General features: G+C 28.8%; 47 protein-coding genes, 1 tRNA gene and 1 riboswitch (2 of these 49 running past the window's edge). Of the genes, 5 read left to right on the top strand and 43 right to left on the bottom strand.

Annotated features, from left to right (window positions below; genetic code table 11):
- From psyc5s11_RS06970 to psyc5s11_RS06940, 7 genes are all read right to left on the bottom strand, one after another.
- Positions 1 to 825, bottom strand: the beginning of a protein-coding gene (locus psyc5s11_RS06970; protein WP_224036891.1) for an ABC transporter permease. It extends 1206 nt beyond the left edge of the window; 825 of the gene's 2031 nt are visible here — the first part of the coding sequence; it begins with the start codon at positions 823 to 825; the stop codon falls past the left edge of the window.
- Positions 815 to 1582 carry an ABC transporter ATP-binding protein gene (locus tag psyc5s11_RS06965; RefSeq protein WP_224036890.1) on the bottom strand — a complete coding sequence of 256 codons (768 nt, stop codon included), beginning with the start codon at positions 1580 to 1582 and terminating at the stop codon, positions 815 to 817. Before psyc5s11_RS06965 ends, psyc5s11_RS06970 begins: the two co-directional genes overlap by 11 nt.
- A 232-nt stretch (positions 1583 to 1814) precedes the next feature.
- Positions 1815 to 1970: a zinc-ribbon domain-containing protein gene (locus psyc5s11_RS06960; protein ID WP_158337274.1), complete on the bottom strand. Its 156-nt coding sequence runs from the start codon at positions 1968 to 1970 to the stop codon at positions 1815 to 1817.
- A 323-nt stretch (positions 1971 to 2293) separates the two neighbouring features.
- Positions 2294 to 2449: a zinc-ribbon domain-containing protein gene (locus psyc5s11_RS06955; RefSeq protein ID WP_158337274.1), complete on the bottom strand. Its 156-nt coding sequence runs from the start codon at positions 2447 to 2449 to the stop codon at positions 2294 to 2296.
- 200 nt (positions 2450 to 2649) lie between these two features.
- Positions 2650 to 3069 (bottom strand): hypothetical protein, encoded by a 420-nt coding sequence (locus tag psyc5s11_RS06950; RefSeq protein ID WP_224036889.1) that lies wholly within the window; start codon positions 3067 to 3069, stop codon positions 2650 to 2652.
- Between the two features lie 97 nt (positions 3070 to 3166).
- Positions 3167 to 4180: a sensor histidine kinase gene (locus psyc5s11_RS06945; RefSeq protein WP_224036888.1), complete on the bottom strand. Its 1014-nt coding sequence runs from the start codon at positions 4178 to 4180 to the stop codon at positions 3167 to 3169.
- Entirely contained in the window at positions 4177 to 4848 is a 672-nt protein-coding gene (locus psyc5s11_RS06940) for a response regulator transcription factor (RefSeq protein WP_224036887.1), read from the bottom strand. The genes psyc5s11_RS06945 and psyc5s11_RS06940 overlap by 4 nt, the downstream gene beginning before the upstream one ends.
- Before the next feature lie 147 nt (positions 4849 to 4995).
- On the opposite strand from psyc5s11_RS06940, the gene psyc5s11_RS06935 reads away from it, so the two are divergent.
- Positions 4996 to 5628 carry a glycosyltransferase gene (locus psyc5s11_RS06935; RefSeq protein ID WP_224036886.1) on the top strand — a complete coding sequence of 211 codons (633 nt, stop codon included), beginning with the start codon at positions 4996 to 4998 and terminating at the stop codon, positions 5626 to 5628.
- A gap of 15 nt (positions 5629 to 5643) precedes the next feature.
- Here psyc5s11_RS06935 and psyc5s11_RS06930 read toward each other — a convergent pair whose 3' ends face one another.
- The 4 genes from psyc5s11_RS06930 to psyc5s11_RS06915 form a co-directional block, all read right to left on the bottom strand.
- On the bottom strand, positions 5644 to 6585 hold the full coding sequence (locus tag psyc5s11_RS06930) for a DMT family transporter (RefSeq protein ID WP_224036885.1): 942 nt from the start codon (positions 6583 to 6585) through the stop codon (positions 5644 to 5646).
- A 133-nt stretch (positions 6586 to 6718) separates the two neighbouring features.
- Positions 6719 to 7516 carry an AraC family transcriptional regulator gene (locus psyc5s11_RS06925; RefSeq protein WP_224036884.1) on the bottom strand — a complete coding sequence of 266 codons (798 nt, stop codon included), beginning with the start codon at positions 7514 to 7516 and terminating at the stop codon, positions 6719 to 6721.
- Between the two features lie 144 nt (positions 7517 to 7660).
- Positions 7661 to 7981, bottom strand: a complete 321-nt coding sequence (locus psyc5s11_RS06920) for an AzlD domain-containing protein (RefSeq protein WP_224036883.1) — start codon at positions 7979 to 7981, stop codon at positions 7661 to 7663.
- A complete protein-coding gene (locus psyc5s11_RS06915; RefSeq protein ID WP_224036882.1) occupies positions 7978 to 8712 on the bottom strand; it encodes an AzlC family ABC transporter permease in 735 nt (244 codons plus the stop codon). The genes psyc5s11_RS06920 and psyc5s11_RS06915 overlap by 4 nt, the downstream gene beginning before the upstream one ends.
- Before the next feature lie 120 nt (positions 8713 to 8832).
- Between psyc5s11_RS06915 and psyc5s11_RS06910 the strand changes: the two genes are divergently transcribed.
- On the top strand, positions 8833 to 9384 hold the full coding sequence (locus psyc5s11_RS06910; RefSeq protein WP_224036881.1) for a helix-turn-helix domain-containing protein: 552 nt from the start codon (positions 8833 to 8835) through the stop codon (positions 9382 to 9384).
- A 426-nt stretch (positions 9385 to 9810) separates the two neighbouring features.
- On the opposite strand, the gene psyc5s11_RS06905 is transcribed toward psyc5s11_RS06910, so the two are convergent.
- The 4 genes from psyc5s11_RS06905 to psyc5s11_RS06890 form a co-directional block, all read right to left on the bottom strand.
- On the bottom strand, positions 9811 to 10725 hold the full coding sequence (locus psyc5s11_RS06905) for an AEC family transporter (RefSeq protein ID WP_224036880.1): 915 nt from the start codon (positions 10723 to 10725) through the stop codon (positions 9811 to 9813).
- 259 nt (positions 10726 to 10984) lie between these two features.
- Positions 10985 to 11347 (bottom strand): DUF1304 domain-containing protein, encoded by a 363-nt coding sequence (locus psyc5s11_RS06900; protein WP_224036879.1) that lies wholly within the window; start codon positions 11345 to 11347, stop codon positions 10985 to 10987.
- 88 nt (positions 11348 to 11435) lie between these two features.
- Positions 11436 to 14006, bottom strand: a complete 2571-nt coding sequence (locus tag psyc5s11_RS06895) for an MBL fold metallo-hydrolase (RefSeq protein ID WP_224038142.1) — start codon at positions 14004 to 14006, stop codon at positions 11436 to 11438.
- A 152-nt stretch (positions 14007 to 14158) separates the two neighbouring features.
- On the bottom strand, positions 14159 to 15265 hold the full coding sequence (locus psyc5s11_RS06890) for a PrsW family intramembrane metalloprotease (protein ID WP_224036878.1): 1107 nt from the start codon (positions 15263 to 15265) through the stop codon (positions 14159 to 14161).
- A gap of 453 nt (positions 15266 to 15718) precedes the next feature.
- Here psyc5s11_RS06890 and psyc5s11_RS06885 point away from each other — a divergent pair, with 453 nt between their 5' ends.
- Positions 15719 to 17098: a DUF2334 domain-containing protein gene (locus psyc5s11_RS06885; RefSeq protein WP_224036877.1), complete on the top strand. Its 1380-nt coding sequence runs from the start codon at positions 15719 to 15721 to the stop codon at positions 17096 to 17098.
- 133 nt (positions 17099 to 17231) lie between these two features.
- On the opposite strand, the gene psyc5s11_RS06880 is transcribed toward psyc5s11_RS06885, so the two are convergent.
- The 7 genes from psyc5s11_RS06880 to psyc5s11_RS06850 all read right to left on the bottom strand — a co-directional run bounded on the left by psyc5s11_RS06880 (position 17232) and on the right by psyc5s11_RS06850 (position 22326).
- On the bottom strand, positions 17232 to 17396 hold the full coding sequence (locus psyc5s11_RS06880; protein ID WP_224036876.1) for a FeoB-associated Cys-rich membrane protein: 165 nt from the start codon (positions 17394 to 17396) through the stop codon (positions 17232 to 17234).
- 74 nt (positions 17397 to 17470) lie between these two features.
- The gene (gene feoB / locus psyc5s11_RS06875; RefSeq protein WP_224036875.1) at positions 17471 to 19621 is read right to left on the bottom strand and encodes a ferrous iron transport protein B; all 2151 of its coding nucleotides are present in this window, start codon (positions 19619 to 19621) and stop codon (positions 17471 to 17473) included.
- A 95-nt stretch (positions 19622 to 19716) separates the two neighbouring features.
- Positions 19717 to 19938 (bottom strand): FeoA family protein, encoded by a 222-nt coding sequence (locus tag psyc5s11_RS06870; RefSeq protein ID WP_224036874.1) that lies wholly within the window; start codon positions 19936 to 19938, stop codon positions 19717 to 19719.
- Between the two features lie 11 nt (positions 19939 to 19949).
- Complete coding sequence (locus psyc5s11_RS06865; protein ID WP_224036873.1) at positions 19950 to 20159, bottom strand: FeoA family protein; 210 nt, start codon at positions 20157 to 20159, stop codon at positions 19950 to 19952.
- Positions 20160 to 20468: 309 nt separating this feature from the next.
- Positions 20469 to 20543 (bottom strand) — tRNA-Gln (locus psyc5s11_RS06860).
- 76 nt (positions 20544 to 20619) lie between these two features.
- Positions 20620 to 21831, bottom strand: coding sequence for an NADP-dependent isocitrate dehydrogenase (locus psyc5s11_RS06855; protein ID WP_224036872.1), 1212 nt, complete (start codon positions 21829 to 21831; stop codon positions 20620 to 20622).
- Between the two features lie 198 nt (positions 21832 to 22029).
- On the bottom strand, positions 22030 to 22326 hold the full coding sequence (locus psyc5s11_RS06850) for a hypothetical protein (RefSeq protein WP_224036871.1): 297 nt from the start codon (positions 22324 to 22326) through the stop codon (positions 22030 to 22032).
- A gap of 191 nt (positions 22327 to 22517) precedes the next feature.
- Between psyc5s11_RS06850 and psyc5s11_RS06845 the strand changes: the two genes are divergently transcribed.
- Positions 22518 to 24377, top strand: coding sequence for an LTA synthase family protein (locus psyc5s11_RS06845; protein ID WP_224036870.1), 1860 nt, complete (start codon positions 22518 to 22520; stop codon positions 24375 to 24377).
- A 197-nt stretch (positions 24378 to 24574) separates the two neighbouring features.
- On the opposite strand, the gene psyc5s11_RS06840 is transcribed toward psyc5s11_RS06845, so the two are convergent.
- The 6 genes from psyc5s11_RS06840 to glnA all read right to left on the bottom strand — a co-directional run bounded on the left by psyc5s11_RS06840 (position 24575) and on the right by glnA (position 36425).
- Positions 24575 to 26668, bottom strand: coding sequence for a glutamine synthetase III family protein (locus psyc5s11_RS06840; protein ID WP_224036869.1), 2094 nt, complete (start codon positions 26666 to 26668; stop codon positions 24575 to 24577).
- Positions 26669 to 27025: 357 nt separating this feature from the next.
- Positions 27026 to 27943, bottom strand: a complete 918-nt coding sequence (locus psyc5s11_RS06835; RefSeq protein WP_224036868.1) for a CPBP family intramembrane glutamic endopeptidase — start codon at positions 27941 to 27943, stop codon at positions 27026 to 27028.
- Between the two features lie 261 nt (positions 27944 to 28204).
- A complete protein-coding gene (locus psyc5s11_RS06830) occupies positions 28205 to 29677 on the bottom strand; it encodes a glutamate synthase subunit beta (protein WP_224036867.1) in 1473 nt (490 codons plus the stop codon).
- Between the two features lie 14 nt (positions 29678 to 29691).
- On the bottom strand, positions 29692 to 34269 hold the full coding sequence (gltB, locus tag psyc5s11_RS06825; protein WP_224036866.1) for a glutamate synthase large subunit: 4578 nt from the start codon (positions 34267 to 34269) through the stop codon (positions 29692 to 29694).
- A 222-nt stretch (positions 34270 to 34491) separates the two neighbouring features.
- A complete protein-coding gene (locus tag psyc5s11_RS06820; RefSeq protein WP_224036865.1) occupies positions 34492 to 35052 on the bottom strand; it encodes an ANTAR domain-containing response regulator in 561 nt (186 codons plus the stop codon).
- A 41-nt stretch (positions 35053 to 35093) separates the two neighbouring features.
- Positions 35094 to 36425, bottom strand: a complete 1332-nt coding sequence (gene glnA, locus psyc5s11_RS06815; protein WP_224036864.1) for a type I glutamate--ammonia ligase — start codon at positions 36423 to 36425, stop codon at positions 35094 to 35096.
- 350 nt (positions 36426 to 36775) lie between these two features.
- On the opposite strand from glnA, the gene psyc5s11_RS06810 reads away from it, so the two are divergent.
- On the top strand, positions 36776 to 38089 hold the full coding sequence (locus psyc5s11_RS06810) for an aspartate kinase (RefSeq protein ID WP_224036863.1): 1314 nt from the start codon (positions 36776 to 36778) through the stop codon (positions 38087 to 38089).
- Positions 38090 to 38208: 119 nt separating this feature from the next.
- Here psyc5s11_RS06810 and psyc5s11_RS06805 read toward each other — a convergent pair whose 3' ends face one another.
- The 15 genes from psyc5s11_RS06805 to psyc5s11_RS06735 all read right to left on the bottom strand — a co-directional run.
- Positions 38209 to 38865: a DedA family protein gene (locus psyc5s11_RS06805; protein ID WP_224036862.1), complete on the bottom strand. Its 657-nt coding sequence runs from the start codon at positions 38863 to 38865 to the stop codon at positions 38209 to 38211.
- A gap of 127 nt (positions 38866 to 38992) precedes the next feature.
- A complete protein-coding gene (locus psyc5s11_RS06800) occupies positions 38993 to 39760 on the bottom strand; it encodes a GGDEF domain-containing protein (protein ID WP_224036861.1) in 768 nt (255 codons plus the stop codon).
- A 114-nt stretch (positions 39761 to 39874) separates the two neighbouring features.
- Positions 39875 to 41302: an O-antigen ligase family protein gene (locus psyc5s11_RS06795; protein ID WP_224036860.1), complete on the bottom strand. Its 1428-nt coding sequence runs from the start codon at positions 41300 to 41302 to the stop codon at positions 39875 to 39877.
- 456 nt (positions 41303 to 41758) lie between these two features.
- On the bottom strand, positions 41759 to 44743 hold the full coding sequence (locus tag psyc5s11_RS06790) for a vWA domain-containing protein (RefSeq protein ID WP_224036859.1): 2985 nt from the start codon (positions 44741 to 44743) through the stop codon (positions 41759 to 41761).
- 72 nt (positions 44744 to 44815) lie between these two features.
- Positions 44816 to 45400 carry a type II secretion system protein gene (locus tag psyc5s11_RS06785; protein ID WP_224036858.1) on the bottom strand — a complete coding sequence of 195 codons (585 nt, stop codon included), beginning with the start codon at positions 45398 to 45400 and terminating at the stop codon, positions 44816 to 44818.
- 27 nt (positions 45401 to 45427) lie between these two features.
- Complete coding sequence (locus psyc5s11_RS06780; RefSeq protein WP_224036857.1) at positions 45428 to 47893, bottom strand: hypothetical protein; 2466 nt, start codon at positions 47891 to 47893, stop codon at positions 45428 to 45430.
- A gap of 12 nt (positions 47894 to 47905) precedes the next feature.
- Entirely contained in the window at positions 47906 to 48877 is a 972-nt protein-coding gene (locus psyc5s11_RS06775; protein ID WP_224036856.1) for a type IV pilus modification PilV family protein, read from the bottom strand.
- A gap of 15 nt (positions 48878 to 48892) precedes the next feature.
- On the bottom strand, positions 48893 to 50176 hold the full coding sequence (locus psyc5s11_RS06770) for a pilus assembly protein PilO (protein ID WP_224036855.1): 1284 nt from the start codon (positions 50174 to 50176) through the stop codon (positions 48893 to 48895).
- A gap of 1 nt (position 50177) precedes the next feature.
- Positions 50178 to 50735, bottom strand: coding sequence for a PilN domain-containing protein (locus psyc5s11_RS06765; RefSeq protein ID WP_224036854.1), 558 nt, complete (start codon positions 50733 to 50735; stop codon positions 50178 to 50180).
- Between the two features lie 16 nt (positions 50736 to 50751).
- Positions 50752 to 51957 carry a type IV pilus assembly protein PilM gene (gene pilM, locus psyc5s11_RS06760; RefSeq protein ID WP_224036853.1) on the bottom strand — a complete coding sequence of 402 codons (1206 nt, stop codon included), beginning with the start codon at positions 51955 to 51957 and terminating at the stop codon, positions 50752 to 50754.
- A 110-nt stretch (positions 51958 to 52067) separates the two neighbouring features.
- Positions 52068 to 52490 carry a prepilin-type N-terminal cleavage/methylation domain-containing protein gene (locus psyc5s11_RS28060; RefSeq protein ID WP_311196414.1) on the bottom strand — a complete coding sequence of 141 codons (423 nt, stop codon included), beginning with the start codon at positions 52488 to 52490 and terminating at the stop codon, positions 52068 to 52070.
- A gap of 80 nt (positions 52491 to 52570) precedes the next feature.
- Entirely contained in the window at positions 52571 to 53773 is a 1203-nt protein-coding gene (locus psyc5s11_RS06750) for a type II secretion system F family protein (protein WP_224036852.1), read from the bottom strand.
- A 49-nt stretch (positions 53774 to 53822) separates the two neighbouring features.
- Positions 53823 to 55508 (bottom strand): GspE/PulE family protein, encoded by a 1686-nt coding sequence (locus tag psyc5s11_RS06745; RefSeq protein ID WP_224036851.1) that lies wholly within the window; start codon positions 55506 to 55508, stop codon positions 53823 to 53825.
- A 297-nt stretch (positions 55509 to 55805) separates the two neighbouring features.
- On the bottom strand, positions 55806 to 56558 hold the full coding sequence (locus psyc5s11_RS06740) for a prepilin peptidase (protein WP_224036850.1): 753 nt from the start codon (positions 56556 to 56558) through the stop codon (positions 55806 to 55808).
- Between the two features lie 215 nt (positions 56559 to 56773).
- A riboswitch (cyclic di-GMP riboswitch) is annotated at positions 56774 to 56856 on the bottom strand.
- 161 nt (positions 56857 to 57017) lie between these two features.
- Positions 57018 to 57671: the 3' portion of a type IV pilus twitching motility protein PilT gene (locus psyc5s11_RS06735; protein WP_224036849.1), read on the bottom strand. Its footprint extends 384 nt past the window's final position; only the last 654 of its 1038 coding nucleotides appear in the window; the start codon falls outside the window, past its right edge; it ends in the stop codon at positions 57018 to 57020.

Raw genomic sequence — 57671 nt, 5'->3', positions numbered from 1 at the left:
GATATTTAATCCATTCAAATATAAATTCTTATTTTTTTGAAATATAAAAAATACAACTGAAGCTATTCCATAAAAGAAAAGTGCTGTACCTATTATCCCAAATACTATAGAAAGTTTAAATCTATTGTCATAGAAATCTAATCCAGCCTTATTAACTAAATAATAAGCATACCCAAGCACTACTAATGAAACCATTAGTATAAATGTTGCTAAATAAGGATTTCTAATCTTTACCTCTTCATTTTTCTTATTTGCACACAGAAGATCAATTAATTTATATCTTGAAATAATAAATACATTAAATATCATAACTAGTAAATACATTATCCCAAAATATAAAATTGTTTTTAAAATTGAACTGGTTGAAATAACAAAACTATATTTTGTCATTTGCATAGCAAAAAGCTTAGCCGTAAATATTGACAGTACTTGTGCAAATAATAATCCGAATATAAGCCCTGCAACAAGTGATATTATTCCAATATATAAGGTTTCAAAAAATAATATCTTTGACATTTTTCTTTTTGGCATACCTAATACCATATATATACCAAATTCTTTTTTCCGTCTATTAATTAGAAATTTAGTTGCATATATTATGAGTCCTCCTAGAATAACTGATACACCAATTGATATAACTGAAATCATTTGCCCCATAATTTTAACATATTCAGTTTGACCTTTATTCATATCAGCCATTACAGATTGTGAATCAATAGAATTAAAGCTATAAAATATACATACTGCAAAAGTTAGGGTTAAAAAATAAATAGTATAATCTTTAAAACTTTTTTTTACATTATTTAGTGCCATCTTAGAATACATCTTTAGAGTCACCTCCAAGAAGAGTAACAATATCTATTATTTTATTAAAAAATTCCTTTCTAGAATCTTCTCCTCTAATCAGTTCATTGAAAATCTTACCATCTTTTATAAATAGTATTCTACGGGAATAACTTGCAGTAAAAGCATCATGGGTTACCATTAAAATGGTTGCTTCTAGTTCTTTATTTAGTTTTTCAATAGAATTTAAAAGTAATTTAGCTGACTTTGAATCTAGAGCACCGGTAGGTTCATCTGCTAGAATAAGTTTTGGGTTATTAACTATTGCCCTAGCTGCTGCTACTCTTTGCTTTTGCCCTCCTGACATTTGATATGGATATTTATTTAAAACATCCAATATATCTAAACTTTTGGCTGACGACAAAACTAATTCATCAACCTCAGACCCCTTTTTTCCTCCTATAGTCAGCGCTAGTGCAATATTCTCATATGCAGTTAAAGTATCTAACAAATTAAAATCTTGAAATATAAATCCTAGCTTATCTCTTCTGAATTTTTCTAGTTTTTTACTTTTTAATCTTGTAATATCATCTTCATCAATTATAATAGCCCCTGTGGTTACTTTATCTATTGTAGATATACAATTTAAAAGCGTAGTCTTACCGCTACCTGATGGACCCATTATTCCAACAAATTCGCCCTTTTCAACCTTGAAACTTATATTATCAAGTGCCTTTGTCACATTTTCTTTATTTCCATAATACTTTTCTACATTTTGTACATTTAATATGTTTTCCATAAACTTTCCTCCTGATTTATCATGTAGTTAGGATTGTTTAACCCTATAACTATATTCTAATCCCTTGTATATTTTTCTCATATTGAAGTATCTTTCAATCATCTTACATTATTGTAAGATAATAATGTAAAAAGAGGTAGCATTTTATTTTTGCTACCTCTAAATTATTTATAAATTTATATATAAAAAAGAGTTATAATATAAATATTATAACTCTTGAAATAAACAAAAACTATCTTCTGTTATTTTGTTGCTTTCTAGCTCTTCTACAATCAGGACATCTTACTGGTTCGTTTTCAAATCCTTTTTCTTTGTAGAATTCTTGTTCTCCAGTTGTGAATACAAATTCGTTTCCACAATCTTTACATACTAATGTTTTATCTTCCATATTAAATTCCTCCTTTTATTTTAAAGATTAATTTCGATCCATATAATTCTCTAAAAGGAGAAATGTACTTATCTATAAAAAACCTTTTTCATTACAATATTTATTATATCATGTTCAAAATAAATTGCAAGCATTTTTTATGCTCTAAATCTATTTTTTATGCTCTAAATCTATTTTATTTATCTATAAAAATAAAATAGATTATTTTCTTCTAACATCTAGCAACTTTCTTCACAGATTTCATAATTTGCTAATCTTGTAGAAAATAGCAAACTAAAAAAGGGTTATAATATAAATATTATAACCCTTGAAACAAACAGAAACTATCTTCTGTTATTTTGTTGCTTTCTAGCTCTTCTACAATCAGGACATCTTACTGGTTCGTTTTCAAATCCTTTTTCTTTGTAGAATTCTTGTTCTCCAGTTGTGAATACAAATTCGTTTCCACAATCTTTACATACTAATGTTTTATCTTCCATATTAAATTCCTCCTTTTATTTTAAAGATTAATTTCGATCCATATAATTCTCTAAAAGGAGAAATGTACTTATCTATAAAAAACCTTTTTCATTACAATATTTATTATATCATGTTCGAAATAAATTGCAAGCATTTTATTTTATAGATTATTTAAATTTTACTTTCCAACTCATTAATCTCATTCTAATCTTTATAAAAATCATCCTATAATAATTTTATTTAGCAGTGCAGAAACTGAATTATTATTATCAATGTCTGCCAAATTAACATCAGTTTTAGTTGAATTTTCATCAACGCTTTTCGAATTATTATCTACTTGATTAGTTGATTTTGCTTCTTTTGATGTACTATTTTCTTCTCTTTCAGTTTTTTCTCTTTCTCTGTTTTGTTCCTTAGCTGCTGCTAAAAGTGATGGCGCATTTTGTTTTATGTATTCCAATTCTTCACAACTAACATTCTCACCCCGTGCTATTTTTGCAGCTATAGTATATACACTATATTTTTTCCCTTGTTGCACTTGAAGTTTTTTAATAATTTCAAGAAAATCTTGTTTTTCTTCTTCAACCATTGTCTTGTAAAATTCATTTTTAGTAAATTTATTATTAATTTCAATTTTCATTACACTTCTCCCTTCGATCACATTCATTATTAAACTTATCGAATTCATTTCCATAATATTTAGGAGTTGTATAAAAATAGGAGTAATTTCATACAAATTATTTTAAACTTGTATAATTCCCAATTGGAAAAATGATATTAACTTTTGTTCCTTCTCTTTCTATAGAACTCAAATGTATTCCAAGTCCTAATTTTTCACAAAGCTTTTTACACAGATAAAGTCCTATACCAGTAGATTTTCCATATTTTCTTCCATTTTCTCCTGTGAAGCCTTTATCGAAAACTCTATTTACATCATTCTTGGAAATGCCTATTCCATTATCTTCAATAGTCAGTATTATGTTATCCTCACCTTCAGTTGTATAAGCTCTTAAAACTCCACCATTATCTCTACTATATTTTATAGAATTAATGATAATTTGATTAACAATAAACTTTACCCATTTAAGGTCTGTTATTACGTTTCCTGAAACATCTTCAATATCAACTGAAATTTTTTTATTTATAAAATCCCGTCTATTATTTCTAATAGCTTCCTTAATTGCTTCTTTTACTTCAAATTCTTTTACTATATAATCATTGCTAACATCCGTACTTCTTGAATAATAAAGAGCTTGATTTATATACTCCTCAATTTTTTTAAGTTCATCTCCTAATGCATTTTTTTCTTTACTCTCACTATTTTCTACAATTAACTTTGATGATGCTATTGGAGTTTTTATTTCGTGAACCCATGTTTCAATATATTCTCTGTACTCTTTTTGAAGATTTTTATAAAAATTAACATGCTCATGCATATTTCTATTACATTCACTTAGCACTTCATATATTATTTTTCCTTCATAATAATTAGGGGATTTTATAACTTCAGGCAATAAATACTTTTTATCTAGCTTATCAATAATTCCGGTAATATCATCATAAAATCTTTTCTTTGAAATAAAATCCATTATTATATAAATCATCAGAGGAGTAAACCAAACAAGAAAAATCATAAATACTATTATAGCTGGCATTTTAGCTATACTCATTAAAACTAAAAATAATAAATATATTATTAAATTAATTATTATAAAAGGCGCTTTTGAAAGAAAATATTCTTTTATATTCATAATAATATGTACCCAAGTCCTCTCTTTGTTTCTATACCATCTTCAAAACCTATTTCATTAAGCTTCTTTCGGAGCCTAGTCACATTCACTGACAATGTATTATCATCAACATAAAGATCTGAATTCCATAGATAGTCCATTAAATCTTCTCTACTTACTATGCATCCTTTATTTTTCATAAGACAAAGTAATATTTTGAGTTCATTTTTCGTAAGATCAATTTTATTGTCATAAAAATTTACAGTTCCACTCGTAATATTAAGTTTTAATCCTTTATGTTCAACTATTTCAAAAGCCGAATTATTTCCAGAAGTTCTCCTAAGTACAGCAGTTATTCTTGCAAGAAGTATTTGTGTATTATAAGGTTTTGTTATAAAATCATCTGCACCAAGATTCATACTCATAATTTCATCCATTTCACTATCTCTGCTTGTAACAATAATTATAGGTATATCCTTTTCTTTTCTAATTTCTCTACATATATAATATCCATCATAATAAGGAAGGTTTATATCAAGCAAAATTAAATCCGGCTCATCTTTTAAAGCTATTTTTACTATATTTTCAAAATCAGTTGGTGCATAAGCTTCATATCCATAACGCATTAAAAATTCAATAAGTTCTTTTTTTATATTTTCATTATCCTCTATTAACATAATTTTAGGCATATAAATCTCCTTTGAAATTCTAATTTTTTTACTTTAATACAATATTATTATGATACTATTATAATTCTATTTTACTTCTTATTCCAAGCATAGTTTTTTAATCATAGGACAAATTAAATAAGTATTAAGAAAAAGGAGTGTATTATAATGAAAAAAATTTTTAAAGCTTTATCTGTATTAATTTTACTTACGACGTTTCTGCCTTTTAAATCATATGCTATTGACACTGACATTCCCTTAAATGATTCTATAGTTAATTTGAAGATGGATGAAAGGAAACTTTGGATTGACCATGTTTTATGGACTAGAGATTTTCTTATTAGTGATTTAGCATCCCTTCCAGATAAAGATTCTGTCCTAGAGAGATTGCTTAAAAACCAAGATGATATTGGCGCTTCAATTAAACCTTATTATGGAGAAGAAGCTGGAAATAAACTTTCAAAACTTTTAAGAGAACATATTATAATTGCCGGTAAAGTTGTAGATGCTGCTAAAAAAAATAATAAATCTGACTTAGATAAATACAATAAAACATGGTATAAAAATTCAGATGACATTGCTGATTTTTTATCTACTGCAAATCCTAATTGGTCAAATTCAGAATTAAAAGATATGTTACATAAGCACTTAGAATTGGTAACTGCCCAAGCTGTTGCTAGATTAAATAAAAACTGGAAAGCTGATATAGAGACATATGATAAAGGTGAAGAACATATAATTAAGTTTGCTGATGTACTTTCAAATGGAATTATAAAACAATTCCCAGAAAAACTTAGTTAATAAGTAAAGGCAGTCCTAATCAGACTGCCTTTGTTTATGATTAAATATATATTTACAGTTTAATGAATATTTAAATATATTATTTAACCATTTACTTTGATTTATATAAACGCCTGCAAATATTAAGACTCCTCCAAATAACATTAACTTACTAATATTCTCATTTAAAACAATATTAGATGACACCATAGTTATTAAGGGAACAAAATATATGTAATTTGTAGTTTTTACAGATCCTATAACATTTATTGCTTTATTCCACATTAAAAAACATAATACAGATGCAAAAATTGAAAGAAAAAGAAAATTCAAAACAATACTAATATTTAAACTCGGTATTTTTAATAAATTAACCTTTGAAATAATTAGAATTGGTAACATAGTTATTATTCCATAAAAAAAGGTCTTTCTTACAATAAAAAGTTGACTATATTTATCATTTACTCTTTTTATTAATATTGAATATATAGAAAATAGAATTGCAGAGATAATTGCCATTAAATCTCCCTTTGGATTTAATTTTAATACCTTCCCATTATAAATAATAATAGATATTCCTATTATTGCTATAACAAATCCTAAAAACATATTAATAGTAAATTTCTCGCGTTTTGATATAAAATGTGCAATTAATGCTGTAAAGATAGGTATTGCAGACAATATTAATCCAACATTTGAGGCATAGGTATATTGAAGCGCTAAATTTTCAGTCCAATAATAAAATGATATTCCCGTAGCACCTAATAAAAAAAATAATATTTCTTCTTTTATAGGCAAAACCTTAACTTTTTTAGGATAAATGACAATTAAAATAAGAAAAGCTATAAAAAATCGATAAGCTAAGATTTCCTCTGGAGAAAATTGAGTTAATAATATTTTTGTTGATATGAAAGTTGTTCCCCAAATAATTATAGTTACTATAGCTAGTACATGTGCAAAAAAAATTTTATTTTTCATTTATAATTACTCCTTTGTGTTTTTACTACAGTATCTAAAAAATATCTAGTTATTATTCTAATTTAATTTTAGATACCTAAGTAATTATAAATTTCATTTTAATATAAGTATTGTAAAAAATTGCACTGTTTTTTTACAAATTAGCTTTATACATCATTGGGGTAACTCCTGTATATTCCTTAAAACACTTTATAAAATGGCTTTGATCATAAAATCCAGATTCTATTGCCATATCTGCAAAACCCTTTTTATTTTTCAATAACTTTTTTGCATAATTTATCCGTAAATTTGTAATATATTGATGTGGAGACAAGCCATAGCACTCATTAAATTTTCTAATTAAATAGTATTTACTCACATGTGCTATCTTTGCCAAATCATCAAGCATTATATCTTTCCTGTAATTTTCATTCAAATATTGCTTAATTTCACTTCTTCTTTTTAAATTTAAATTTTCTAATGAATCTTCATTTAATTCTATATTATCATTCTTAATCAAAAGAGAAATATAATTTAGTAATTTTGATTCAGTTTCAATATCTATTGTTTTATTTTCAATGTTATCCGTTAATTTAATTAAATCTAAAAACATCTTTTGATTTACCTTCATATAATCAAACTTGATTTTTTCACTCTGAATATTGAATCCAGACTTAAACCACTCAGGACTTATATAAAGCATTCTAAAATTCCAACTTTTATAATCATAAGGATTGCACTTGTGAGGAATGCTTGGTGGAATTAGTAAAAATGTCTTTTCATTAAGTTCATAAGTATTACCACCTATTTCTGTTTTAGTGCCTCCCCTTTCAATTAATCCTATAGAAACTTCATTATGAAAATGCGCTTTAGATGAGTGTATAGAATTATTGCACTTTTTAATTTCAATATCTCCATCAGCATTATTAAAAAAATATCTTATATCTTCCATTATTGCCTCCAATATAATTTATTTAATTATACTATTTATAGATTTAATTGTATAATATATCCCCTATATAAAAAAATCTACGTCATTTATGGTAGGTTCACCCTTCATTATCCTGTATGATATGTAATATAACTCATTTATTATTTAAAATACAAATCTTAAAATTGCGACTGACACTATTCCAACAACTACTGTTAATAATAAATTGTTCTTTTTAAGAGCAACTAATACTGTAGGTATTGCTGCCAATAGTTCTAAAGAATTACCTTGAATTGAAAATTTATTGTCAACAGTAAGAAGTTCTACTGCTATTAATGCCGCTAATATTGATAAAGGTATGTATGTTAAAAATTCTTCAACATTCTTATTTAATTTTATTTTTGATAATATAGTTATAGGTAATACTCTTGGAATCATCGTTACAATGCATCCACCTATAATAACACTCCATATATAAAGATTCATTCTTTAATCATCACCCCAATTAATGCTCCAATAACTGCTGCTATAATAGCTCCAGTGCTAGTCGATACTATTTGTATACTTATAATTAAAACCATAATAGTTGTAATAATTATTATAATCGCTTTATTTAATTTTATATTGTCTTTAATAGCTGAAATTAATAATCCTATAAACATGGCAATTAAAGCAAAATCTAATCCAAAAACTTTATAATCGGGTATAATACTTCCAAGAAGTACTCCAATCCCGGTGGCAATAATCCAGTTTATATATGCAACAATATTTAAACCCATCATCCAAAAATAATTAATCTTCTTTCTATTAAAACCTTCTGCTGCCGCTACTAAAAAAGTTTCATCTGTCAAAAGTACCCCTATAGATAAATTTTTCAAAAGTGAATTTTCTTTAAAATATGGTGCCATTGCTGCACTCATAAATAGATGTCTAAAATTAATAAAGAAAATAGACAATATTATACTTGCTATAGATGCATTCGATAATATCATACTTGAAGCAATAAATTGAGCTGATCCAGCATAAACAAAAATACTCATTCCTACTGCTTCTACAAATGTTAATCCACATGATTTTGATAAAATTCCACAAGCGAAGCCTATGCTAAGATATCCAAATATAGTCGGTATACAATCTTTTACTCCTTGTATAAAATAATAAGTACTTGTTTTATTCTTTATTTCTAAAGAATTCTTTGACATTTCTTCCACTTCCATAAGCTTGCCCCCTTGATTGTTTATCCCCAAAATTGTAATATATAATATATGCATTGTACGTTATATTTTACATATGTTATATATTACGTTTGTACGTTATATTTGTCAAGGAGTGAAACTATGAATTTAAATAATATTATTGCTAGAAATCTAAACAGATTAAGAACTGAAAGACAACTAAGTTTAAGTAAACTTTCTGAAATATGTGGTGTTAGCAAAGTTATGCTAGGACAAATTGAACGTGGAGAATCAAATCCAACTATTAATACAATATGGAAAATAGCTACTGGTATTAAAATTCCCTATACGCTCCTTATTGATGAACCAATAGAAAGTGATATTTGCATAAGAAAAGAAGATGCTAAAAAACAAACTGCTATTGATGGAAAGTATAGACTTTATTGTTATTTTACCAGTCATGTAAATAGGAATTTTGAACTTTTCACTGTAGAATTAGACCCTAATAGCACATATGTATCACATTCCCATGGTGAAAAAACTCAAGAATATCTCATTATTTATAACGGAAATTTATCATTAGATATTGATGGCACAAAACATATTTTAAACGTTGGGGATTCGATAGTTTTTGATTCTTCAAAGCCACATTCTTACTGCAATTCAAGTGATGAAATATTAAAAATGACTATAATTAATTATTACTTATTGTAATTTATAAGAATGGACAGTAGCTACTTTTGTTTTTACACAAAACTAACTACTGTCTATTTTTTATGTTGCACTTAGGAGCATATCCAAACAGAGAAATTGGATACGTATTTGTGAAGTAGGCATTGAAAATAAGCTGCTGAAGCTTCTTAATGGGTGCAACCTCCCATTTAGAATGCTTCCAGCGAAATTTTCACAGTCCTACTGAATAAATATGTATTCAATTTCGGCGGATGTAGGCATAAGTACGATTTTCACTGTGGTTATCTATATAAGATGTTCTTATATGCAACATAGCTACTCTTTTTTAATATGTATATTTTTCTTCAAACTAAGAAGTATGTTTGCCTCATGGCAAACTATTAGGTAACCATAATAATTTTATTAACAATTAATTATTTAATGTCAACTCCAAATTTTAGATTATATTTACCAAATAATATTAGCTAAATACATTATTATAGGAATTGTAATTAATGACAATAATGTACTTAATCCCACTAGTTTAGCTCCATATTCGTAATCTCCACCATACATTTGAGAAAACATTGGTACAGTTAGTCCAACTGGTGTAGACATGGCAATTAGAACTACCATTTTAATTTCTGCTAGACTTGATGGAAGAAACCTAAATATTACTAGTATTACCATTGGAATTACAATCAATTTTATAAAACACACAAAATAGGCATATTTATTATTAAACAGAGTAATAATCTTAGATTTTGCAATATATGTTCCTAGTAAAATCATAGCTATTGGAGTATTAGTTTGTCCAACCAAATTAAAAGCATCATAAAGAATTACAGGTAATTTTATTGGCGAAGCAAAAATTATTAATCCAAATACTACAGCAATAATTCCTGGGTTAAACAGTATGCTTTTTATTGTAATTAAATTTTTATTTTTTGATACGAGATAAATTCCATAAGTATAACTCAATATATTAAAACACACCAAATATGCTGATAAAAAGAATACTTTATCTATGCCCATTATACCAGTAACTAATGGAATCCCAATAAATCCTGCATTAGCAAATCCAATAGCAAATTTATCAATTCTTTGATCTTTTTTAAAGATAATCTTTCCTACAAGAAATCCTATAAGCATTGCTCCTAAAGAAATTATAAAAGAAATTCCAAGTTCCTTCAACATAACAATAGAAAAATCCATTTGGTATCTTGTTAGCATAATAAGGGGATTAATAACCCAAACTAACAAATTAGATATCTGCTTAGTTCCTTCGTCGTTAATCAATTTTTTTCTATATACAATAAAGCCAATTGCCATTAGTACATACATAATACTAATTTGGCCTACAATTGTTGAAATAATCTCCATAATAAGTATCCTTTCATTTAGACATTTTTTATCTTAATGTTTATTTATTCTTCCGTTAACGAGTTATATTATATCATTTGATTATGTTAAATTCCATTACATATTTTCCACTATGGAAATAGAAAAAGTAACGTTAAATCAAAAAGCTATCTTTGAAAAATAATATTAGCATTCTTTAAAAGCTCCTAAATATTATTTTCTAAGATAGCAAAGTTTATTTTTATTATCTAGCATTATGTTATTCAAATTTATAAAATACTTATAATAAGAATAAAAGTGATAACGTGATCATTGCAGGTAATCCCTGTTTTATTATAATTGATTTCGAACTTGTTATTGCTCCATAAATGGCTGCAGTTACTATACATGATAAGAAAAATACAGCTATATTCTTAGACCAAATCTGATCAGTAATTAATAATGACCAAATAAGTCCTGCTGATAAAAATCCATTATACAATCCTTGATTTGCTGCTAAAGATTTTGTTTGTGGAAACAACTCTTTAGGTAATGTCTTGAAAGTGGAAGCACCTTTTGTAGTCCATGCAAACATTTCTATCCATAATATATATATATGTTCAAGTGCAACTACTCCAATTAATATTTTTAAAATAAATGTCATTGTATTCCCCCCTAAATAATAATATATAACAACTAATAATAATTATTATATACTATTCTATTATCCAAAACAACTACATTCCTATGACTTAACCTAATATCAGACTGCACCCTGTAATTTCTTCAAATTCTCTTTTAACACTTTCAAAATTATCTTCCCCACTTGTAATATTTAAAGAAACAGTCATATTACTTGGATTATAAGATGGATTTTTCTTTAAAGCAATGCTGTTTTTATCACATAAAAGCTTTGCAACATTAAATAATTCATTTTGATTCACTTTATCCGATATGGCGATGCTCCAACCTGTTTCACAACAAACATGCCCTAACTTTTCTTCAAAGTTTTGTCCAATTTTAGGCGATATAAATACAAGTTCAATATATTTTCCTTTATTATTATTCTTTATACTTTTTTTATAAGGTTTATGTTCTTCATTTTCAAAAGCTTTATCAATTAAACTTAGTGCTGAATTTTGCTCTACAGCCACAACATCCTCAACCTCAAAATATAGCTTATCATTACTTAAATCAGTATTAATACCTGAAGTTCCTTCTTCAACTATAAACAGCTTCCACCCAGTTTTTTCTTCAAATACTTTGCTTTCACTGCCATCACATATATTTTTACAATTAAGAAATACATGAACCGAAAATTTTTCTGGATAAAAAGATATTTTTTTAATAGTAATAGGATTAATTAATTTTTTAATAAGCAAATCCGCAGAACTATTATTTATTTTCTCATTTATGCTTACCTTCCACTCTGTTTCCTTATAAAAATCATCCATAACATTTTTAATAGATGAATCTACCCCCTGTGGAAAATCAAAATTCAAGATGATTTCTTTCCTATCTAACATCATACTAATTTTCTTATACTCAAAATCCTTAAACTTTTCTTCAATTAAACTTATAAGTGTTTGTTGTGTAAGCTCCTTAGGCTTTAAATCTTCATTTATATCATCTTCTATTCTTGCTCTAAACATAAATAATCTTTTTAAATCACTTTCAAAATAAACACTATCCACAATAACCTTTTTAAATTTCTGCATATCTTCATTCTTATTATCAAGTGTATCAAAAGAATTATCAACATCATTGTTATTTTTCACTTCAAAACTTTGAGCAATTTCAAAATTCTTTTCGCCACTCCATATATATAATAATTCTTCAATAGTCAAAAGCCTATCCCCATAGTTCTCATTAATAAATTTCCACAGTTCACTTATATTTTCTTCACACAATTGATCTTTTGTATTTAAAATATGTGGAAAATTTTTATTTAACTGTTTTCTAGGATTCCTAATATTTATAACAATTTCCTCACCACAAGATGGCGTATAAGTTCTTCCTATAAATTCATCAGATATTTCTTTACCTAAACTTCTTATAACATCTTCATTTCCATGAACTAAAATAATATTTCTTGCTGATATTCTCTCCAAAACACCCTTTATCTCATTTTTATCAGCATGAGCTGATAAGCCTATTTTTTTCACCTTGCATTTAACAGGAATATTAAGTCCATTTATGCTTAAATATCTTTCACTTTCTTCATCGGCGTCTATTAGGTCTAAAATCTTTCTTCCAGGTGCTTCTTCATCCTGGTATCCTGTTATTACAATATACCCATTTTCCATAGGTGCTATTTTTTCAGCATAAAATGCACTTGGCCCACCAGTTAGCATACCTGAACTTGATATAATAACTACTGGTTCTTTTTGAGATAGTATTTCTTCCCTGTGCTCAGTTGTTTTAATTTCAATTATGTTGTCATCATAAAAAGGACTTATTCCCTTTAATATTTTTTTACCAAGAGAATTCTTTAGATATAGTGGATTATTTTTGTAAACCCTATTTATATCTCTAACCATTCCATCAACATAAACCTTAACCTTTTTCAAACTCCCCTTATTCATTGCACCCTTTAATATTAGTATTACTTCTTGTGCCCGTCCTAATGCAAAGGCTGGTATTATCATCTTTCCATTGTTTTCTATACATTCATTTACTGCATCTATTAAGTTTCTTTCTTCAATTTCACGATTTGAATGAAGTCTATCACCATATGTAGATTCAACTATTGCCACATCAGGTCTTAATCTAGGTAATTTAGCACCTTCAACAGTTCTTTGAGAAAACACTGAAAAATCTCCCGAATAAAATACAGCACCTTCAGGACTTTGAAGATAAACACAACTTGCTCCAGCTATATGACCTGCATTATAAAAGGTAACATACATATTTTCAAATATAGGAAATTTCACTTCATAATTTATAGTGAAAATTCTGTTTAATGTATTTTCTACATCAGTTTCTGCATATAAAGGTATTTCTGCATCTCTATTATTCATTATTTTTAAACTATCATATAATAAAACCTTAACTAAATCTCTAGTCATATTATTCATATATATTTTTGCATTTGGATATTCCTTACTTATAATTGGTAAACATCCTATGTGGTCTAAATGAGCATGGCTTATAATTATTGCATCTAATCCGCCATAAGTTTGAACATCCCTAAAATTAGGAACACTATCCTTGCTAGCACTTTGCCTAATTCCTGCATCAAATAATATGTTTTTGCCATTAATCTTGGTTAAAATAGAGCTACCACCAACTTCTAAAGCTCCCCCTAAAAAATCTATATTAATAAATATCCACTCCTTATTTTCTATACCTCTTATTGTAATGTTTCATTTATATTAGGATATTATCTGTTACATTAAATTTATTTCCCATAACGCATTCCCCTTCATGCCTTATATTATGTATTTTACCACACATATATCTATCTAATCCTTTTTTACACTTGTTTCCTACCATGGTTTAAGCTTGAAATTTGTTTTAATCCTGCACTAATAAATATTATCACAATAATCCATGCAGTTATTGTAAGTATTACTTGAACAAGTGGAAGTTCACTATTAGTGCTTATAGGCATATCCCAAATTGCATGTAATCCAATTATGAGAACAAAATATTTAAGAAATTTAATATTCATAATATGTTTAATTTTTAATCTATTATCTTCCTTTACCATTACTAATGCTGCTCCAGCCATAGCTGCCCAAACAATATGACCTCCAAAGGCTAAAACGCCTCTAGTATATATTATTCTCATCAATATTGGAATTTGTAATCCATACGCAAATTCATATCCAGCTGTTTCAAATACTGCAAATCCTGCTCCAACTGCTGCTCCGAGTAGAAGTCCATTTAAAATAAACTTTCGCTTGCTTCCTCTTAAAAAATATGCAACTACAATAAACTTTGCAGATTCTTCAATAACTCCTATCATAATCGCACCAAAATAATCTACTTTTCCTACAAAAATAATTCGGCTAAATATCATTGTTAAAAGTAAAGAAGATACACCTCCAAAAAAGAATATTTTAGTTACATCAAAAATGTTAATATTTCTTGGAGCATTTAATTCCCAGAAAAAAACAAGTAATGAAAATGGAACTGTTAAAGCACCTATAAATATAATTCCTGGATATGCTAATACATTTTTAAAAATTCTTAATAAGGCTAATAATCCAAGAAAGGTAGCTGCAAACAAGAAAAATACTCTTGAGTATAACCAAGGTTTGGGCCATTTCGAACAAATATCACACTCTTTTGGTGCTGTATTTCCAGTGCCACAAATAAAAGTATTCTCTCTCTCCTCTAAACTGTGTTTCTTAAATACATTAACCAACAAATCTGTTAATCTTAAATCTACTTGCTCGCTTCCACCATCCATTATATTTACTTTATTTATGAATCCATTCTCTTCATTCTCATTTGATCCATCTTTTTCTGCATTATTTTTATTATCATTAAAATTAAAACCACACGTACTACAAAAACTAGAATTGTTCAAAACCTTTTCTTTACAATTTGGGCAATCCTTTATATTTTCATCCATTATTAATCCTCCTTGTTTTTCTATTTAACTTAACTATTTTCCCCAATTATTTTTTTGTAATTCAAATTTTCTATTTTCCAATCCAAGTTACCCCTAATAATAAAATGGAATTTTTTTGTTCTATTTAAATGGAATTATTAAAATCCAATCTATTTAATTAAAGATATTATTTCAAAATCATACATACATTTTTCTGAATTTATCTTTCCGTTTGGATATAAATAGTTATAATCATATGAATAAAGTAGTAGTATCAGCTATTTCATTTTTATTCTGATTATCACTTAACTCAGACTTTATATCCTTATTAACCTTAAATGCTTCTACCTCTTTTTTATTGTCAACAACTTGTAAATTTATTTATATACTTTATCTTTATGACAAACATTTGTCATAAACTTATAATATAATATATTATGGAATTATTTTATATATAAAGAGGCGAAGAAAATTATGAAAAAGAAAAAAAAATTATTTATTTTTCTAACATTATCATTACTTTTATCAGTATTCATATTCTGTGATCCGTTTTTTTACTTTAAGCTTTTTAATAAAAGCTTAACTGTTATAAATAATACTGTATATGCTAGCTCACTACCTGATAATACTTTTAAAAGTACCTATACTCCAAAAATTAAATTTGAAGATATGCCTATAACAAAAATTAACAATGTAAGTTTACATATCTTAAATCAATCTAACATTAATAATTCTCCTATGCTGCTTAAATCGCAAAGATATTATCTACAACTTGGTTTTATTTGTAATAAGCTCAACTATACTATTGATGCTTCAAATAGCAAAATTTTATTATCTAATAATGATAATAAAATTTCTTTAACTAAAAATTCATATACTAAAAATTCTAGGACAGGCTATCTTAGAGGTAATTTAATAACCAGCGATGATGCTAATTATATTTCAATCTCAGATATAGAAGAACTTTTTAATTTAACTGCTGTTTTTGACTTTAAAAATAATAATATCAGCTTACTTGACAGCAGCGTTAAAACACCAGAAGAGTCTTCCGTATCATATACAAACAAGGTTGCTTTAATTAGATTAGAGGATTTCGGTTGTGGTAGTAATTATGCCATAGATAAAAATCAAACAAAAATAAAATGCATGGCTAATCTTCTTTATTCACAAGGAATTAAATTTCATGTGAGCTGGATTCCTAGATTTAAGTCTCCTGCTGATAATATTGATAATGATTTATTAACAAATAACAATATAGCAAATGTAGGATTTGTTAATTTAGTGGATTACTTGATTAATAAAGGTGGTGAAATAGGACTTCATGGTTATACTCATCAACATGATGATGAAATAAGTGGAAAGGGTGAAGAATTATCTAAAGATGTCAATAACACTGAAGCAGAAACACGTGCTGTAATTGAAAAAGGTATTGATACTGCAAGTGCACTAAACATCCCTATTTCCTATTATGAAAGTCCTCATTATTTTGACACTGAACTTCAAAAGAAAGTTATTTCAGATTATTTTCAATTTATATACGAACCTTTCAACGGTGCAGAAAATACCAACATATATAAATCAGATGACTCTAACTTATTTGTCCCAACGCCATTGGGATATATACATGATTCAGACCCAAATTCTATAATCGATGGGCTTAATAATGAGGATCCTGATACGCTTCATAGCTTTTATTATCATCCATTTGTTGAATTAAAATATATAGATCTTAATACGAATAATAACAAACTTAATATAACCTATGATGAAAATTCTCCATTACAAAAAATAATTAAAACTCTTAAATCTGATGATTATACAACAGTTCATATTGATGAGCTTATAGATAAATAAAATCATACAACTTCATATGATATTTCAGTTGCAAAATTCCTTGAAAGTGAAAATTCTTAGGCACTAGAAACAAAAAAGCACTAACCCATTAAAATGGCTAGCGCTTTTATTTAAACTTAGAATTTAATGAGTCCTATTTCTTTTGTACTTTAGTTCCGTGACAGGCACTAGCAGAAGAACATCCAGAGCAACCACAGCCACAACCACTTTCTCCACTTCTTACCTTTTTAACTTGCTTTGTTATTACAAGTGCCATAAACCCAAGAATAATTCCACTTAGTATAATTGTTGCTACCATAAAATATCACTCCTCATTTTTAAATTTAAGTAGGTAGTCTGTAATAATAGAACTTACCTACTTAGTTTTTTTATTTATTTTGTATAACTTAATTGTCCAGTTATTTCTTTTCCTTTTGCATTTCTTCCTGTAAATATAACTGTTCCAATTACTAAAACAACTATTATTATTGAAGTTAAAGCTCCAATTAAACTTCCACTACCTAATATGAAATTACCAACTTGATTTATAACAAGAGCAACTAAATACGCAGTAAATGTTTGAAATCCTAAAGTAATCCATGTCCATTTCCAAGATCCCATTTCACGTCTTATTGCACCAATTGCAGCAAAGCAAGGAGCACATAACATATTAAATGCTACAAAAGCAAATGCACTAGCCACAGTAAACATTCCTGCAATATTTGTAGCAAGCGTTGGATCATCTTCTGCTGCATCAGCTATACCGAATAAAACCCCAAACGTTCCAACAACATTTTCTTTTGCAATTAATCCTGTTACTGTTGCAACGGCTGATTGCCAATTACCAAATCCAAGTGGTACAAAAATAGGCGCTATTACATTTCCAATGCTTGCTAATATACTATCACCTGCATCAACCATTTCAAGTGACCAATTAAATGACTTTAAGAACCATATTGTTACACAAGCCACTAAAATAATCGTACCAGCTTTAGCTATAAATGCCTTTCCTCTTTCCCATACATGCATTAAAACACCTTTTGCACCTGGAATATGATATTGTGGAAGCTCCATAACAAATGGCGATGGATCTCCAGAAAATAACCTAGTCTTCTTTAATATAATTCCGCAAATGATAATCATTACTATCCCTAAAAAATAAGCAGCTGGTGCTACCCAAGATGCTCCACCAAAAAGTGCTCCTGCAATAAGTGCTATGATTGGCAATTTAGCACTACATGGAATAAATGTAGTTAACATAATAGTCATCTTTCTATCCCTATCATTTTCCATAGTACGAGTTGACATGATACCAGGAACACCACAACCTGAACTAATTAACATTGGTATAAAAGACTTACCTGACAGCCCAAATTTACGGAAAATTCTATCCATAATAAAAGCTACACGAGCCATGTATCCGCAATCCTCAAGGATTGATAATAAGAAGAATAACACCATAATTTGTGGTACAAATCCAAGTACTGAGCCAACACCACCAATTATTCCATCTACTATTAGTCCTTGTAACCAATCAGCAACATTTGCATTTACGAGCCAAACTGAGACATTACCTTGGATAATTCCTGAAAATAGCGTATCATTTACCCAATCCGTCATCATAGTTCCAACTGTACTTATGGCTATGTAATAAACACCAAACATAATAGCAGCAAAAATTGGCAGCGCTAAAAAACGATTTGTTACAATCTTATCAATTTTATCTGATGTTGTTTCTTTTCCTTTGTTTTGTTTTTTAACAGCAGTTGAGACAACCTCGCCAATAAAAGCATATCTGTCTCCTGTGACAATACTTTCACTATCATCATCAAGTTCAGCTTCATATTTTTTTATTATTACTTCTATTTCATCTGAAATATTTTTTGATAACTTTAACTTATCAAGTATGTTTTCATCACGCTCAAAGAGTTTAATTGCAAGCCAACGTATTTCTACCTCTTCATGTGGAATACTTCTTATGATTACTTTTTCTATTTCTCCAAAAGCTTCCTTAGCTTCATCAGAAAAAGTTAATATAAAATTAGGTTTCTTTTTTGCATTTGCAACTTCTATTGCTTTTTCTGCTGCGAGCTTTACACCATTTCCTTTAAGTGCTGATGTTTCAACTACTGGGCATCCAAGCGTTTTAGATAATTTATTAATATCTATTTTATCTCCATTTTTCTCTACTATATCCATCATATTAAGTGCTATAACCGTTGGAATTCCGAGTTCTAAAATTTGTGTTGTTAAATATAAGTTTCTTTCAATATTAGATGCATCTACTATATTAATTACTGCATCTGGTTTATCATTTATCATAAAGTTACGTGTTACAACCTCTTCAAGCGTATATGGTGATAAAGAATAAACACCTGGTAAATCAACAATTTCAACATCCTTATTTCCTCTTAACTTACCACCTTTTTTTTCAACCGTTACTCCAGGCCAATTACCAACGTATTGAGATGAACCTGTAAGTTCATTAAACATAGTTGTCTTTCCACAATTAGGATTACCTGCAAGACCTATTTTAATTGACATTTTCATTCCCCCTAAATTCAGTTAACAATTAAGAATTAACAGTTAACAATTTATGATGAAATTCCTTTGGAATTTCTTAAATTATATTAAATAAATTACTCTACAATGATCATTTCTGCATCAGCTTTGCGAAGTGATAATTCATATCCACGAACTGTTACCTCTATTGGATCTCCAAGTGGTGCTACCTTACGTAAATATATTTCACAACCTCTTGTAATTCCCATATCCATAATACGTCTACGAACAGGTCCTGCTCCATCAACCTTTGTGACTCTAACTGTTTGTCCACACTTTATTTCTTTTAATGTGCTCATTATGATGCCTCCTATACTATTATTCGACTTGCCATACCTTTATCTAGTGCAACTCTACTATCCTTAACATTTATTATAAGATTTCCTCCAAGTTCAGAAATAATTCTAACAGTTTCTCCGGCAACAAATCCTAGACTATTTAGGAATCTTTTTGTTTCATCATTTCCTGTTATCTTTTTAATATTCATTTCATTTCCTTTAACCGCTAATATTAATGGCATATATTCTCGCCTCCTAATTGATAATGATTTTTATTAACTTCCATATAAACTATATTAACACTTTTTCAGGTAATTGAAAATGATTTTCATTGCTTTTCTGAATAATTATAAATTTGTTATTGATATCGTTTTGTTTTTATCTTTTCACTTTTTTACAAGTTATTATATTAATAATTTTTACCACATTAATAATTTCACACTATATCCTCACTAAAACTATTTTCATATGCAAAATATTATGAATCATTAAAAAACAAAAAAATACCAACAGTTTATATTTTTTATACACTGTTGGTATTACTAATTTGATGGTTACCGAGATAAGACTCGAACTTATAACCTGCAGAGTCAGAGTCTGCCGTTCCACCATTGAACTACTCGGCAATATTTATATATTTAATAGTGGTATGTGTTAATATTTCCCTTAACACATACCTTTTTTATTAAATTTTCTTATTTTCTATATTAACATTCCTTCTAATGTTTTTCTAATAGCCTTGATAAAATCAAAAGTATTTAATGTTTGAATATTATCATGTTCTGCTATTAATGCTAAATCCTTAGTCATAGCTCCATCTTCAATTGTCTTTATTGAAGCCTTTTCTAATTTATCTGCAAATTCAACGAGTGAAGTATTATTGTCTAATTCTCCTCTTTTTCTTAAAGCTCCAGACCATGCAAATATTGTTGCTATTGAATTAGTTGATGTTTCTTCCCCTTTTAAATGCTTATAGTAATGTTGTTGAACAGTACCATGAGCTGCTTCATATTCATAGTTTCCTTCTGGTGAAACTAGTACAGATGTCATCATTGCAAGCGATCCAAATGCCGTAGCTACCATATCACTCATTACATCTCCATCGTAGTTTTTACAAGCCCAAATCATTCCACCCTCTGATTTAATTACTCTTGCCACAACATCATCTATTAATGTATAGAAATATTCAATTCCTGCGATCTCAAACTTAGTTTTATATTCCGCATCAAATATTTCTTGGAATATATCTTTAAAAGTATGGTCATATTTCTTTGAAATTGTATCCTTAGTTGCAAACCACAAATCTTGCTTAGTATCTAATGCAAAGTTAAAGCAACTTTTTGCAAAGCTTTCAATAGAGTTATTCAAGTTATGCATTCCCATAACAACGCCATCTCCAGCAAAATTATGTATTAATTCTCTTTTTTCTTCTCCATTTTCAGAAGTAAATACAAGTTCACATTTACCTTTTCCTTCTACTTTCATTTCCACATTTCTGTATATATCTCCATAAGCATGTCTAGCTATAGTAATAGGCTTTTTCCATGTTCTAACGTATGGCTTTACTGGTTCTACTGTAATTGGTGCTCTAAATACTGTACCATCTAAGATTGCTCTTATAGTACCATTAGGACTTTTCCACATTTCTTTTAAATCATATTCTTTCATTCTTGCGCCATTAGGTGTAATAGTTGCACATTTTACCCCAACTTTATATTTTTTAATGGCTTCTGCAGAATCTAAAGTAACTTTATCATTAGTTTCATTTCTATATTCTAATCCAAGATCATAATATTCTGTGTTTAATTCAATAAAAGGATTTAATAGTTCCTCTTTTATTGCACCCCAAATGATTCTTGTCATTTCATCTCCATCCATTTCAACTAATGGAGTCGACATTTTAATTTTTTCCATGTTTATTGCCTCCTATATTGCTTATATTAGCTATAATTATCTACTAATAATTATACAATAGTGTTAGTTTTTTATCAATCGACAATTAGTAGTTAATACTTTGATTGTGCCTTATGCAACTAATTCTTATATTTACTGACATAACAAAGACTCATACCAATGAACTGAATCTAAATACCTCTCTATTAAACTGTTGAATTACTGTTTATTTTTATCTACTTCTTCATAATCAACATCAATAACTTCTCCACTAATATAGTCATCCGTTGAATCTTTATAATTATCTACATTATCAGCCGTATTTTTTAAATCAAACTTGTTTGAATCTTTTTTTTCTTTCTTTACTTTTATAAATCCTATAATTTTCATAACAACATATGTTACTAGCCCAAATAATATAAAGTATGGAAGGATATTTAAAAATACTTTTCCCACTAAAAACACTATACAAATTGTTCCAATAATATATATATACTTTTTAATTTGTCCATTCATTTCAATCAACCTCTATGCTAATTAATTTTTCTTTAATTATACAAGAAAAATATATAATATACAATGTAGTTCTTATAAGATAGATGACTGTTTACTATAGTAAAACAATTAATAATTTAAAAAACCAAATTGTATTTTTAGACAAAAAACTATATAATTTTCATATAAATAGTATTGGAGATTTTAATATTATGAAATTATTAAAAATGAAAAATATTCTCAAAAAGATAATATTCTTTCCGCTAAATATTTTATCCAATCATAATATTCAACTTATGATATTTGTAATTTTAGCCTTCCTAATAAAAAGTATATTATTTGTAGTTTTATTAGATCCAAGTTTTAATTCATTTATAAATAGCGCCTCTTATTCTTTTGTTTATTTACCTTTTATAGTTTTTATTTATTCTTTTGGATACATATTTTCTAAAAATAAGCGTATTATTTTTTATATTATTTCAAGCCTTATTTATAGTATTTTGTTATTAAATGATTTATGGTATTTTAGGGTAAATGGAGACTTTTGGGGTTTTAAGCAAATATTTTTTAGTGGTAATTTTAACCCTAGTCAAAAATCTTTAATCAATTTCAAACTAATTGATCTCACTCTTTTTATAGATACTATATTTATGATTTTATTGTTTATTTTTAAAAAGTTGTATATCTCAGGTAAAGAGGATATAAAAAAGTTCATTATATCATTATTAACTTCAATTATAATGTTTATAACCTGTTATATGTATTTTGCTTTTATTGAGATAAGTGTCTTTGGTAATAAATCAATATGTTCTCAACGTTCACCATTAATATCGGTACAAGCTTCTGGTCCATTAACATATCATTTAGTTGAAAGTATAACTTCTGCTAAAGAATATTTAAATAGTAAGCTTAAAGTGAACTCAAATGATCAACAATTAATTCAAAAATGGTTTAAAGAGAATAATGAAAACCTGCCTGATAACGAATTTAAATCTATAGCAAAAGGTAAAAATGTTATTTTTCTTCAAATTGAATCTTTAGAGAATTTTGTGATTAATCAAAAGACAAATAACCAAGAAATAACACCTTTTCTTAATAAACTTTCAAGGGAAGGATTATATTTTAATAATATATACGAGCAAAATAATGGAGGCCATAGTATTGATTGCGATTTTTTAGTTAATACCTCTATTTATCCTTCTGGTAACAGAGTTTCAGCCATTGCTTACGGGGAAAATATATATCCAAATTCATTTCCTCGAATTCTTTCTAGGTACGGCTATACTACAATAACTTCTCGTCCTGAAGATCCAGGTGATTTTGATTGGATGAAACTACATAAGAATTGCTTTGGAGTTAGTAATGTATTTAGTATTTTAGATTATAATAATGATGAAAAAATCGGTTATGGCTTATCTGATAGAAGTTCTCTCATTCAATTTTCAGATAAACTAAAAAAACTAAATCCCCCATTTTTTGCTCAAACTTGTACATTAACAAGTCATGGACCGTTTAATTTAGATAGCAAATATCGTCAATTAAAATTGCCAATTGAAATTGATACAAACTATTTGGGCGGATATTTTGAGAGCCTTCACTATACAGATGCACAACTAGAATTATTTTTCAAAAAGCTTGAAGCTAATAATCTCTTAAATAACAGCATTATTGTTATCTATGGTGACCATACTGGAGTACATAAATATTATAACGATTCTATACAAAACCTTAATTATGAAGAAAATTGGTGGAAGGACTTCGACCATAAAATACCCTTAATAATATATTCTCCTGGGATTACTCCAACTGTCATAAAATCTTCCGGAGGACAAACTGATATACTACCAACACTTTGTTATATTTTAGGCGTTAATGATGACTTATACAGGAAAACTTCAATGGGAAGAGTTCTTGTTAATACTAATATTGATGCAACAGTAATAAAGGATACTGCAACAAATAGCAATACAATAAAAGGTACTCTAAAAAACTATAAAGAAGAACGCCATCTTCTTGATGCTTACACTATTGGAGAAAAAATCATACAGGCTAATTATTTTTCAAGACCGTAAATTTACATAGAATCTTTATTAACTAAATCCAATATTATTTTATAAAAAATATATTGTTATACAGCCTTATATAAGTCATATTAGGCAAAAAAATGGAGTACTTCATTTCTAAAGTACTCCATTTCATTTATCAGAGTTTTATTTGGCTAACATTTAGATGAGAATCAAACCTCGCCTAAATAAAATTTCACTTGATATTATATGTTGAATAACATATCTCCATAAGTTGGTAGTGGCCAGAATTCTTCATCAACCATAGTTTCAAGTTTATCAGCATCTGCTCTTAAAGTATTCATTTGTTCGAATACTTCATATCTGTACATCATTCCTAAGTCAAATATATCTCCTTGGAAGTTGTCAGCTTTTTCAACTGCTTTTTCAAGAATTTTTACATTTTTGTTTAATGAAGCTGTTAATGTTGAAACTTCTGTTAACAATTCAGTTTGAACTGATATATCTGCATTTATTCCAGTAGCTTTAATACTGTTTATTGATTCAGCAAGACTTGTAGTAAATTGAATTACTGCAGGTATAATTTGACGTTTTGCCATTTCAAGTGTTGTTAAAGCTTCTATATTTATAATCTTATTGTAATTTTCAAGAGTGATTTCGTAACGAGATGTTGATTCTACTTTAGTTAAAACTCCATGCTTTTCTAGTACAGCTTGATTCTTTTCAGAAATCATAGCTTTAGCAGCTTCTACAGTAGATTTAATGTTTGGTAGACCTCTTCTTTCAGCTTCAACAACCCATTCATCTGAATATCCGTTACCGTTAAAGATAATTCTCTTATGAGTTTTAACAATATTAGTTAAAATTGATTGTATTTCAGCATTTAAATCAGTAGCTTTTTCAAGTTTATCTGCAATTTCAGATAAAGTTTCAGCAACTATTGTATTTAAAACGAAATTGCAACCAGAAATTGAAGCTGAAGATGGAACCATTCTAAATTCAAATTTATTTCCTGTGAATGCAAATGGAGAAGTTCTGTTTCTGTCAGTTGCATCTTTGGGAAGTGGAGGTAATGTATTCACTCCAATAGTTAATTCACTTGAAGATATAGAACTTGTAGCTGGACCTTTTTCAATTTGTTCAAGTACGTCTTCTAATTGATCTCCAAGGAACATAGAAATTATAGCTGGAGGAGCTTCATTAGCACCTAAACGATGGTCATTTCCAGCGTTAGCAGCTGATACTCGAAGTAAATCTGGATATTCATCAACAGCTTTTATTACAGCACAAAGGAATAAAAGGAATTGTTGATTTTCATGTGGAGATTTACCTGGTTCAAGAAGATTCATTCCATCATTAGTAGCCATCGACCAGTTGTTATGCTTACCTGATCCATTTACTCCAGCGAATGGTTTTTCATGAAGTAAACAATATAAGTCATGTCTTGAAGCAACTTTCTTCATTAATTCCATTGTAAGTTGGTTGTGGTCAGTTGATATATTTGTTGTACTAAATATAGGAGCTAACTCATGTTGAGCAGGAGCAACTTCATTATGCTTAGTTTTCGCTAATATTCCAAGCTTCCACAGTTCTTCATCTAGCTCTTTCATGAAATCAGAACTTCTTTTTGTTAATGCTCCAAAGTAATGATCTTCAAGTTCTTGACCCTTTGAAGGTTTTGCTCCAAATAATGTTCTGCCTGTAAGTATAAGGTCCTTACGAGCATCATACATTGACTTGTCAATTAAAAAGTATTCTTGTTCAGGCCCTACAGTTGTAATAACTTTTTGAGTAGTCGTATTCCCAAGTGCTCTTAAAACACGTAGAGCTTGTTTATTTATAGCTTCCATTGAACGTAATAAAGGAGTCTTCTTATCTAAAGCTTCTCCATTATAAGAACAGAATGCAGTAGGTATGCATAATGAACCATCTTTTAAAAATGCTGGTGAAGTACAATCCCATGCAGTATATCCTCTAGCTTCAAAAGTAACTCGAAGGCCTCCTGAAGGAAATGAAGATGCATCGGGTTCACCTTTAATTAATTCTTTACCTGAAAATTCTAACAATACATTTCCGTCTGCTGTTGGATTTATAAAAGAATCATGTTTTTCAGCAGTAATTCCAGTCATTGGTTGGAACCAGTGAGTAAAGTGAGTAGCACCTTTTTCAACAGCCCAATCTTTCATTGCAGATGCAACAACATCTGCAACTTCTGGTTGAAGAGAAGTACCTTTTTCAATTGTCTTTTTTAAAGCTTTATAAATAGCCTTAGGAAGACGTTCTTTCATTACAGCATCGCTAAATACATTTGAAGCAAAAATTTCATTGATTTTGTTCATTAATAAAATCCCCTTTCAGATATAAAACATTATTTAAATTGTTGTTAACTAATTTATAATTTATTAATATTAAATTGTTAACAAAAAAATATACATTAAAACAGCAAATATTATCCTTTAAATTACATATTAGGAATAAAATTCATATCAAAAAAATAAAGAACTAAAGAAATATTTTAATATTCTTTAGCTCCATTGCTAAAATTTTATTTAATTAATAATCTAAACCTTCTATTACTCGGGTTCTTATATATAAAACTACCATAGTTCTATATATTAACTGTATTAATTATACTATATTGTTAAAGGATATTCAATACTAAAATTCGATTTTCTATTAAAAAGGTAATAAACGTACTAAGCTTTTCTACTAGGTAAAAATCTATATATTATGAAAATTGTTATCACTAATAATATTGTAACTACTAGTCCACCCTCTGGTCCAAAGCTACCTCCATTAATTAGATTTGGACTTATTGTCCTTATAGCATATATAGAATCTGTAACATTACCACTTACTAAAAATCCAAAAACATCCCCTTGAAAGTAATTCCATGTTATATGATAACCTATGCACATCCATATATTTTTAGTTTTCATAAATAAATATCCCATGGAGATTCCAAATAAAAATAAATTGATATAAGCTAATAAACTTATACCAGCATTCATTGAATGCATTAATGCAAAAATTACTGATGAAACTATAATAGGTATCCATGATTTTTTAGTTTGTTTTAAAACAGTCATACAATATCCTCTAAAAAGTTCTTCATTAAATCCTACAAAAATAAAAATAATTAGCTGTATAATTAATACTAAAGAAAATTTAGGTTTATTAAAGTCATTTGCTAATTCTACAGATTTTGTTGTTAGCAATACAATTGCAACAATTGTAAAAGATATTGCTCCAATTAATAATCCAATACACAGATCCTTTGAGCTACTTTTTATATTAGTAAGCCCAATATCTTTAAGTTTTCTTCCATCTAATACTCTCCAAAATAGAACAATAAAAAATATCATAGCCATGCACTGCATTAACTGTAAAAATACCGCTGGAAAATGGGTCATACCTGAAAATTGTTCTTGTATATAATCTGTATTACTAATTTGGTCTGATACAAATTCCGAATTATTAACCATAGCAATTACAGAATATATTATAGTAAAAATTGATGAAATCATTAATATTGTAATATAAAACGAGCTAAAAACAATTCCTATTTTCCACCCAGATCTTATTTGATTAATATCATTTCTAAAAACTTTCATTATTTACACCATCTCATTATCTTTCATTTTTTGATTGTGCCTAATATCAGCACACTATTAAATTATATTCATATATTTTATAGTTTTTCTAATTATTATAACTTTATTTTTATAATAAAGCACATGAAAATAAATAATACCTCTAGAAATTTTCCTAAAGGTATTATTTTTTATAATGATCTTATATGCAGAAAAGTTCCGTATTGTAGCATAGCTACTCTTTTTATAAGTGCATAGCTGCTCTTTTCTAATGTGTGTATCTTATTTTCTTAAAAATTTATTAACAGCTATTCCTGCTTGTATTCCTTCATTTATTGCAGTTACAACTAGTGATTGACCTCGTCTAGCATCACCTGTTGCAAAGATTTTAGGAATATTAGTTCTAAAATCTGCTTCTCCTGCTTTTATATTAGTTCTCGGATCTGATTCTACACCAAAAGCATCTTTAATGTAGTTTTGTGAACCAGTGAATCCCATTGCAAGTAATACAAGTTCAGCTTTATAAATTTTTTCTGATCCTTTAACTGGTATTGGTGAAAATCTTCCACTCTCATCCTTTTTCCATTCAACTTTTACAGTATCAACACTTTCAACATTTCCATCTTTATCTTTATGAAGAGCTGTAACTGTTGTTAAATATTCTCGTGGATCTTTGCCATATAACTCTATAAATTCTTCTTGGCCATAGTCAACCTTTAGAACTTTAGGCCATTCTGGCCATGGATTATTTGCACTTCTTTCTTTCCCTGGCTCTCCCATTATTTCAAATTGTACTAATGATTTGCAGCCATGTCTAAGTGAAGTTCCAACGCAGTCTGTTCCTGTATCTCCACCACCAATTACAATTACATTTTTATCTTTTGCAGAAATGTAGTTATTATCTGAGTGATTTGAATCTAAAAGACTTTTAGTATTGGATTTTAAGAAATCTACTGCAAAATAAACTCCTTTAGCTTCAGCTCTTCCTTCTACTTGAAGATCTCTTGGTTCTGATGCTCCTGTTGCAAGAACTACTGCATCATATTCGTTTGATATTTGTTTTGCATCATAGTTGTCACCAACATTTGCATTGTTTACAAATTTAACTCCTTCTTCTGCCATAAGATGTACTCTTCTTAAAATAACCTCTTTATCAAGCTTCATGTTAGGAATTCCATACATCAATAATCCACCTGGTCTGTCACTTCTTTCTAATACAGTAACCTTATGACCACATTTATTTAATGTATCTGCTGCTGCAAGTCCTGCTGGACCCGAACCAATTACTGCAACTGTCTTTCCTGTTCTCTTAAGTGGAGGATTTGCTTTAACTGTACCATTTTCAAAAGCAACATCAATTATAGTTCTTTCATTTTCTTTTATTGCAATTGAAGGTCCATTTATTCCAGCTGTACATGCTGATTCACAAGGTGCTGGACATACTCTTCCAGTAAATTCAGGGAATGGGTTAGTTTTATTTAATCTTTCATAAGCTAAATCCCATTTTCCTCTATAAACTAAATCATTCCATTCAGGAATTAAATTGTGAAGTGGACATCCTGATACCATACCTGAAAATAATACTCCTGATTGACAAAATGGTACCCCACAATCCATACATCTTGCCCCTTGAATGCATTGTTTTTCTAAAGGAAGTCTTTTATGAAACTCTTTATAGTCTTTTAATCTTTCTTTAGGTTCTCTATTTTTACCTTCTTCTCTATCGTACTCTAAAAATCCTGTTGGTTTACCCATGTTTCTTAACCCTCCTATATTCCTCTAATTTCTTGGAAAGTTTTAATTAATGCTTCATCCTCATCACATCCAAGATTCTTATACTTCTCAACAGTTTCTAATACTTTCTTATAATCTTTTGGAATTATCTTATGGAATTTAGATTTTTCTGTTTCAAAGTTGTATAATATCTTATTTCCTTTTGGGGACCCTGTAACGCCTACATGCTCCTCAATTAAACTCTTTAATTCTTCTTCATCTTCTAAACTTAATTCTTCCAATAAAACCATTTCTTCATTTAAATTTATTCTGAAATATTCATCTTCTTCATAAAGGTAAGCAATTCCTCCACTCATGCCTGCAGCAAAGTTAATTCCCGTTTTACCTAAAACAACAACTTTTCCACCTGTCATGTATTCACATCCATGAGCTCCTACGCCTTCAACAACAGCAGTTGCACCTGAATTTCTAACGCAGAATCTTTCTCCTGCAATACCATTTATAAATATTTTACCTGAAGTTGCACCATATAAAGCAACATTTCCAATTAGAATATTGTCTTCAGCTACAAATGTTGATTTCTTTGGAGGATATACTATAATCTTACCACCTGATAATCCCTTACCAAGGTAGTCATTGGCATCTCCCTCGACTTCAAAAGTTAATCCCTTTGGAATAAATGCTCCAAAGCTTTGACCTGCTGATCCATTACACTTAATGCTTATAGTATCTTCTGGTAAACCTTCTGATCCAGTTGCCTTAGTTATTTGTGAACCAAGAATAGTTCCAAGGGTTCTATCAGTATTAGTTATGTCAATTTCTAAACTTATCTTTTCTTTATTTTCTATAGCATCTTTGAATTTTTTTGTAAATATTTTTTCATCCATTACTTTGTTCAATTTAAAGTCATACTTCTTAGTTTCATCAAATTTAACGACTTTACCTTTATATTTATCTGGAGTATAAAGTATAGCACTTAAATCAACACTCTTAGCCTTCCAGCCATGAACATTTTCTCTTTGCTTAAGTTTATCTACTCTACCAATCATTTCATCAATATTTCTAAATCCAAGCTTAGCCATTATTTCTCTAAGTTCCTCTGCTATAAAGTACATAAAGTTAACAACATATTCTGGTTTTCCTTTAAATCTCTTTCTAAGCTCTTCATTTTGAGTTGCAATACCTACAGGGCAAGTATCTAAATTACAAACTCTCATCATAACACAACCAAGTGTTACAAGTGGTGCAGTTGCAAATCCAAATTCTTCTGCTCCAAGAAGTGCAGCAATAGCAACATCACGGCCTGACATAAGCTTACCATCAACTTCAACTCTAACTCTTTCTCTTAAATCATTAAGAAGTAAAGTTTGATGAGCTTCTGCAAGTCCTAGTTCCCAAGGAAGTCCAGCATTTTTAATAGAGTTCTTAGGTGATGCCCCTGTTCCTCCATCATAGCCTGAGATTAATATTACTTCAGCTCCGCCCTTAGCAACACCAGCTGCAACAGTACCAACTCCACATTCAGAAACCAACTTAACAGATATTCTAGCACCAGTATTTGCATTTTTTAAATCATAAATTAATTGAGCTAAATCTTCTATTGAATAAATATCATGATGTGGTGGTGGTGATATAAGTCCAACACCTGTAGTTGAATGTCTAGTCCTCGCAACCCATGGATAAACCTTTGTAGCTGGCAGCTGACCACCTTCTCCTGGTTTTGCTCCTTGTGCTAATTTTATTTGAAGTTCATCTGCATTTACCAAATACTCTGAAGTTACTCCAAATCTACCAGATGCAATTTGCTTTATTGAAGATCTTCTTGAATCTCCATTTTCATCAAGAATCCATCTGTCTTTATCTTCTCCGCCTTCACCAGTATTAGATCTACCACCAATTCTATTCATGGCAATAGCTATCGCTTCATGAGCTTCTTTAGAAATTGATCCATAAGACATTGCTCCAGTTTTAAATCTCTTAACTATTTCTGAAACTGCTTCAACTTCTTCTAGTGGAATTTCTTTAGAATTATAATCGAATTCTAATAATCCTCTTAAATTTATTTCAGCTTCTTCACTATCAATTAAAGAAGTATATTCTTTAAATAATTCATAATTTGCATTCCTAGTAGCTTCTTGAAGTTTATGAATAGTTAAAGGGTTATATAAATGCTCTTCCGCACCATCGATACCCGATCTAAGTTTTTCATATCCTGGTGAATCCAATGTAAAGTCAGCAGAATAAGTTTTAGGTCTAAATCCATTTTCATGATTTATTTCTGCTTCTTTTTGCATTTCAGTTAATCCTATTCCACCAATTCTACTTGTAGTATTAGTAAAATATCTATCAATAACTTCTTTACCTATACCTATAGCTTCAAATATTTGAGCTCCTTGATAAGATTGTATTGTTGAAATACCCATTTTAGAAAGTACTTTAGTTATTCCTTTAAGTACTGCTTTACTATAATTATAAACAGCCTTATCATAATCTACTTCAAGTAATCCTTCTTCAATTAATCCTCTTAAAGATTCATAAGCCATATATGGATTTACAGCTGATGCACCAAATCCAATTAAAGTAGCAAAATGATGAACTTCTCTTGGCTCTCCACTTTCAATTATCAATCCAACTGATGTTCTTGTCCCCTTTTGAACTAAATATTGATGAAGTGCTGATACTGCAAGCAATGATGGAATTGGCAGTTTTGCTTCACATACATTTCTATCAGATAATATTAATACAGTATATCCTTTTTCATATGCACTTTGTGCTTTTTCAAACAAATCATCTAATGCATCTTCTAAAGAGCTACCTTTTTCAAACACAATATCAATAACTTTTGATCTTAAATTCCCATCATTAAGTGACTTTATTTTAGCTAACTCTTCATCATTTATTATTGGTGAGTCAAGTTTAAGCACTTCACAATTTATTGGTCTATCTTCCAATATGTTACCTTCTGGTCCTATGTAAATATTAGAGGCTGTAACTATTTCTTCTCGAATTGAATCTATAGGTGGATTAGTTACTTGCGCAAATAACTGCTTAAAGTAATTAAATAATGGTTGAGATTGCTTTGATAGCACTGCTATTGGAGTATCTACTCCCATTGCCGCTAGTGGTTCTGCACCAGTTTCAGCCATTGGAAGCATAGTTGTCTTTACTTCTTCATAAGTATATCCGAAAGTCTTTTCTAATCTTTTTATAGTTTCTTTATCATATTCAATCTTGAACTTTTTACTAGTTTTAATTTTATCTAAAGTAACTAAATTTTCTTCTAGCCATTCTCCATAAGGATTTTCATTTGCATAAGTGTTCTTTAATTCTTCATCACTTATAACTTCCTTCTTAACTGTATCTACAAGTAACATTCTACCTGGCATTAATCTGTCTTTCTTTTCAACATTTTCAGGTGGCACATCTAAAGCACCAACTTCTGATGAAAGAATTAATCTTCTATCTTTAGTTATGTAATATCTTGATGGTCTTAAACCATTTCTATCTAAAACCGCACCAACTTTTTCACCATCTGTAAATACGATAGATGCCGGACCATCCCATGGTTCCATTAGTGTAGCATTATATTCATAAAAAGCTCTCTTTTCGGTGCTCATAGTTTTACTCTTATACCATGGCTCCGGAATTGTCATCATAACTGCTCTAGTTAAATCCATACCGTTCATATATAAAAATTCTAAATTATTGTCTAAAATTGCAGAGTCTGACCCCTCTTTGTTTATAATAGGCAATACTCTGTTTAAATCTTTTCCAAGTACTCTAGATCTAACATTTGTTTCTCTGGAATAAACCTTATTTACATTTCCACGAAGTGTATTAATTTCACCATTATGAATCATAAATCTGTTTGGATGTGCTCTTTCCCAACTTGGGAATGTATTAGTGCTATATCTTGAATGAACTAATGCTAAAGATGTTTCAACTCTTTCATCTTCTAAGTCTTTATAAAACTCTCGAAGTTGTGTAGATAAAAGCATTCCTTTATATACAATTGTCTTTGATGAAAAAGACGCTATATAAAAAGTTTCATTTAAGAATTTACTTATCCATCCAGCTCTTTTTTCTATATTTCTTCTAACAATATATAATTTTCTTTCAAATTCTTTGCCTGATTTTGTTCCATTAGGTCTCTTTACAAAAGCTTGCACTATTGAAGGCATTGCCTCTAAAGATGCTTTTCCAAGTATTGAAGGATTCGTTTGAACTTCTCTCCACCCAATTAGTTCAAGATTTTCTTCTTTTGATATATCCTCAAAAAGTCTCATAGCTTCTTTTCTTGCCTTTTCTTCTTGTGGTAAGAACATCATAGCAACAGCATAGTCGCCCTCAGGCCCTAGTTTTATTCCTTTTGATTTTAGTTCTTCTTTAAAGAACTTGTGAGGTACATTAAATAATATACCTGCTCCATCTCCAGTATTTTCATCAGCTCCTGTACCACCTCTATGTTCTAATTTTTCTAATATAGTCAGACAGTCTGATAAAATTTCATGAGACTTTTCACCATCAATGTTTACTATAGTTCCAATTCCACAAGCATCATGTTCAAAGCTTGGATTATATAGTCCTTGTGCAGTCGGATTATTGTTTTCCATAAAAATTCCTCCTTGAGATAAATAACGAGTAAAAATATCTTTTTTTTGATATAGTTACTCGTACATTTATTATATTGTTCCCATAACTAACATCCGCAATACTCCTAGGGATTATTATGGATGCACTCTCCTCTGAATAGGTTCTTCTAAGCTTCAGATCGAGAGAGAAAATTGTATTCCTATTAATAAAACTCTACCTGAAGTTAAGAACCACTTCATAAGTTATTGTATTTCACTTAATATTAAACTTGCAATATCTCTCATTGTTCTCCCAGAATCCATACTTATTTTCTGCATATATCTAAACGCTTCATTCTCTGTAATTCCTGAAGTTGACATAAGCTTTCCTTTGGCCTTTTCAATGAGCTTTCTATCTTCTAGAGTATGTTCTAACTTTTCAACCTTGTCTCTTAACTTCTTAATTCTCTTTTTCCCTTGAAAAATTAAATCAATAGCATTACTTAAGAGCACATTAGAAATTTTAGTACCAATACAATATATATCAGTATCCTCTTCTATAAATGACCTATAAGGTTCATTTACAATAGCCAAAAAGCTAGTTGCATCTACTAAAGTTTCATAAACATCTAGTAAACTCATATCCTTAAATTTATATCCAACTAAGACTAGGTCTGGGGAATATTGCATAACTAATCTAATTAATTCATTTCCGGAAGTACATAGTCCTATAACGTCATAGCCTTCTTGGACTAGTAAACTCTTTAATTTGTTTCCCGTCTCAATATTGCTTAATGCTATAATGATTTTTCCTTTTTGCGCCATTGCAATCCCCACCTTAAATAATATTAACTGGCATTAATGGATTAATATCTATTAAGATAGTTATTTATTTCCCAATCGTGTACATGAATTCTGTAATTATCCCATTCAGCAGCTTTTGCTTCCAGATAGTTATTAAATATATGATCTCCTAAAGCTTTCTTAGCAAGTTGGCTTTCCTTCATTAAATTAACAGCTTCATATAAGTTGTTTGGTAAATTATCAATTCCTTGTTCTTTTCTCTCTTTATCAGTCATATGGAAAATATTAGCTTCTACTTGAGCTGGTGGTTGTAAATTTTCCTTAATACCTTCAAGTCCAGCATGTAATAAACAAGCTAATACCAAATATGGGTTAGCGCTTGGATCTGGACATCGAAGTTCAACTCTAGTTCCAGCACCACGAGCAGCAGGTACTCTGATTAATGGAGTTCTGTTTTTACAAGACCAAGCTAAATAAACTGGTGCTTCGTATCCTGGCACTAATCTCTTATATGAATTAACTAAAGGATTAGTTATAGCTGCCATACCTTTAATATTCTTTAATAATCCAGCAATGAAGTTATACGCTATTGGGCTTAATCCATTTGGATCATTATCGTCAACGAATGCATTCTTTCCATCTTTAAATAATGACATATTAACATGCATTCCCGAACCATTGATACCAAAAATTGGCTTTGGCATAAATGATGCAAATAATCCATGTCTTTGAGCAATAGATTTAACAACTAATTTAAATGTCATAATTCTATCTGCTGTAGTTAAAGCATCACCATACTTAAAGTCTATTTCATTTTGACCTTCAGCAACTTCATGATGAGAAGCTTCAATTTCAAATCCCATTTCTTCTAAAGCTAAAGTCATATCACGTCTAGCATTTTCTCCTAAATCTGTAGGTGCTAAGTCAAAATATCCTGCTTTATCTTGAGTGTTAGTTGTTGCATTACCATTTTCATCAGTTTCAAATAAGAAAAATTCACATTCTGGTCCAACATTCATAGTATATCCAAGCTTCGCAGCTTCATCTAAAGCTTTCTTTAATACATATCTTGGATCTCCATCAAATGGTGTTCCATCTGGTCTGTAAACATCACAAATTAATCTTGCAACTTTACCTTGTTGTGGTCTCCATGGAAATATCACGAAGCTGTCTAAGTTTGGTCTTAAATTCATGTCTGATTCTTCAATTCTAACGAACCCATCAATAGAAGATCCATCAAACATGCACTCATTATTTAGTGCCTTATCTAATTGCTTATCAGTTATTGCTACATTTTTTAATGCTCCGAAGATATCTGTGAATTGAAGTCTTATAAATTTAACTCCATTCTCCTTGACTAAGTTAATGACATCTTCTTTTGTATAATTTGCCATTTTACAATTCCCCCTTTTTCTTTTAAAAAGGCGCACAACAGATAGGTATACCCATCTATCGAACGCCTTTGTTCAATTCATATATTATCTCAAATTATATACTACTATTTTTAATAAATCAAGTGAATTTTTTTAAAAATAAACATTTTTATCATTAAAACTTTAAATTATAAAGAAAATTATACCATATTCTTTATAATTTAAAGTTTTAAACACTTTTTATTTAAATTAATACATTAAATGAAATTCTTCAGCAAATTATTTGATTTATTCACAATTCTCTTGAACATTTCTAGATAAATTGTTACAATCTTATATGTAAAATACATATAAATATGGGGGCTATAATTATGAGTACAATTGTAACAAAATTTGGTGGAAGTTCACTGGCAGATGCTAATCAATTTAAGAAAGTTAAGGATATAATAGTATCCAATGAAGAAAGAAAATATGTAATACCTTCAGCACCTGGAAAAAGAAATTCTAAGGATTCAAAGATAACTGATTTATTATATCTTTGTCATGCCCATGTTTCTACTGGAATATCTTTTGATGAAGTATTTAATCATATCAAAGATAGGTACTGTGGTATTGTAAAAGATTTAAACTTAGATTTTAATATTTCCAAACATTTAGATATAGTAAAAAATGATCTTGAAGAAGGGGCTTCGAGTGATTATGCTGCAAGTAGAGGTGAATACTTAAATGGATTAATACTTGCTAACTACTTAGGTTTTGAATTTGTTGACGCTAAGGAAGTTATGATATTTAATGATGATGGTTCTTTAGACTCAGAAGCTACTAATTTAGCTCTTAATTCTAAATTGTCTAAAATTTCCAAAGCTGTAATCCCTGGATTTTATGGTGCAGATAAAGATGGTAATATAATCACATTCTCAAGAGGTGGTTCTGATATAACAGGAGCTTTAGTTGCTGCAAGCATCAATGCTGATCTTTATGAAAATTGGACAGACGTTTCTGGCTTCTTAATGGCAGATCCTAGAATAATTAAAAATCCAAAACCAATAAGTAAAATAACTTATACAGAACTTAGGGAACTTTCTTACATGGGTGCTTCAGTACTACACGAGGATGCAATATTCCCTGTAAGAGAGATTGGTATTCCAATAAATATAAAAAATACAAATAAACCTGAAGATGAAGGTACATTTATAGTAAAAGATACAGATATTTCTACAAAACCAACTACTATAACTGGTATTGCTGGTAAAAAGGACTTTACTGTAATTTCAATTACTAAGGCATCAATGAATTCAGAACTTGGTTTTTGTAGAAAACTACTATCAATTCTTGAGCAACACAATATATCATTTGAAAATATGCCTTCTGGAATAGACACAGTGTGCCTTGTTATTTCAGATTCTCAATTGAAGCATAAGAAAGAATCAGTAGTTGATGAAATAAAGAGAACTTGTAATCCAGATACCATAGAAATACATCCAAACCTGGCTATGATTGCAACGGTTGGACGTGGAATGGCCAAGCAAAGAGGAACTGCTGCTAAAATATTCACAGCTCTTTCTAATGCTGAAATAAACATTAGAATGATTGATCAAGGTTCTAGTGAAATGAATATCTTAGTTGGCATAGAAAATGATAATTTTGAAAAAGGAATTTCAGCAATTTATAATGCTTTTAACTAAAGTGAACACTATATTTATGTGGTAACCTACCGAAAGGGAGAGCACTCTGTTGTTTCGGTTACTAATATATTAATGAGGGTAGTTATTATAGATAACTACACCTCATTTTTTTGTTATTTTTATACTATTTCATCAGTTTTTTTCATTTTACTTTTTAAAACTTCAATAACAGCTGGCATTATTGAAATTATTATTATTCCTATTACTACTAATTCAAAATTGTTTTTTACTATTGGAATATTTCCAAAGAAATATCCTAAAGCCGAAACTCCGAGTACCCATAAAATTCCGCCTATTGCATTGAATGAAATAAAATGTCTATAATTCATTTTACCTATTCCAGCTACAAATGGTGCGAGTGTTCGAACTATCGGAATAAATCTTGCAAATATTATTGCTTTTCCACCATACTTTTCATAAAATGCATGGGTTTTATCAAGATGTTCTTGTTTTATAAGTTTTCCTCCGCCAATTTTAATCAGCTTATTTCCAAAAAATCTGCCTATTTCATAATTTGCTGTATCACCTAAAATTGCTGCAACCATTAAAATTCCTACTAATAAATAAATATTAAGTGCTCCTGCAGCTGATAAGGCTGCTGCTACAAATATTAAAGAATCTCCTGGTAAAAATGGTGTTACGACTAGTCCTGTTTCTAAAAATATTATAATAAATAATATTAAATATGTTTCAAATCCATATTGATTTATTACCATTCCTAAATATTTATCAAGATGTAAAAATATATCTATTAGATAAGCAAATGTTATATCCATCTTTTTTCCTCCCATACGTTAAAATACCATGTCGACTTATTTTATCACATATGGCTATTATACATTATTAATTGATAAAGTAAAATTAAGATTTCATTAAAAATAATCTAAAATATTTAATTATAACTTACTGGTTTTTCAAATAGAATTCTTTTCTTTTTTCCTTATCTTCATACATTTTTTTATCTGCAAAACTTAAAAGTTCTTCAAAAGTTTCTCCATCTTCTTTATATTTTGAATATCCTATACTTATTTGTGTATTTTGTTTATTAAAAATGTGTGAAACATGATTTTTTATGAAAAATTTAAGATCTTCTATTTTTTCTTCAGTCATATTTTCCAGAAGCGCAACAAATTCATCGCCTCCAGTTCTTCCTACAAAACCATTTTTACCTATCTCATCCTTTATAATTCTAGCAGCACTAATTATATATTGATCACCTTTTAAATGTCCAAATTTATCATTGATTAACTTAGTTTTATCCAAATCAAAAACCATAATATAAAAAGATTCTTGGGTAGCAATTTTTATTTCAAAAACCTTTTCAAACCCCATTCTATTATATAAGCCTGTCATTGGATCATTATGTGCATATTCATTAAGCGTAGACATCATTTGTGCTATATAATTGCTCCACAGTATTATATATATAACAAATATAATCGCTCCTACTGTAAAACATATTGGAATCAATGTTCCAAATTTCATATCCACTAAATTTGATATCATATCAAAAAATGTACCTATTGTAATTAATCCTAGGCCACTAATCATTAAAGCTGATAATAATTTTTTATGACCAAATTTATTTAAAACCCTAAAATTAATCCATATCATATAAATAAAAAGTAATGCTACAAATAAAAATACCACTAACTTCCTAATTTCTATCACAAACACTCACCTTTTCTCTTGCCTAATTATATTATTATCTTTAGTTGTAAAAATATTACTCAACAATTCTGTAAGTTTCCAAACTTACACTACTATTTCAATTTTTTTCGCTTTCTATAGTTCTTTCTTTTTCGCTTCTACTAATTTTTGCATACTTGCTGATAGCCCTAAAATCATAAAGAAAAATGGGCTTGTGTAATACATAGTATTTCCAAACATAGATGATGCCAAATAAGTAATTACTGTACATAAAATACCAATGTATACTACTGAAACGTGTTTTCTCTGTTTTAGAAAAGATATAAAGTGAACTGCAAGTGCCATAATGTAACTAACTAAAGCTGGAATACCAAGACTTGCAGCAAACTGAATAAATTCATTATGTGGTCTATCTATAATAATATTAACTTTTGCATATTGAGCACCAAGATTATCCGGTCCATAGCCGAAAAATGGCTTTTCAGTAATAAACCTCAATCCATTCATCCAAAGTGGCCACCTATCTGATCCAACATGGGCGAGATCCTTTGCTGGTGACAACTTTGCTATTTTAAATATATCTATACCAAATATCTTAAGATCTATATAAAGGTGGTTATCTGAAATGTTCATAATGAAAGTAACAATTATAAATACAATTACTGCTACCAATACACGTTTTAAATCTTTCTTATCTAGCCATATTATCAGAATAACACTGCAGACCAGCCCAACTACAACAGCAAGGTATGGTCCTAAAGATTTATTATACACTAATGCTGCTGTAATGACAGAAAATATACCAATCCGAAATATTAGCTTTGGAGCTGATTTTTTCTCTGTCTCAAATAGCAATAGCGCACACATCACAGCCATACATAGATAATAAGCAAAATGATTTGAATTCGAAAAAACAGATGAGTCAACAGTTAATCCAAGCAGATTGTTTATAGTTTCAGAATTCATAAGCATCAAAATTGATAGTACTGTCGCAGATATCGTAAAAATTTCAAGAATATGTTTTGCAAAACGCTTGTTTCTGACCACATAACCACAACAGAAAATACCACAATAAGTGAAATAAGTAACCAGTCCATCATTACGGTATGAAGTGCCATAAAATGAAATGGCAATATTGTCTGATACCAAACATGAAAGAATGCTCCAAAATAGCATGAAAAATAAAAACAGTGTAAAGAGATTATTCTTTACATACTGCTTCATAGATATTTCTCCAGTTTTTCCCTTTAGAATATTTTTAAAAAAAACAATAATACCTAATATGCATCCAAGGAACCCAGTTGTCTGAAGAATTTCATACCAACACGTTGAAATAGCAACTTGTTTTAATGAGAAATTTAATGACTGTTCCACGTCTTGCACAGAAATACTTGAAAACATCACAATAATCGGCGATAGAACCCATATGATAAGCAGAAATGCAGCTACCTTTTCAATTGACTTTTCCGAAATATAGTCAAGGAGTTCACTAACCTTATTCATTTGATGTATATCATTATAAATCTGTTTTGTTTTTTCACATAGATTGCCTATTGATTTCAATTGAAAACCGCCTTTACATTTAATATTTACTGAATAAGTTATGTTTTCATGCACTACCATGTACTCTCTTGCTAACAATTTTTACGCTGGTAACAGTTACCCCTAGTGAAGAGAATTGACAACGAACTTACCTGTTAAAACCAATCCTATAACACCTATTACAAAAAATCAGTTCCGCCCACAAAAATATATCTAATAAATTCATTAAAAATTGTTTTTTTATTAATCTAAAATAACTCCCAAACTGTTTATATTATTATAAAGTCTACCTTGATTACCTTTTAATTTTATAGCACAGGGTTTTTATACTATTTAATCAGATTTTTTATTTCCAAATTTATTAAAAACATTAAACCAAAAACTCTATGATAATTTAAAGTATACAATACATAATATAATCAAAATTCTATTACCACATATTGTATACTAAGTAATTTATATCTCTACCAGCTAATTTTAAAACAAATCTGGTAATGATCCATCTGTTGTTCTTACCGTTGCAGAAGTTGGTTCAGAATCTCCTACTTTTATGGAATTTGTATAATGATCTCTTCGTTTCTCATCTGATAATTTTGGTAATTTATCATTATACAAAACTAATACCTTATCTCCATTTTGAAATCCATCTACTATTGATTTTTCATAATAAGAAGAATTATTTTTACTGATAGTAGCTACTGGATTCAAACTTCCATCAAGATTTATTTTATATATTTTAACATCTCCATCAATTGATATATTTGCGTCCAATGTGAGTTTTATTGTTGGATTGTTATAGAACTCAAAACTTGCAGCCATTGGAATAATTGTTCCGTTTGCAAAAGTTTTTCCTGTTGTATCTTCTAGCTCTAGTGTACCCGTTTTTGTTACACTTTTATATACACCATGAATAACCTGTATTGGTGATGTAACATCGATTATTGGTGTAGCTATTAGCCTATTTATGTTTTTGTTTATTCCTTTATAACTTATAGTATTAGCTAAATTATTAATATCTATATTTTCTTTAAAACTTAAACTTCCAATTTTATTAGGTTTAATTCTAAATGATACAGTAGTAGAATTTGCATGCCAAACACCATTATTATTTGTATATTCTATATTAGGTACTGTAACACTTCTCTTATCGTTAGTTCCATCAAGATTATTAACAGCATCAAAATTCCCATTCAAATCAAATTTTAACTTGACATCATTAAAATTATATGTTTTATACACATCATCACTAATTCTACTTGCTAAATTTTTCATCACATAATTTTGTGTAGCATTATTGTTTCCCTCTTGTACACTAATAAAATAATCTTCATTGGTTCCTCCTAAATTCATTGTAAGCTCCTTTAACTTTGGTGATGGATCAATAGTAACATCATTAGTTTTTCCTAATGCCATACTCAACACCTTATACCCCTTATCCTTTATACTATTCATTTGATTTTGAGTATAAGTAACATCACCTGAAGATAATAATATTAAATATTTTTTAGCATCTGATGTATCTTTTTGCAAAATTCCATTTGCTTTATCTATTGCTGATCCTATATTTCTATCAACTGAAGTTGATAGTTGAATGTTTTTTATTACATTATCATTAAATTGAGTTTTATTATCCGTCAAATCTTGACTAACAACTGCATCTGAATTATATGTTACCAAACCATATTTCATAGGTTTGGTAGTAAAAATACTATTGTTTAGCAAGTCATTCCACGCTGCATTTTTAAATGTTCCTATTTTATCTCCATCGCTCATTCCACTCGATGTGTCGAGCACTATAACTACATCTTTAGGAATCATCTGTGATGACATATCACTATATATAAAATCATGTGGCGTTATATTATATGTGATTGTAACATCCTCTCCTGATTTACATGGATAGTGAATAGCGCTAGGAGCTGCTTCTATATACGGTAGCTCGTTGTCTCTTACGTTTATTTTCGTAGCTGGTACATTTACTGAAATTGTCTCTGTATTCCATGGGAATGTTATTGTTGATTTTGTAAATACCGGTATATTATCACCAGCTATTTTTGATTTAATTGTTATTGTAAATGGAACCGGCGCTGCTTTATATATAATTATTCCATTACTTTCTGAGTCTTTTTTATAGATAATATCGTTAAGTCTAATTCTATTTCCTCCTACAACATCTATGGTTGTCCCACTATCAGGATTAAAATTAAAATCAATGTTTGTTATAGGATAATTATCTTTAATTTTAGCTGCTATTGTCTTAAATACACTATCTATTGCACCAGCATCTGTCTTAAAAAAATTAGAATCAACTCCACTCATTGAATCATGAATTTGCTTCATTTTGGGATTTCCAGAATCATCTAATCCATAACCAATTGAAAAAACATTATATCCCTTAGTTTTAATCTCTTCTCCTATTGTTGTTGCATATTTTAGACATTTTCCATCTTCATCTGAATATCCCGTTCCCATACGGCTTACATGATCATCATCAGAAAAACTCTCTTTATTTATCTCTGTATAATAATTATATTGTGCTTCCTGATATTTATAGCCTTCATAATTCCCCTCATATGGGCCATCCTTGTAATAACCATATGGCATATGATTATAATCTAGTCCATAATTTGCTACAAATTTATAATTCCCCGAATAATCACGACTATAATATTTATAATATTTGCCATTATAATTCCCCCATGTCCAACCGGCTTCACTAGTCTGCTGCCAATTGTAATATGTTGGAATTCCATCTGACATAAATACTATTGTTTTATTAGCTGTACTATTAGGACTACTAGATAATAAATATGTTGCTCTTCTTAATCCTTCACCTGTATTGGTACCTCCATCTGCATCCAAATTCTCAATAACTGTATTTAGCGCATCCGATTGACTTGATGGAATTAATGCCTCCTTATTGGTTGAATCCCCTGAAAATGTAACTATTCCAATCTTTAAATTTGTTTCAGTTTTCATTGTATTAACAAAGTTTTTAGCTGCTTTTTTAAGTTCATTTATTTTGGTTGATTGATGATCACCTTCTTTTGCATGTTCTTTACAATAATCATTTGACCAATGACTAGTAATCCATACTCGATCAGCATAACTCTCACCTTCATAATGCCCCTGTATCTGATATCCAATTCTTTCATTTGTACACATTGTTGTAACCTTATCATCCATACTACCTGAAGTATCTAATACCAAAACAATTTCCTTTGCTGGCACTGGTATTTTAAATGGTTGTGGAGTTATTGTGCCTCGAATTGTTATATCTTCACCTATTTTAGGATCTGTAGGTATATATGAGTCGATTGATACTGTAAATTGTGGCTTTGATGCAACATCATCTGCTTTAACAGTAAATATTGGTATATTCATTAATGTAAATAATAATATCAAACATATCAACAAACTTACTCTCTTTAAAACAATCTTCTTATCTTTTATTTTGCTCAAATTTCTTCCTCCTTCCCATTTTTCTATCATATATAATTACTAAAAATACTTACTGAAAAAATTCAAGCAATTTTATATCCCCGTAGTATTTTTATTTCTAAATACCGTTCTTACCTTTATTGGATAATTTATCATTTCATTGTTATAAGTCTTATTTTTACTTAATATAATGGTAAATTGAACAGAATTCACGCTTTTTAAAGTACTTTCATCAACAGTAGAAATATCTTCACCATTTATTTCTATACTATTTACATTATTTGTTACTAATTTATAATCCTCATCTTTATTACTACTATCACCGCTATAATTTAAATAAAGTTTTTTATTTGCCACGTCCTTGTAATCATACCTAAAGTAAAATGGGTTATCTGAGCTTTCAGATTTGTAATATGAATTAATTTGTATAGTTATTGTTTTTTTTGAATCATCTTTAATAACGGATTTAATTCCTACAGCCTGCATTCCAATATTGCTTAACTTTTCTTGGATTGCTTGTCCTTCTCTTTGTAAGTCGGATTTAATAGTTACATCTGAAATTATTTTGTTACTTATATTAAACATTGTCCATATTATTCCTAATACAACAACTGTTAATGCAACAACAATTATAAGTTCTGTTATTGTAAAACCTTTTTTCTTTCTATAACCTATCAAATCCTTCTCACATCCTTAATAAAAATTCTATTTAATAATCTTCCATCGGCTATTCTTAATAAATTTATTTACATCATACTCTACATTTAAATTAACCGGATTGCTTTCTCTCATGTGCCCAAATACAGAATTAAAAATTTCAACATTTAAAGCTTGTATTCTGTCTAATAATTCTTTATTATATTCTATACTCTGGCCTTCACTTGGATTAAAAGTTAAATTTCCTTCTGCAATTATACTACCTTTAATATTAACATTTCCTTTAATAGTAACATCTCCAGATGTAGCTATAAAAGCATTAAGAGTAGTATTACTAGGTACCTTTATTATTATTCCATTTTCATCATCAGGATCTTTTACTATACTTTGTTCAGTTGACTCTTTAATTTTTATATTCTTGTCACTAAATATAGCTTTTTCATTGTTATTCTCTTCATTCGGTGTATCACTTACATTATATTTTGTAAAGAAAATTTTATTATCTTGCATATAATCATAAAATGAGCCTTCTGTTTGATTACATGCTCCCTCTATATCCATTAAATCACTTACAAGATCTTTTTGACTACCTAATGATTCATAAAGACTTTGTTTATCCTCATCAGTTAATGATTCTCCTCCAATGTTATATACCTTTGAAGCAAATTCTTTTTGCTTTATTTTCACCTCATCAGGAACATATGCCAATGTACTGGATCCAACGGTTCCGTCACGCTTTACTATTGCTCCTATAGAATGTGTTCTTTCTGGCAATTGAATTCCACCAGTATGAATTCCCTCGTTCAAATCCCAATATTTCTTAAAATGTTCACTTTTTTTAATAACATTATCTTCTTTTAATAATTGTAATGGATCATAATAATCAAACTTTTCACTAGTATCAACGTTACCGCCTTTATCAACAGACGGTACTGAATATGCTATATAATTATCTTTAACACCTGTAGATTCACCGGTACTATATCCATTTGTTGTATTAGTATTAATATGTGCGACGCCCATAATATAGGCTTCTGTATTAATTTTAATACCTGAATTTGAACTTTCAAGTACATTAACTATAATACTACTGGATGTTCTGCCTAATTGTTTATCATCCCCATTAGTACCAGTTGCATCACTATATTTTATATTCTTGTCATTAATTCCATAAAATTTATCTATTGTGATATGAGTACTATCAGACTTTAAAGTAATGTCATTATCTACCATCACCTCTCTAGCCACATCATTTTTATTAGCATCCGGTGAAGTGTTGCTAACATATAAAGTTGAATTTTTTGCCGGAACATCTGTTGCTTTTTCATTGCCCGCATAAACATTCATTGCATATAAATTTCCATTTATAGTTGATTCTACATTATTTCTAATATTAAAAGTTTTTCCTGTAATAACATCTCCATTAAATATAATTTTTTTCTTGCTTGAATCAGAATTTAGAACTATTCCACCATTATACTTATTGTACGCCCTATCTATTCCCACTTCATCTATATCATTATATCCATTGCCTTGAACAAATATATTTCCTTTAACAGAAAGAGGAGACTCTTTCACTTCCATATTTCCACCAACAAGTAATGCTTTATCAATTAAAAATGGTTGCTTAGCTACTTCTGCCACGCTCTCGCTAAATACAACATCCTTATATTCTGGTAATGTCATATCATAGGTTGATTGAAGTGTTCTTTTAGTCTTATCTCCCTTGGGTCCTTTATCTTTTGTTTCATAGTCAGATTGTATTTTTATTGTATATTTCCCCTTTTCCTTTGGACAAAGTCCATTGGGATATTTTCCATTTGAATAGTCTCCATTTGAATTTCCCGCTTCAAAATTTATTGACTCTAATTTAATATTTTCAGTATTTACATCATGAACATTAATTAATATTGTATTACTGTTATTAAACTCAACAGTTGTATAGTCTGTATCGTCTCTATTTTCTTTTTCAAGATTAATAGCATATTTATGTTCGTCTATACACCTTTTAAGTTCATTTTTGTTAATATCTGCTGATGAATTCTTATATATAAACTCATTAAATGTATTCTTAAAATATGCATTAATTGCTAAATCTTCTTCAATTTTAATTTGCTTATTGTCTTCAGCAATTCTCTTGTTGCACTCTTTAATTATGCTACTTCTATGCGCAGCTGTTGCATCACTTGGTATTGAAGCTTTTATACGCTCTTGTTCCACAATATCAGCTTTACGATCTTTTGCAACAACTATAGTAAATCCATCAGTTTTTTTATATTTTTCTACTTGATTAACCCCATATATAGCTGCTGCATCAAAAGTTTTTATAAGTACATCATAAGCAACATCCAATCCTGATTCTGATGAATATAAGTTTTCTATTCTTGTACTTTCTGTTGTTCTCATTTTGTAATCGCCAATTGTCATTGATAACATAGCAGTTCCTACTGTAATTAAAATACCAGAAATAATAACTACAGTAACTAAACTAGAGCCTCTTTTTTTCCTTACCATTTTAATCACCGCCTAATTAACATTTATATTTTGGCTAGTTTTTTCAGTAAATATTTCTTCATCTTCTTTGTGAGTTATTTTAACATCCATATCATCTTTTTCATCAGATACTCTATAACCTATATTATCCTTTTCATGAGTTACTTTAACTTCTATATTATACAACTCTCCAACCTGAGATAGTTTGCCATCTTCTACAGGATTTATCTTACCCAACTTGTTGTCTACTTCTACATCTAAATCGTCTGTTTTTTTCAAATATATATTTAAAGGACTATCATCTTGGTTATATACAATTATTTTCACTTTTTTATATTTTTTATCAGTTGGAATTTTTTTTAGTGTGTAATCATCGAAATTTATTGTTACCTTTATTTCATCCATATCTTTAGCTATTGGTAATTCTTTTGATATATATGGATTTAATACTTCGTTATTATTTTCATCTTTTACAGTAAGTGTCTTTGTCTTTGTGGTTGTAGTTGTACTTGTAGTTGTATTTATAACTAACACCAAAGGATTATCTGAAGACAAAAGATCTGCCCTAGAAGACAAATGTTCACCATTTACCGTTAGATTGTCTTTAGTACTTCCTCTTAAAGATATTGCGAATTCAAATGGTACTACAGCTACAGTATTATTCTTTTTATTAATGGATATATCATTATTTTTTGTTATTGTAACTTTTGCTTTATATCCATCACCGAGCGTATTTATCACTTCGTTTGTTGGTGTTGAAATATCTATATCATCAATTTTAGTAATATTTCCACCTCCATCTACAACAACACTTCCACTCTTAATTTTTTCAAAAACTTCTTGTCCATGTAATGCTGCTGTTTGTTTTACAGCTCCATTTTTATTATGACTCATACTTGATATTATCATTGAATATATAGGAGTCATAAGTATAGCAAATAATGCCATACTTATTATCATTTCTACTAAAGTGAATCCGCTACGCTTTTTACATTTACTTTTCAAAAATTTCACCCACTCTTAATTAACGCTTATATTTTTACTGTCACCGTCAATTGAAACCCTTGGATCTTTCACATCATCTCCACTTTTAATTACCCTTACTAATTTATCTGTATTATTAACTATTTTTAATTTTAATCCAGATTTATCGTTGGATGTAACTCTGCTTTCACTTGATACATTTAAAACTATATTTTCACTATTGGGTACAAATTCATTTCCTAAATCATTATAGTTTGTAGGTATTTTATCAAGATTAGTCTTATATTTATAATAATATTTATCATCCTTCTTAGTTAATATCATTTCAGCACTTTGTTCATTATTACCATCACCATAAGCGTAAGTAGTTGTTAACATATCATTAGCCTTACCTATCATAATTGTTGGTAATTCCGAAGTTATTGATTTAACTGAAACTATAAAATCACTCATATCCGCAGTTGACTTTATTCCAGTTCCTGCAGCACTACCCACATTAAAAGGTTTTGATTTACCATAGGTATTGTTTAGATTCCAATTCAAATACTCACTTATTTCATCATCTATTTTCGGAACTGAGTATATTATCATATTCACTGATCCTGCTACTTCTTCTAAATTTTTTTCACTCATGTTAATAGTACACACCGGAATCTTTTTTTTATATTCTCCAATAGCATTTAAAAACTTAACTACGGATTCATAACTTCCATTAAAGTTCACATTAACTTTTATCTGAGTTACAGTGTTTGCTTTACTTGACTTAGTATCTTGTGCTGATTTTGAAGGATCATTATTTTCTGAATTTGTTGAATTTTGATTACTCTTATTAGCATCTTCAGTATTACTTTTTTTACTTATATCATCTTTATCCTCTTTTGATTCCCCATATTTATAATTATATTCATCAGCATCACCTTGAAGAGAACTTTCTGCTAAATTTTTATCGTTTCCTGATTTTTTAATTGATTCCACACCTTTAACCTCTGTAACGTCAAATGTGATTCCGCCTTCTAGTCCACTTTCTTTTATTAATTTATCAAATTCTAAAATTAAATGTTCTTGACTTATAGTTGGATAAAAAGGAGCTGCTTGTTCATCTATTTTAGTCTTTAATATCTTTACTTTACTCTTTTGAATTTCAATAGAATTTATATTGGCCATAGCCTTATTATATTTTTCTTCAATATCATTTTTTATTGTAGTTTTTTCTTCTACCTTTTGGACTAAAGTTGTATATCCAAATTGATAATATAAAATTCCTATTGCAAAAATCCCCAAAAAAAGCAACATTTTTTTTTCTTTTTTACTTATCTTCATATTATTTAACCTCCTTCAACACACAAGTCATATTAAAGGAATAATCTTCACCTACTGTATTGCTCTTTTCAATTTTAGCTACTTGAACATTTTTAATTTTAGATAATTTTCTTAAATTATGTTCAAATTCTCCAATAGCTGTTCTAGTATGTGTAACTCCACTTATAGTTACATCATAACCCTCAATATTAAATTCTTTAAAAGAAACATCACTTGGGATTGCTCCACATATATCATTTAACAAATCATCAGTAACAATATCATTTTTTATAAGTGAATTTGCTACATCTGATAACTTACTTTCATATTTATTTAATACTTCTATCTGACTACTTATTTCTTCTGCTTCTCTAAGTTGTGCTTGTACATCAGTTGCAGTTAATTTTTGAGTATAATCTTCTATATCTCTATTGAGAAATACAATTTTATAAACATTAATAATAAGTGTACTTAAAATTACTAAAGTTAATATTCCATAAGCTATATAAATATATTTTTTTTGATCCTTCTTTTCTTGTTTTTTATCTTGATAATAACTAAAAAAGTTTATATCTCTCACTTTTAAATTCCTCCTCTTACAACCTTATTATTGAACCTATGACATTAATGAAGCTGTCTATCTGTTCATCTGTTCTATTATTAGAGTTAAGAGTTATTTTAGGAATGCTTTTTATTCTTGTTACATTTATTGAGAGCTTTGAAGTCATATATTCACAGAGTCCTCTTATTTTAGCGCTGCCTCCATAAATAAATATCTTATCTATATCAACTCCCATATTTTTATTCTTATAAAATTGTATAATCTTTTCTATTTTATCAATCCAATCCTCTATTTCATCTAATACTAATTTATTTTGATCAGAAAGGTTTTCTTCTTTTAAACTTATATTTTTTGCCTTATATTCTTCAACTTCATCTCTTGAAATATTTAATACTTCCATCAAAATTTCATCAATACTAGTTCCTCCAGTTTTTATTATTCTTGTAAACTGTAAAATTTCTTCATTATATATATTAACATCAAGACTTGTTGCTCCCATATCTATGAAAACAATTGATTCTTTAGGATTATATTCATATTCATTAATGACATCTACATAATTAATCAACTTATTTAATGCATTATAATTAACATCTAATGCATATGGTTTTAAATTTAATGCTTGTAAAAGTTCATAATACCCCCTAGCCATTTTTTCTGGATAAGCAATAGCACGAACATTTAATTTTTGACTTCCTTCAAATTCTTCTTCTCCCAAAATATTCATTTGAAGGACATAGTCATCTAAGTTTATAGGCAAATATTGTTGGATCTCATATCTAACTACAGTCTCCAATTCTTCATCTTCTACCTTTGGAATTAAAAGTTCTCTATTTATAATTGAAGTAGAATTATTAGTACATATTCCTTCCTTAGCAGTTATTGAGTTTTCTGATAAAACTTTTTGTAAAATATAAATAAGAGCTTCTTTATTCACTAACATTCCATCCAAAACTGCTCCCTTTGGAGTAGGAATTTCCACAAACTTATTAACTGATAAATTTTCTTTATAATAAATTCCTTCAACTATTTTTATAGCTGTTTGTCCTATATCGAAAGCTACTACTTTTCTCTTTTTTTCTGATCTTTTAAAATCTTTGTTTTTTTCATTGTTTTTTGAAAATTTACCTGTTATATCCTTAATATCAACATTCATTAATTCTTTAAGTTTACTTAAATCAAATTTCTTTTTTAATTCTTCACTCTCACCCAAATGAATTTCTTCTTTTATTTTATTCATTATTTCCCCCACCTATTTACCCTCATATTTTTCAATGTATAGAGTAAAGTGTAAAGCTTATGCCAGCTTTACACTTCTTTTAATATAAATTCACCTAAATTTATTTTTTATTATGATATAAAGCTTCCCACTTGTTTTGGATATATTTCATCTCCAGTAGAACCTGATTTTACTGTTATGTCACCATCGGCGGCAATATCAACATAAAACTCAACTTTAGTAACTTTACTTGTTGGCATGACTCCACCATCAATTTTATCTGTAATTTTATTTTTAGTTGTAGTAGTAGCACTATTAGTATTAAGTAAAGTTTGATCCTCTGCAACAGCTTGTGCTGCTATTCCCGAAAGATTTTTGGCTGTAGCTATATCAGCTGTAATATTAGATTTTTTTGTTATTTGACCAAACTTTGGAATAGCAATAGCTGCAAGTACTGCAATAATCGCAATAACAATAATAAGTTCTACTAATGTAAATCCTTTCTTCTTTTTCTTTGATAGTTCATTCATTTTTCTAATTGATAAATTGTTCATTATGAACCCCTCCTATTTTTTTATATACTTTATATATTTAATGCACTCTGGATCGCACATTGTGCATTATTAACTTTTTATTATATTTGAGTATAACTATCATACATTGGAAGCATTACTGACATTATTATAAATCCAATTACAAGTCCCATTACTACTATTAAAAGTGGCTCCATTAAGGCAACAGTAGCTTGTATCGTTGTTTCTAACTCTTCATCGTAGAAATCTGCTGTTTTACTTAGAATAGAATCTATTGATCCTGTTTCTTCTCCTATTTTAACCATTGAATAAAGCATTTCCGGGAAAATTCCAGTTGCTCTCATTGAAATATTTAGTTCTTCTCCCTTAGATATTTTTTCTTTAACCTGTAATAAAGCTTTTTCTGCTATTTTATTTTCTACAACACCAGAAACAATATCAATAGCTTTTATTAGAGGCAGACCACTTGCTAATAGTGTAGATAAAGTTCTTGTAAATCTTGATACTATAACCATCTCAGTGAATTTCTTTATTATTGGAAGCTTAAGTTTCATCTTGCTTGAAAAAATTGATCCATTTTCTGTACTAAAATAATATTTACCTCCAATAGTAATTCCTATTAATGCAACTATAATTACTATAAAATTATCCTTTAAAAAATCTCCACTTCCTAATAAAAGTTTTGTTGACCATGGTAATACCGTACCACTTTGTTCAAAAATACCTTTAAAGGTTGGCATTACATAAACAAGTATAAATACAACAGCTATTACTGCTACAAAACTTAATATAACTGGATAAATCATAGCATTTTTCACCTTATTATTGGTCTTGTTTTCTTTTTCATAATGTGATGACATTCTTAGCATTATACTATTTAACGTACCACTGGCTTCTCCTGCTTCTATTAAGCTAACTAAAAGATCCGGAAAAATCTTTTTTTGCTTTTTCATAGCTTCAGATAAAATACCACCTTTTTCAACATCTTGTTCAATTTCTATTAAGGCTTCTTTCAATATTTTCTTTTGAGTTTGTTTTGATAATATATTTAAGCAAGTTAATATAGGTACCCCTGCATCTAACATAGTATAAAATTGCCTGCAAAAAATTGAAATATCCTTAAGTTTTACTTTCTCATTAAATTTTAGTTCAATTTTACTACTTTCAATTATTTCTTCTACCATTAAAGGGTAATATCCATTAGAAGATATAAATTCTATAACCTCGCCTTTAGAGTCTGCTTCACGCGCTCCTTCAATTTTTTCTCCATCTGCGTTCATTGCTCTATATTTAAAATTAGCCAACTTATTTATCCCCCTCTAAATCAGAATATTTAATATATAATGGTATATATTATTCCTTCGTCATAGTTATTGTTGCAAGTTCTGACATCGTTGTTATTCCATCAATTACAACTTTTTTACATTCCATACCTAAAGTAGTCATCCCATTTTTCACTGATATATCTCTAAGTACATCTGAACTTTCACCTAAATTTATAGCTTCTCTGTGTTTTCTTGTTATTTCCATAACTTCATATATACCAATTCTTCCCACGTATCCTGTATGGTTACAATATCCACATCCATTACCCTTATATAAGTTTAATTGCTTGTCCTTATCTGCTCCAAGTATTTCTTTTTCATATTCAGTAGCGTCATAAGGTTCTTTACAATTATTGCATATTTTTCTAACTAGTCTTTGTGCTATTATTCCAACTACTGAAGTAGCAACTAAATATGGTTTTATTCCCATATCTACAAGTCTTATTATGGAAGATGGCGCATCATTAGTATGAAGAGTACTTAATACTAAATGACCTGTTATAGCTGCTTTTGTTGCAATTTCAGCTGTTTCATTATCTCTAATTTCACCAATCATGATTATATCAGGATCTTGTCGTAATATACTTCTAAGACCACTTGCAAAGGTTAATCCAGCCTTATTATTTACACTAACTTGATTTACTCCATTTAATGTATATTCCACCGGATCTTCAACTGTAATTATATTTACTTTATCATTATTTAGTTCACTTAAAAGTGTATATAAAGTTGTAGATTTTCCACTTCCTGTAGGTCCTGTAACTAAAACTATTCCATGGGGATTTGAGATGATTCTATCTACCATTTGAAGATTTTCTTTACTCATCCCCCATTTTTCTCTACCTATATTGCCACCAGAAGTATTCAGAATTCTTATAACTATTTTCTCACCATTAACTACTGGAAGTATTGAAATTCTAAGATCCACATTTTTTCCATCTACTGTAACCATTATTCTCCCATCTTGAGGTATTCTTTTTTCTGCAATGTTTAATCCTGCGAGTATCTTTATTCTAGTTACTAATGGTCCTAGACTTTCTATATTAATAATATTAACTGTTTGTAATTTACCATCTATTCTATATCTTATTTTTATTTCATTTTCAAATGGTTCTATATGAATATCTGATGCCTTCATTTCTATTGAGTTTTTAAATAAGTAATCCACCATTTTAACAACTGGTGCATTCTTAACATTATCCATATCTTCCACATTTATTTTCGAATTTTTAGATTCAGAACTTTCCTTGGAAAGCTGTTTCGCTGCAATGCTAACTTGCTGACTACTATAATATATACCCACAAATTTTTTAATATCATCTTTTTTAGAAATATATGATTCTATTTCAAATCCTGTAGATATTGCAACATCATCTATTGCATAAATATTTAAAGGATCTGAAAGTGTAACTTTAATTTTATTATGTTCAAAGCCAAAAGGTATTAATGTATATTTATCGCATAAATTTTTAGGAATAATACTTATTGCCTTTTTATCAAAATTTATTGTATTTAAATCTATTTTTTTAATTCCTGTTTGTTGCTCTATAGACTCTATTATTTCATCTTCAGTTATTATTTTACTATCGACTAGTATTTCTCCAAGTTTTTTATTAAGTGCCTTTTGAGACTTTAATGCTTCTTGTAATTGATATCCAGTAATTTTTCCTGCATTTACTAGAATGTTGCCTAATCTTCTTTTTTCAGTTGCCATTATAAGTCTCACCTTCCTTTTTCTCTGCCAATTGTATATCCTACACCATATACTTAATTCTACATAAATATATATTTATATCTATTATATGTTGCAATAAAGTTTTCACCTATCTCTTAACCCGCATTTTACAAGCAAATTCTAAAATTCTAAAATTCTTAAGTTCTAAAATTCTTTAGAATTTTAGAATTCCTAATTGTAAAATCATTATTGAAACTTATATATGATAATAGTTTAAATTCTTATTTCAAATCAATCAAGTATATATATGTTAAAATCATGTATACTTATCATAATTCAAACCAATAAGTTCCAATACAACTTTAATATTTCAACTCCCCATAACATAGAAATTAAACTTCCAATTGCTATACATGGTCCAAATGCTATTTTTTCTTTTGCCTTTTTTAATTTTAAAGCTAAAATAATTATTCCTACTATTCCACCTAATATAATTGCTAAAAACAGTCCTAGTAGAATTCCTTTAACGCCTAAAAACAATCCACAAACAGTAGCGATTTCAATATCACCCTCGCCCATTCCTTTGGTCAAAAATACTATTAACCCTATAATTCCAAAGCCTATTGCTCCACCTGAAATAAAATCAATAGTTCCACTTTTATAAATAATAGCTTGAATTATTATAAATGTTACTGCTATTATTCCACCCAAAATCGTAGTACTTGTAAAAACAAATTGAGTATCATAATCTATCATACCAATAACAATTAAAAGTGATGCTAATATGCAATATTTTAATGTAATTAAAACTAGTCCAAATTTTAAATATATAATTAAATATAATAATGCATTTAAAATTTCTATAAGAGGATACCGTAAAGAAATTTTTTCTTTACAATATTTACATCTTCCTCCAAGAAAAATGTAACTAAATACAGGTACTAAGTCTACCGGACTTAAGTTATGTTGACATTTTCCACAATGTGATGGTGGAAACGCAATTGATTCTTCAACAGGAATTCTATAAATGCATACATTTAAAAAACTGCCTATAACTAATCCTAAGACAGTTATTAATCCATAATCCAATTTATCACCTTCTTAAATTCTAAGTTATATTCTGTAATCTTTTACATATATTTATTGCCAATTATATACTTTTATGTATCTAATTACAAGTGTATTCTTTAATGATTCTAACCAATTCGCTTAATACTTTGCGATGTAAAAATAGATACATTGCTTATTTATTGTTTTTTACTGAGAATTATTTTCTTTTATATAATAAAAAAACCGACCTCTATAAACATAAAGGTCGGTTGCACTAATAACTCATCATATATAAAGTGCCCAATTAAAATATATGACTCTTCGTTTTCCTATAATAAAATTCGTTAATTTATTTAGGCATATCATACCATATTTTCTTTGTATTAGTCCATACTTATTTATACTTTTTTATACTTTTTTCTACTTTTTTCTAAATCAACCCATTTTATTAGTGATCATTTACCAAACTATATAAAATCACCTCATTGAAAATATTCACTAATTTGTTTTATTATTTATTACCCATCTTTCATATTCTTCTCTTGATATTATATTACTATTAATTAATCTCTTCAAATCCATTTCCATAGTTTGCATTCCAAATTTAGATCCCATTTGAATGAAGCTATTTATTTGTTCAAAATTTCCTTCTCTAATTAAATTTTTTATACTTGATGTACATACCATGATTTCCATTGCAGCTGATCTCCCTGTACCTGAAGCATTTGGTAATAAAACTTGAGAAACAACACCTCTAAGTAGTGATGATAATTGAATTTTAACCTCATTTTGATGACCAGATTCAAAAGAATTTACAATTCTATATATACTATTTGCAGCCCCCATATTGTGCAGAGTAGAAAAAACTAAATGCCCTGTTTGTGCTGCTCTTAAAGCTATTTCTATTGTTTCAGGATCTCTCATTTCTCCTACTAGTATAACATCTGGATCTTGTCTAAGCGCTGCTTTTAATGCCATTGCATAACTTCTAGTATCTTGTCCAATTTCTCTTTGATTCACCATAGATTTTTTAGTTTCATATATATATTCTATTGGCTCTTCTAAAGTTATTATATGTTTTTCTTTAGTGTTATTTATTTCATTTATCATAGCAGCAAGGGTTGTACTTTTACCTGAACCTGTTGGACCTGT

Origin of the sequence: Clostridium gelidum (genome assembly GCF_019977655.1) — a bacterium.
Lineage (GTDB): Bacteria > Bacillota > Clostridia > Clostridiales > Clostridiaceae > Clostridium > Clostridium gelidum.
This window is presented reverse-complemented; position numbering and strand designations above follow the sequence as displayed.

Excerpts from the sequence above, each read along its gene's own strand:
- psyc5s11_RS06805 (WP_224036862.1), bottom strand. The coding sequence starts at position 38,865 with ATGGATATAACATTTGCTTATCTAATAGATATATTTTTACATCTTGAT.
- psyc5s11_RS06865 (WP_224036873.1), bottom strand. The coding sequence starts at position 20,159 with ATGCCATTAATATTAGCGGTTAAAGGAAATGAAATGAATATTAAAAAG.
- psyc5s11_RS06925 (WP_224036884.1), bottom strand. The coding sequence starts at position 7,516 with ATGGAAGATATAAGATATTTTTTTAATAATGCTGATGGAGATATTGAA.
- psyc5s11_RS06850 (WP_224036871.1), bottom strand. The coding sequence starts at position 22,326 with ATGAATGGACAAATTAAAAAGTATATATATATTATTGGAACAATTTGT.
- psyc5s11_RS06965 (WP_224036890.1), bottom strand. The coding sequence starts at position 1,582 with ATGGAAAACATATTAAATGTACAAAATGTAGAAAAGTATTATGGAAAT.
- psyc5s11_RS06845 (WP_224036870.1), top strand. The coding sequence starts at position 22,518 with ATGAAATTATTAAAAATGAAAAATATTCTCAAAAAGATAATATTCTTT.
- pilM (WP_224036853.1), bottom strand. The coding sequence starts at position 51,957 with ATGAATAAAATAAAAGAAGAAATTCATTTGGGTGAGAGTGAAGAATTA.
- psyc5s11_RS06745 (WP_224036851.1), bottom strand. The coding sequence starts at position 55,508 with ATGGCAACTGAAAAAAGAAGATTAGGCAACATTCTAGTAAATGCAGGA.
- psyc5s11_RS06840 (WP_224036869.1), bottom strand. The coding sequence starts at position 26,668 with ATGAACAAAATCAATGAAATTTTTGCTTCAAATGTATTTAGCGATGCT.
- psyc5s11_RS06900 (WP_224036879.1), bottom strand. The coding sequence starts at position 11,347 with ATGACATTTATTTTAAAAATATTAATTGGAGTAGTTGCACTTGAACAT.
- psyc5s11_RS06935 (WP_224036886.1), top strand. The coding sequence starts at position 4,996 with ATGAAAAAAATTTTTAAAGCTTTATCTGTATTAATTTTACTTACGACG.
- psyc5s11_RS06885 (WP_224036877.1), top strand. The coding sequence starts at position 15,719 with ATGAAAAAGAAAAAAAAATTATTTATTTTTCTAACATTATCATTACTT.
- psyc5s11_RS06920 (WP_224036883.1), bottom strand. The coding sequence starts at position 7,981 with ATGAATCTTTATATATGGAGTGTTATTATAGGTGGATGCATTGTAACG.
- psyc5s11_RS06905 (WP_224036880.1), bottom strand. The coding sequence starts at position 10,725 with ATGGAGATTATTTCAACAATTGTAGGCCAAATTAGTATTATGTATGTA.
- feoB (WP_224036875.1), bottom strand. The coding sequence starts at position 19,621 with ATGTCAATTAAAATAGGTCTTGCAGGTAATCCTAATTGTGGAAAGACA.
- psyc5s11_RS06880 (WP_224036876.1), bottom strand. The coding sequence starts at position 17,396 with ATGGTAGCAACAATTATACTAAGTGGAATTATTCTTGGGTTTATGGCA.
- psyc5s11_RS06810 (WP_224036863.1), top strand. The coding sequence starts at position 36,776 with ATGAGTACAATTGTAACAAAATTTGGTGGAAGTTCACTGGCAGATGCT.
- psyc5s11_RS28060 (WP_311196414.1), bottom strand. The coding sequence starts at position 52,490 with ATGAACAATTTATCAATTAGAAAAATGAATGAACTATCAAAGAAAAAG.
- gltB (WP_224036866.1), bottom strand. The coding sequence starts at position 34,269 with ATGGAAAACAATAATCCGACTGCACAAGGACTATATAATCCAAGCTTT.
- psyc5s11_RS06780 (WP_224036857.1), bottom strand. The coding sequence starts at position 47,893 with ATGGTAAGGAAAAAAAGAGGCTCTAGTTTAGTTACTGTAGTTATTATT.
- psyc5s11_RS06910 (WP_224036881.1), top strand. The coding sequence starts at position 8,833 with ATGAATTTAAATAATATTATTGCTAGAAATCTAAACAGATTAAGAACT.
- psyc5s11_RS06820 (WP_224036865.1), bottom strand. The coding sequence starts at position 35,052 with ATGGCGCAAAAAGGAAAAATCATTATAGCATTAAGCAATATTGAGACG.
- psyc5s11_RS06950 (WP_224036889.1), bottom strand. The coding sequence starts at position 3,069 with ATGAAAATTGAAATTAATAATAAATTTACTAAAAATGAATTTTACAAG.
- psyc5s11_RS06770 (WP_224036855.1), bottom strand. The coding sequence starts at position 50,176 with ATGAAGATAAGTAAAAAAGAAAAAAAAATGTTGCTTTTTTTGGGGATT.
- psyc5s11_RS06960 (WP_158337274.1), bottom strand. The coding sequence starts at position 1,970 with ATGGAAGATAAAACATTAGTATGTAAAGATTGTGGAAACGAATTTGTA.
- psyc5s11_RS06915 (WP_224036882.1), bottom strand. The coding sequence starts at position 8,712 with ATGGAAGTGGAAGAAATGTCAAAGAATTCTTTAGAAATAAAGAATAAA.
- psyc5s11_RS06855 (WP_224036872.1), bottom strand. The coding sequence starts at position 21,831 with ATGGAAAAAATTAAAATGTCGACTCCATTAGTTGAAATGGATGGAGAT.
- psyc5s11_RS06930 (WP_224036885.1), bottom strand. The coding sequence starts at position 6,585 with ATGAAAAATAAAATTTTTTTTGCACATGTACTAGCTATAGTAACTATA.
- psyc5s11_RS06870 (WP_224036874.1), bottom strand. The coding sequence starts at position 19,938 with ATGAGCACATTAAAAGAAATAAAGTGTGGACAAACAGTTAGAGTCACA.
- psyc5s11_RS06945 (WP_224036888.1), bottom strand. The coding sequence starts at position 4,180 with ATGAATATAAAAGAATATTTTCTTTCAAAAGCGCCTTTTATAATAATT.
- psyc5s11_RS06955 (WP_158337274.1), bottom strand. The coding sequence starts at position 2,449 with ATGGAAGATAAAACATTAGTATGTAAAGATTGTGGAAACGAATTTGTA.
- psyc5s11_RS06830 (WP_224036867.1), bottom strand. The coding sequence starts at position 29,677 with ATGGGTAAACCAACAGGATTTTTAGAGTACGATAGAGAAGAAGGTAAA.
- psyc5s11_RS06940 (WP_224036887.1), bottom strand. The coding sequence starts at position 4,848 with ATGCCTAAAATTATGTTAATAGAGGATAATGAAAATATAAAAAAAGAA.
- psyc5s11_RS06835 (WP_224036868.1), bottom strand. The coding sequence starts at position 27,943 with ATGAAAGTTTTTAGAAATGATATTAATCAAATAAGATCTGGGTGGAAA.
- psyc5s11_RS06890 (WP_224036878.1), bottom strand. The coding sequence starts at position 15,265 with ATGGATGAAAATATAAAGGATTGCCCAAATTGTAAAGAAAAGGTTTTG.
- glnA (WP_224036864.1), bottom strand. The coding sequence starts at position 36,425 with ATGGCAAATTATACAAAAGAAGATGTCATTAACTTAGTCAAGGAGAAT.